The sequence below is a fragment of the Bartonella sp. CL63NXGY genome, assembly GCF_042194905.1.
GTDB lineage: Bacteria > Pseudomonadota > Alphaproteobacteria > Rhizobiales > Rhizobiaceae > Bartonella.
On the sequence record NZ_JBHINK010000003.1, the window covers coordinates 20888 to 78558 of the forward strand.

At 39.5% G+C, this 57671-nt stretch carries 55 protein-coding genes, 1 tRNA gene and 6 pseudogenes (1 of these 62 cut by a window edge); 32 read left to right on the top strand and 30 right to left on the bottom strand.

Translation table 11 applies throughout. The annotated features are described in order from the left end of the window. Nucleotides 1-462: 462 nt before the first annotated feature. A tRNA-Leu gene (locus ACFIK0_RS02400) sits at nt 463-547 on the bottom strand. Nucleotides 548-769: 222 nt separating this feature from the next. Between ACFIK0_RS02400 and ACFIK0_RS02405 the strand changes: the two genes are divergently transcribed. Beyond that, on the top strand, nt 770-1375 hold the full coding sequence (locus ACFIK0_RS02405) for a YqaA family protein (protein WP_273790911.1): 606 nt from the start codon (nt 770-772) through the stop codon (nt 1373-1375). A 12-nt stretch (nt 1376-1387) separates the two neighbouring features. Further along, complete coding sequence (locus ACFIK0_RS02410) at nt 1388-1960, top strand: disulfide bond formation protein B (protein WP_273790912.1); 573 nt, start codon at nt 1388-1390, stop codon at nt 1958-1960. Between the two features lie 53 nt (nt 1961-2013). On the opposite strand, the gene ACFIK0_RS02415 is transcribed toward ACFIK0_RS02410, so the two are convergent. Further along, nucleotides 2014-2151: a hypothetical protein gene (locus ACFIK0_RS02415; RefSeq protein WP_375643294.1), complete on the bottom strand. Its 138-nt coding sequence runs from the start codon at nt 2149-2151 to the stop codon at nt 2014-2016. A 108-nt stretch (nt 2152-2259) separates the two neighbouring features. Between ACFIK0_RS02415 and ACFIK0_RS02420 the strand changes: the two genes are divergently transcribed. Then, nucleotides 2260-2784, top strand: a complete 525-nt coding sequence (locus tag ACFIK0_RS02420) for a type II toxin-antitoxin system PemK/MazF family toxin (protein WP_273790913.1) — start codon at nt 2260-2262, stop codon at nt 2782-2784. A 1589-nt stretch (nt 2785-4373) separates the two neighbouring features. On the opposite strand, the gene ACFIK0_RS02425 is transcribed toward ACFIK0_RS02420, so the two are convergent. Next, entirely contained in the window at nt 4374-5009 is a 636-nt protein-coding gene (locus tag ACFIK0_RS02425; protein WP_375663418.1) for a hypothetical protein, read from the bottom strand. Nucleotides 5010-6079: 1070 nt separating this feature from the next. Between ACFIK0_RS02425 and ACFIK0_RS02430 the strand changes: the two genes are divergently transcribed. The 3 genes and pseudogenes from ACFIK0_RS02430 to dut (ACFIK0_RS02440) all read left to right on the top strand — a co-directional run bounded on the left by ACFIK0_RS02430 (nt 6080) and on the right by dut (ACFIK0_RS02440) (nt 8335). Further along, nucleotides 6080-6889 (top strand): VIT1/CCC1 transporter family protein, encoded by an 810-nt coding sequence (locus ACFIK0_RS02430; RefSeq protein WP_375627767.1) that lies wholly within the window; start codon nt 6080-6082, stop codon nt 6887-6889. A gap of 259 nt (nt 6890-7148) precedes the next feature. After that, nucleotides 7149-7679, top strand: a complete 531-nt coding sequence (gene dut, locus ACFIK0_RS02435) for a dUTP diphosphatase (protein WP_375637785.1) — start codon at nt 7149-7151, stop codon at nt 7677-7679. A gap of 85 nt (nt 7680-7764) precedes the next feature. Beyond that, nucleotides 7765-8335, top strand: a pseudogene (gene dut, locus ACFIK0_RS02440) (dUTP diphosphatase). Between the two features lie 155 nt (nt 8336-8490). Here dut (ACFIK0_RS02440) and ACFIK0_RS02445 read toward each other — a convergent pair. The 3 genes from ACFIK0_RS02445 to ACFIK0_RS02455 all read right to left on the bottom strand — a co-directional run bounded on the left by ACFIK0_RS02445 (nt 8491) and on the right by ACFIK0_RS02455 (nt 10867). Further along, nucleotides 8491-8613 (bottom strand): hypothetical protein, encoded by a 123-nt coding sequence (locus tag ACFIK0_RS02445; protein WP_375663419.1) that lies wholly within the window; start codon nt 8611-8613, stop codon nt 8491-8493. Nucleotides 8614-9440: 827 nt separating this feature from the next. Beyond that, entirely contained in the window at nt 9441-9968 is a 528-nt protein-coding gene (locus tag ACFIK0_RS02450; RefSeq protein ID WP_375663420.1) for a biopolymer transporter ExbD, read from the bottom strand. Continuing rightward, nucleotides 9965-10867: a MotA/TolQ/ExbB proton channel family protein gene (locus ACFIK0_RS02455; RefSeq protein ID WP_375663421.1), complete on the bottom strand. Its 903-nt coding sequence runs from the start codon at nt 10865-10867 to the stop codon at nt 9965-9967. Before ACFIK0_RS02455 ends, ACFIK0_RS02450 begins: the two co-directional genes overlap by 4 nt. 999 nt (nt 10868-11866) lie before the next feature. On the opposite strand from ACFIK0_RS02455, the gene ACFIK0_RS02460 reads away from it, so the two are divergent. Beyond that, nucleotides 11867-12193 (top strand): YqjD family protein, encoded by a 327-nt coding sequence (locus tag ACFIK0_RS02460; protein WP_375663422.1) that lies wholly within the window; start codon nt 11867-11869, stop codon nt 12191-12193. A gap of 3 nt (nt 12194-12196) precedes the next feature. Further along, a complete protein-coding gene (locus ACFIK0_RS02465) occupies nt 12197-12640 on the top strand; it encodes a hypothetical protein (RefSeq protein WP_375663423.1) in 444 nt (147 codons plus the stop codon). A 608-nt stretch (nt 12641-13248) separates the two neighbouring features. Here the strand turns inward: ACFIK0_RS02465 and ACFIK0_RS02470 are convergent. Next, on the bottom strand, nt 13249-13422 hold the full coding sequence (locus ACFIK0_RS02470; RefSeq protein ID WP_375663424.1) for a hypothetical protein: 174 nt from the start codon (nt 13420-13422) through the stop codon (nt 13249-13251). A gap of 21 nt (nt 13423-13443) precedes the next feature. Here ACFIK0_RS02470 and ACFIK0_RS02475 point away from each other — a divergent pair, with 21 nt between their 5' ends. From ACFIK0_RS02475 to virB11, 17 genes and pseudogenes are all read left to right on the top strand, one after another. Further along, nucleotides 13444-13632 carry a hypothetical protein gene (locus tag ACFIK0_RS02475; RefSeq protein WP_375663425.1) on the top strand — a complete coding sequence of 63 codons (189 nt, stop codon included), beginning with the start codon at nt 13444-13446 and terminating at the stop codon, nt 13630-13632. Between the two features lie 470 nt (nt 13633-14102). Then, a complete protein-coding gene (locus ACFIK0_RS02480) occupies nt 14103-14453 on the top strand; it encodes a TrbC/VirB2 family protein (RefSeq protein ID WP_375663426.1) in 351 nt (116 codons plus the stop codon). A gap of 18 nt (nt 14454-14471) precedes the next feature. Continuing rightward, nucleotides 14472-14799: pseudogene (locus tag ACFIK0_RS02485) on the top strand (type IV secretion system protein VirB3). After that, a pseudogene (locus ACFIK0_RS02490) lies at nt 14796-17155 on the top strand (VirB4 family type IV secretion/conjugal transfer ATPase). Before ACFIK0_RS02485 ends, ACFIK0_RS02490 begins: the two co-directional pseudogenes overlap by 4 nt. Beyond that, nucleotides 17152-17916 carry a type IV secretion system protein gene (locus ACFIK0_RS02495; protein WP_375663427.1) on the top strand — a complete coding sequence of 255 codons (765 nt, stop codon included), beginning with the start codon at nt 17152-17154 and terminating at the stop codon, nt 17914-17916. Before ACFIK0_RS02490 ends, ACFIK0_RS02495 begins: the two are co-directional and overlap by 4 nt. 24 nt (nt 17917-17940) lie before the next feature. After that, complete coding sequence (locus tag ACFIK0_RS02500) at nt 17941-18207, top strand: EexN family lipoprotein (protein ID WP_375663428.1); 267 nt, start codon at nt 17941-17943, stop codon at nt 18205-18207. Further along, complete coding sequence (locus ACFIK0_RS02505) at nt 18207-18644, top strand: EexN family lipoprotein (protein ID WP_375643282.1); 438 nt, start codon at nt 18207-18209, stop codon at nt 18642-18644. The genes ACFIK0_RS02500 and ACFIK0_RS02505 overlap by 1 nt, the downstream gene beginning before the upstream one ends. Beyond that, on the top strand, nt 18644-19024 hold the full coding sequence (locus ACFIK0_RS02510; protein ID WP_375663429.1) for an EexN family lipoprotein: 381 nt from the start codon (nt 18644-18646) through the stop codon (nt 19022-19024). The genes ACFIK0_RS02505 and ACFIK0_RS02510 overlap by 1 nt, the downstream gene beginning before the upstream one ends. Beyond that, complete coding sequence (locus tag ACFIK0_RS02515) at nt 19024-19428, top strand: EexN family lipoprotein (RefSeq protein WP_375663430.1); 405 nt, start codon at nt 19024-19026, stop codon at nt 19426-19428. Before ACFIK0_RS02510 ends, ACFIK0_RS02515 begins: the two co-directional genes overlap by 1 nt. A gap of 26 nt (nt 19429-19454) precedes the next feature. After that, complete coding sequence (locus ACFIK0_RS02520) at nt 19455-19592, top strand: hypothetical protein (RefSeq protein ID WP_375663431.1); 138 nt, start codon at nt 19455-19457, stop codon at nt 19590-19592. Nucleotides 19593-19718: 126 nt separating this feature from the next. Then, nucleotides 19719-20123: an EexN family lipoprotein gene (locus tag ACFIK0_RS02525; RefSeq protein ID WP_375663432.1), complete on the top strand. Its 405-nt coding sequence runs from the start codon at nt 19719-19721 to the stop codon at nt 20121-20123. Between the two features lie 46 nt (nt 20124-20169). Next, nucleotides 20170-21108 carry a type IV secretion system protein gene (locus tag ACFIK0_RS02530; protein WP_375663433.1) on the top strand — a complete coding sequence of 313 codons (939 nt, stop codon included), beginning with the start codon at nt 20170-20172 and terminating at the stop codon, nt 21106-21108. Nucleotides 21109-21114: 6 nt separating this feature from the next. Then, nucleotides 21115-21399, top strand: a complete 285-nt coding sequence (locus tag ACFIK0_RS02535; protein ID WP_375663434.1) for a type IV secretion protein VblB7 — start codon at nt 21115-21117, stop codon at nt 21397-21399. Next, complete coding sequence (locus ACFIK0_RS02540) at nt 21396-22067, top strand: virB8 family protein (protein WP_375620969.1); 672 nt, start codon at nt 21396-21398, stop codon at nt 22065-22067. Before ACFIK0_RS02535 ends, ACFIK0_RS02540 begins: the two co-directional genes overlap by 4 nt. Nucleotides 22068-22069: 2 nt before the next feature. Beyond that, nucleotides 22070-22921: a P-type conjugative transfer protein VirB9 gene (gene virB9, locus ACFIK0_RS02545; RefSeq protein WP_375630944.1), complete on the top strand. Its 852-nt coding sequence runs from the start codon at nt 22070-22072 to the stop codon at nt 22919-22921. A 27-nt stretch (nt 22922-22948) separates the two neighbouring features. Then, nucleotides 22949-24127 carry a type IV secretion system protein VirB10 gene (gene virB10, locus ACFIK0_RS02550; protein WP_375663435.1) on the top strand — a complete coding sequence of 393 codons (1179 nt, stop codon included), beginning with the start codon at nt 22949-22951 and terminating at the stop codon, nt 24125-24127. A gap of 17 nt (nt 24128-24144) precedes the next feature. Further along, entirely contained in the window at nt 24145-25197 is a 1053-nt protein-coding gene (gene virB11, locus ACFIK0_RS02555) for a P-type DNA transfer ATPase VirB11 (protein ID WP_375663436.1), read from the top strand. 833 nt (nt 25198-26030) lie between these two features. Here the strand turns inward: virB11 and ACFIK0_RS02560 are convergent. The 9 genes and pseudogenes from ACFIK0_RS02560 to ACFIK0_RS02600 form a co-directional block, all read right to left on the bottom strand. Further along, nucleotides 26031-26150 (bottom strand): type II toxin-antitoxin system RelB/DinJ family antitoxin, encoded by a 120-nt coding sequence (locus ACFIK0_RS02560; RefSeq protein WP_375630941.1) that lies wholly within the window; start codon nt 26148-26150, stop codon nt 26031-26033. A gap of 294 nt (nt 26151-26444) precedes the next feature. After that, a pseudogene (locus tag ACFIK0_RS02565) lies at nt 26445-26645 on the bottom strand (HigA family addiction module antitoxin). Nucleotides 26646-26809: 164 nt separating this feature from the next. Beyond that, a complete protein-coding gene (locus ACFIK0_RS02570) occupies nt 26810-27031 on the bottom strand; it encodes a hypothetical protein (protein ID WP_375643271.1) in 222 nt (73 codons plus the stop codon). Between the two features lie 574 nt (nt 27032-27605). Next, entirely contained in the window at nt 27606-28979 is a 1374-nt protein-coding gene (gene glmM / locus ACFIK0_RS02575) for a phosphoglucosamine mutase (protein WP_375643270.1), read from the bottom strand. 550 nt (nt 28980-29529) lie between these two features. Continuing rightward, nucleotides 29530-31692: an ATP-dependent zinc metalloprotease FtsH gene (gene ftsH / locus ACFIK0_RS02580; RefSeq protein WP_375663437.1), complete on the bottom strand. Its 2163-nt coding sequence runs from the start codon at nt 31690-31692 to the stop codon at nt 29530-29532. A gap of 114 nt (nt 31693-31806) precedes the next feature. Then, a complete protein-coding gene (tilS, locus tag ACFIK0_RS02585; RefSeq protein ID WP_375663438.1) occupies nt 31807-33294 on the bottom strand; it encodes a tRNA lysidine(34) synthetase TilS in 1488 nt (495 codons plus the stop codon). A gap of 18 nt (nt 33295-33312) precedes the next feature. Then, nucleotides 33313-35130 (bottom strand): tol-pal system protein, encoded by a 1818-nt coding sequence (locus ACFIK0_RS02590; protein WP_375663439.1) that lies wholly within the window; start codon nt 35128-35130, stop codon nt 33313-33315. A gap of 52 nt (nt 35131-35182) precedes the next feature. After that, nucleotides 35183-35704, bottom strand: a complete 522-nt coding sequence (pal, locus tag ACFIK0_RS02595) for a peptidoglycan-associated lipoprotein Pal (protein WP_375663440.1) — start codon at nt 35702-35704, stop codon at nt 35183-35185. Between the two features lie 205 nt (nt 35705-35909). Continuing rightward, on the bottom strand, nt 35910-36605 hold the full coding sequence (locus tag ACFIK0_RS02600; RefSeq protein ID WP_375617877.1) for a DUF1013 domain-containing protein: 696 nt from the start codon (nt 36603-36605) through the stop codon (nt 35910-35912). A 368-nt stretch (nt 36606-36973) separates the two neighbouring features. On the opposite strand from ACFIK0_RS02600, the gene ACFIK0_RS02605 reads away from it, so the two are divergent. Continuing rightward, nucleotides 36974-37720 (top strand): YebC/PmpR family DNA-binding transcriptional regulator, encoded by a 747-nt coding sequence (locus tag ACFIK0_RS02605; RefSeq protein ID WP_254492472.1) that lies wholly within the window; start codon nt 36974-36976, stop codon nt 37718-37720. A gap of 1082 nt (nt 37721-38802) precedes the next feature. Here the strand turns inward: ACFIK0_RS02605 and tolB are convergent. The 12 genes and pseudogenes from tolB to ACFIK0_RS02665 form a co-directional block, all read right to left on the bottom strand. After that, complete coding sequence (gene tolB, locus ACFIK0_RS02610) at nt 38803-40128, bottom strand: Tol-Pal system beta propeller repeat protein TolB (protein ID WP_375663441.1); 1326 nt, start codon at nt 40126-40128, stop codon at nt 38803-38805. Between the two features lie 38 nt (nt 40129-40166). Beyond that, nucleotides 40167-41639, bottom strand: coding sequence for a cell envelope biogenesis protein TolA (locus tag ACFIK0_RS02615; protein WP_375663442.1), 1473 nt, complete (start codon nt 41637-41639; stop codon nt 40167-40169). 108 nt (nt 41640-41747) lie between these two features. Next, nucleotides 41748-42203: a protein TolR gene (tolR, locus tag ACFIK0_RS02620; protein ID WP_273790463.1), complete on the bottom strand. Its 456-nt coding sequence runs from the start codon at nt 42201-42203 to the stop codon at nt 41748-41750. 14 nt (nt 42204-42217) lie between these two features. Beyond that, the gene (gene tolQ / locus ACFIK0_RS02625; RefSeq protein ID WP_273790464.1) at nt 42218-42931 is read right to left on the bottom strand and encodes a protein TolQ; all 714 of its coding nucleotides are present in this window, start codon (nt 42929-42931) and stop codon (nt 42218-42220) included. Between the two features lie 1700 nt (nt 42932-44631). Further along, nucleotides 44632-45072 (bottom strand): tol-pal system-associated acyl-CoA thioesterase, encoded by a 441-nt coding sequence (gene ybgC, locus ACFIK0_RS02630; RefSeq protein WP_273790465.1) that lies wholly within the window; start codon nt 45070-45072, stop codon nt 44632-44634. 224 nt (nt 45073-45296) lie between these two features. After that, a complete protein-coding gene (gene ruvB / locus ACFIK0_RS02635) occupies nt 45297-46391 on the bottom strand; it encodes a Holliday junction branch migration DNA helicase RuvB (RefSeq protein WP_273790466.1) in 1095 nt (364 codons plus the stop codon). A 13-nt stretch (nt 46392-46404) separates the two neighbouring features. Then, the gene (gene ruvA / locus ACFIK0_RS02640) at nt 46405-47019 is read right to left on the bottom strand and encodes a Holliday junction branch migration protein RuvA (protein WP_273790467.1); all 615 of its coding nucleotides are present in this window, start codon (nt 47017-47019) and stop codon (nt 46405-46407) included. A 13-nt stretch (nt 47020-47032) separates the two neighbouring features. Beyond that, on the bottom strand, nt 47033-47548 hold the full coding sequence (gene ruvC, locus ACFIK0_RS02645; RefSeq protein ID WP_375663443.1) for a crossover junction endodeoxyribonuclease RuvC: 516 nt from the start codon (nt 47546-47548) through the stop codon (nt 47033-47035). A gap of 1004 nt (nt 47549-48552) precedes the next feature. After that, the gene (locus ACFIK0_RS02650) at nt 48553-48687 is read right to left on the bottom strand and encodes a hypothetical protein (protein WP_375663444.1); all 135 of its coding nucleotides are present in this window, start codon (nt 48685-48687) and stop codon (nt 48553-48555) included. 199 nt (nt 48688-48886) lie between these two features. Then, nucleotides 48887-49131: pseudogene (locus ACFIK0_RS02655) on the bottom strand (DUF1465 domain-containing protein); the annotation flags it as partial. Nucleotides 49132-49152: 21 nt separating this feature from the next. Then, complete coding sequence (locus ACFIK0_RS02660) at nt 49153-49671, bottom strand: DUF1465 family protein (RefSeq protein WP_375649927.1); 519 nt, start codon at nt 49669-49671, stop codon at nt 49153-49155. Between the two features lie 179 nt (nt 49672-49850). Beyond that, nucleotides 49851-50993 (bottom strand): OpgC family protein, encoded by a 1143-nt coding sequence (locus tag ACFIK0_RS02665; RefSeq protein WP_375663445.1) that lies wholly within the window; start codon nt 50991-50993, stop codon nt 49851-49853. A 365-nt stretch (nt 50994-51358) separates the two neighbouring features. On the opposite strand from ACFIK0_RS02665, the gene ACFIK0_RS02670 reads away from it, so the two are divergent. Together ACFIK0_RS02670 and ACFIK0_RS02675 are read left to right on the top strand one after the other, a co-directional pair. After that, nucleotides 51359-52021, top strand: a complete 663-nt coding sequence (locus tag ACFIK0_RS02670) for a thiamine phosphate synthase (RefSeq protein ID WP_375663446.1) — start codon at nt 51359-51361, stop codon at nt 52019-52021. Between the two features lie 309 nt (nt 52022-52330). Next, nucleotides 52331-53071 (top strand): TIR domain-containing protein, encoded by a 741-nt coding sequence (locus ACFIK0_RS02675; RefSeq protein ID WP_375663447.1) that lies wholly within the window; start codon nt 52331-52333, stop codon nt 53069-53071. Nucleotides 53072-53366: 295 nt separating this feature from the next. Here the strand turns inward: ACFIK0_RS02675 and ACFIK0_RS02680 are convergent, their stop codons facing one another. Then, nucleotides 53367-53651 (bottom strand): type II toxin-antitoxin system RelE/ParE family toxin, encoded by a 285-nt coding sequence (locus ACFIK0_RS02680; RefSeq protein WP_375663448.1) that lies wholly within the window; start codon nt 53649-53651, stop codon nt 53367-53369. After that, nucleotides 53629-53817 (bottom strand): antitoxin, encoded by a 189-nt coding sequence (locus ACFIK0_RS02685; protein ID WP_273790475.1) that lies wholly within the window; start codon nt 53815-53817, stop codon nt 53629-53631. The genes ACFIK0_RS02680 and ACFIK0_RS02685 overlap by 23 nt, the downstream gene beginning before the upstream one ends. A gap of 465 nt (nt 53818-54282) precedes the next feature. Between ACFIK0_RS02685 and ACFIK0_RS02690 the strand changes: the two genes are divergently transcribed. The 4 genes and pseudogenes from ACFIK0_RS02690 to ACFIK0_RS02705 all read left to right on the top strand — a co-directional run. Beyond that, nucleotides 54283-54684, top strand: a complete 402-nt coding sequence (locus ACFIK0_RS02690; RefSeq protein ID WP_375663449.1) for a helix-turn-helix domain-containing protein — start codon at nt 54283-54285, stop codon at nt 54682-54684. A 371-nt stretch (nt 54685-55055) separates the two neighbouring features. Beyond that, nucleotides 55056-55420: pseudogene (locus ACFIK0_RS02695) on the top strand (helix-turn-helix domain-containing protein). Between the two features lie 363 nt (nt 55421-55783). Continuing rightward, nucleotides 55784-56827 carry a tetratricopeptide repeat protein gene (locus ACFIK0_RS02700; RefSeq protein ID WP_375630927.1) on the top strand — a complete coding sequence of 348 codons (1044 nt, stop codon included), beginning with the start codon at nt 55784-55786 and terminating at the stop codon, nt 56825-56827. A 605-nt stretch (nt 56828-57432) separates the two neighbouring features. Beyond that, nucleotides 57433-57671, top strand: partial view of a helix-turn-helix domain-containing protein gene (locus ACFIK0_RS02705; RefSeq protein ID WP_375663450.1) — the 5' portion only. The gene runs 130 nt beyond the window's last position; only the first 239 of its 369 coding nucleotides appear in the window; the start codon lies at nt 57433-57435; the stop codon falls past the right edge of the window.

Here is a 57671-nt window from a genome sequence, read left to right on the forward strand (position 1 = left end):
TTCAAGACACTTTGGTTGCCAACTCACATGCGTGTTTTAAAGAAACATCTCTCAAAACCCTCAAGCCCATTTTGCGACAGCACCTACAAGAATATAAAATCTATAGAGCACCATCTCTACACTTCATAAAAGTGCAAGCTGGCACCATCCATCATACACTTTACCTCCAATGATGCCCTTGAAACGGCATAAGAGGCATTTTTATTCATTTTTTGTAAAATTTCACTCCACGCGAGCTCATCTAGCTTGTAACGTACGAGCGACATGATTTTGGTTGATTTACTATAAGCAGACTTGAAATGAGAGAATCCTACGGTATTCGAGGTTTTTCATTCAACATGCAAAACATTGAACACGGTCTATAAATCCCATGTTTTATAAATCCCCCCATATTTTATAAATCCCATGTTTTATAAACCAAAGCGATGCGCCATAACAGGATCAAGGGAAATATTTATGAAGTGGTGCGGGTGGTCGGACTCGAACCGACACTCCTCTCGGAACCAGATTTTGAGTCTGGCGCGTCTACCAGTTCCACCACACCCGCACACTTTTATAAAAGACAGGACTATAAAAGATAGACTTGTCGATTATTCCTTTGCACTATATGAAGAAGCACAGATTCGTCAACAGAAGACTTCTCATTTTTTAAGAATTCATATCATTTTCTTATCTATTTTATGGAATATTTTCTTTATTGGATTTCTCTACCGGATTTATAGCAATCTCATTTGTAAAGTCTTTACCTCTTAAACTTATAAAAAGCCTCATGATATTAAACAAATTAAAGCTTTGGACGATTTCTTTAGCAAATCGGCGTACAGCACCACACTGGCTTGGTTTCATTGCCTTTATTGAAAGTTCTGTTTTTCCAATTCCCATAGATGTTTTATATATTCCGATGCTTCTTATCCATCAAAAGCGGGTTTATCGCTATGCTTTGATTGCGACAATCTGTTCTGTATTAGGAGGCATTGCCGGTTGGTTTATCGGACATTTTGCCTATGATACCCTTGCCAAACCCATTTTAGAAATTTATGGTAAGGTTGAAAGTTTTGAATCTCTGAAAAATAGTGCAACCCTGCAATTTCTAATCATTTTACTGATAACATCAGGTTTTTTTCATCTTCCCCCCATCAAGATTGTCACAATTTTGGCCGGTGTAATGAGTGTACGTCTTGAACTTTTCATGCTTATTTGTATTTTTTCTAGAGGCGCTCGTTTTTATCTTCTCGCGTGGCTGATTAAACATTTTGGACAAAAAGCAATGAATTTTTTAGTACAGCATTTCAAATGGATTGTTCTCATTGGTTGTGTTAGCCTCCTTTTAATTTATGGGATTTTCATAGCTTTTTTAAACAGGAAGCTTTTATAAGGAACAGACTTAATGGCATGCGTTTTGTCTTCTCACCCACTTTTACACAAGCACCTTCATCTTGAACCCAGCAGAAAAGAACAAAGTTTGTGGGCTTTTTTTCTTGCTTTTTGCTTGTCTGCCACAATAGGTATTGCCCTTGGTTTTGAACATTTCGGAGGGTATCTTCCTTGCGATTTATGTCTCATAGAGCGTTTCCCCTATTATGGTGCCATACCATTTTTGCTTTTAGCAGGTTTTGGGGCATATTTTTTTCGCATAACTGCTTGGGTACAACTTTTATTTTTGTGTGTTTTTGTCTTAATGTGCATCAGCCTTGTTTTAGCCATTTATCATGCGGGTGTTGAATATGGCTTTTGGGCTGCTCCCCTCAGTTGTGGTTTAAGCGCAGTCAGAAAAACCTCAGACATTAACCAGCTGCTCAGCCAATTAAACAACATTCATCCCCCTTCTTGTTCTGAAGCATCCGCACGCTTTCTTTTTCTTTCATTTGCCGGTTGGAATGTCGTCTCAAGCCTATTTTTCAGCCTTATAAGCCTCTATATTACTTCAAAAGGCATTCTTTCAAGCAATAAAAAACTCTAACCATAAAATAGAAACGAAACCGCGTTCACTCGTTCTCTCCAATCGCTTCCCCCCTAACCAACAACTCTCCAGTCACCAATCCCCACCCAAAACCACCCCACCGCCAAACCAACCCACCAACACCAACGAGTCACCAACATCCCTCCTCTAGCGTTGTACTCATAAAGACAAAAATAAGCAGATACATCCATTTTATGGTTTCACCTCTCTGTACTTATAAGCAACATTTTGATAAAAACTCGTGATAGAAAAGCCGTAAAATAATAAGTGAGGGGACCAATAAATATAAATGGTCTGCTATGGCTGAAGATAAGAATACAGAGCCTTCTACCCTATCACCTATTTCCTTAGATATAACCAAACTTGAAGAACCATGTGTTATGATGGAACATGATCATAATGCATGGCGTGAGCATATAAAAGAAAGAGATTTAAATGCGCCTTACGAAAAACCACCTCATATAAAACCACGAATCAAATCGGCACCACGCATCAGGCAAGTTTTTTGGTGCGATTTTCCTCATGATTCGATACTCCCTGAATTTTGGAAAAAGCGGCCTGTTTTAGTGCTTTCTAAGAATGCAAAATTATATGGAAATGTGACAGTTTTACCTTTTTCAACGAAATCACAACCCAATAATCCCGCTGCGTATCCAATACAATCTCCCATAGAGAATAAAAAAGCGTGGATTATCTGCAATTATGTCACAACAGTTTCTGTAAGTCGTTTAAGTTGCTCACGTACCGTTCCAAGGTTATCCTGCGAAGATTTTCATAAAGTTGTAGCTCTAATGCTCAAATATTTACCGCATTTACAGTATTGACTTTTGAGAAAAATAAGTGTACCTATATCAGCATACACGGCATCAGTAATGGTGGCCGCTTCCCCGCAAGGGGAGATAGGAACGAAGGAGTGGGAAACCGCTCCTTTCGTCATTTTTAGTATTTTTTTGAAAACTGCCATTTTTTGCAACCTTCCCTAGAACATATCCAACATTCATTCTCCACCGTTGTTGTTTTGCTCCACCGTTGTTGTTTTGAAATATCTGCGATTTGGGGTAAGCAGAAGACAATATCCACACCTTGGATCCGGTAAAGTTTCCCATGGAGATTACCGAGATATTGTACATACTTATCATTTCATTGCACAAAAAATCGTGCTGCCGTTGCTTAAACTTTATATGATTTTCCGCAATGGGAATATCTTTCCAAGATTGAAAAAAAGCTTCGCTTTATATGACCACACCTCAAACGATCGTATTTGACGAGATAACAAAGAAAATTCTCTAATAAACCAGAAATCAACACACGACCGATTTCTATCTCTTCACCAAAAACAATTGTTTATTGCCCTAACCACATTATTTCACCGGTCACATGACCTAACATAGTTTTTGCAGATAGATTTTCTTCCCTGTTCTCCTAGAAACGATCTATGCTATTTTGGGATTTACTGCTGAATTGCTTATGCTTGCACTTTGAATGCCTTTTTTCTCACCATATAAAAGGTAGATAAAAAAATAATTTCGTTTATCAGCTTTATTTTAAAGACACACCTATTTTTACAGGATACGTTTTCCTTTCTATCAGCCCTATCGCGTTCAATACACTTGTCGTTTCTAAACATGAACCACCAAGCATCACAATGGAGCAATAGACATCCATCACTTTCATGGGCACTTGCATTGACAAGAGATAAACAAGAGTATTGATCATCACACACGGAGCAAAAATCTATAGCGACTACGCCATAGACTTTCGCCACGCACGGGTTATTCTTAAAGCATATTTATGATGAGATAATCATTTATGACATCCTTTTTGTTACACCACAAAACGGGTTTTGCTAACGAGTTTTGCTATTGTGCAAATTTTTCAAGAGAAATCCTCACTCGCTCATAGATGACAAGATTTCTTTATGGAGAAAGCGTATGGCGCTCAGCTTTGACCTTTTCCATAACAAGGATAAGTTCAAACTTTAACCAACACGACAATACACCTACTCTAAACGCGCACCACCTCATCGGCAACAGGCTGCTTCAATATTGGTGCATTTATCGGTGCATTGACTTGAGGATTTTTTGCACTTCCACGCACCGTAAAAAAAGAAAATATTTTTATCATTTTCAACTCCATTTTAATTGATTTGGATTTTAAAAATGACCAAAAAAATCAAACAAAAATAGAGAGGTAAGTTACGAAAACTACAGGGTAAATTTTACTGCCCCAAAATGTCTATTTTCCCCCGCCTGAACAGTCAGAGGAACACTATAAAAATTATTTTCATTGAAAAACAATTACTTATAATCTAGGGAAGAAAAGTAAAAATCTCCCCCAGAAAAAGAGATTACCTTCAAAATTATCAAAAAAAGCAGCACAATTTTAGTGATCTTTTTATTTTTTTTTGATAAAATTAATTGGCAGGTGTCTTAGGCGCCCCTCCGGTAGGTTCCCAATTCGCAACAGCCGCTAATTCCTCAATAAGCTTCTCTCTTGGTAAATTATTATCATCTACCAACTTGTACTGAACGGCATTTTCACTAAGCCACTTTATAAGCGTTCCTTTAACAGTTTTACCACCCTCAGCCTCACTCACCGCTTCCCATGCCGCAACAATAGCAGCAAGCTTTGGAGCATAACGTGGATGCGTTGGATCTTGAAACGCATATTTTTGATCCTTAGTCTCAGCAAAATTATCCTCAGGGAAAAAAAATGGAGGGTACAGACCACGCAATAAAAGCCATTTTTTTAAATCATCAACGAGAACATATGAGGAATATGTCTCTATATAATTAGAAAAACTCGACCATTCTATCTTTAATTGATCGTCTTTTCCTGCCTGAACTATGGCATTATAAGCTCCTCGGAAACAAGCAGTTTTCTCTGATGATACGGAAAGGTTATCTTCGTAAATATCACTCTTTTCTGGTTCTGTTTCATCGTGAAACAAACACTTTCCTGGATTTAATCCAACTATTAAAAGCGCTGCCTGCGGTATTGTTAGTTTGTGCAAACCCAAAAACCATTCTAAACTATCATCAATTTCCATAGAGTTACTCTTTTTTCTGCACAATTTCGCTCTTTTTTAAAAACATCAAAAACGTTTGTTAACGCGTAGAGATTATGCACTTTTCACATTTCAACTCATCCCATACTTTAAATAAAAACACAGCACCCACACCCTTCCTTGTGATACACAAAAAAATGATTTGAATTGATTTAAGATAAGAAGTTTTGAAATGAGAGAATCCTACTGAATTTTGGGCTTTCATGCAAGATATCAGGCAAGTTACAAGGCAATAAATGCCCCTTCATAAAGGGTAAATTTTTATGCGTGATCAAATAATTTGATATGATAATATCTCTGTCATTTATGCACTCCCAACCTTAAACCTGCCCCTGCAATTACAGCACAAAAGATAATTCGTTACACGCTAACAAATCCACCTAAATGCAAAAGCTGTAACAACGCTAAAATGCGCGTAAATATCATAAGAATACTGTCTTACACCTCCACAAGCAGAATGAGTGGCGTAAAACTGTACAATAAAATGCCATGCCTATAATGAACCGTGCTAAAGACTGTCGCAACACTGGGAGCTAAGGTGTACGATGATGCCAGCTTGCTCTTTTATGAAGCGTAAAGATTAAGAAGACTCAATGGAGTTTATATTATTTCATGGAAATTTTGCGGCTCTACCCTTCTATACTCTTCACGAGTCCCCTCGCGAAATGGGCTTTTATCCCTTGAAAAAGGTCTCTTTTAAAGAATCATTTCAAATTCTAAGAGCTGTTACAGTCTTTTGAACGCATCAAATGAATGATGATGCTAGCTTATTCCTTTCCTATATTCTCGAGCATCAATACATTAGAATGCTCCATTCAAACGCCCCTGTAGCAAAATAAAGCACATTGTCTCTTAAATTTTTTCACGTAATCATCTCTTTCATGCGCCCCTGTCGTCTCCATTTAATGAATCTCCTTGTACTTTCTCAACATCCCAGCACCTTTTTTCTCAGTGCAACCTTTTTGTAATTTGTCAGTTTTTAACTTTTAGATTGACTTTCGGTTTATTTTTCTTATGTTTTAGAATTATTCTAAAGTGCAGAGGAACAGAAAATGTTGAGATCGTTTTTTTCATTTGTACAACGTAAAGCTCTGTCCTTTCGTTCAGCACAAAACGTGATACTTAAAGCGCTCAAATTAAAAGAGCAACATGCGGCGCTCTATTTAAAATATGCAAAAGCTCTAGAACCTTATTCCTCTAAGGAAGCCGCGGTTTTTACCGCTATGGGGCTTCAAGAGCTTAAAAATTATAAGCAACTTTTGTGCCTTTCTTGTCATAATCGTGCAAACACTATCGGTTCATTATGTGACAAAACTTCTCTTGTGAAAGGAAAGAGCCGCCATCCCTCCCAAAAAACAACAGCGGCAAATCACACCATAAAAAAACCTTCAAAAACGCAAAGACAAACACTTTTGACTTGGATTCAACCAGGTCTTGCAGGATTAATGGATGGCTCTGTCTCCACCCTTGCTCCCATTTTTGCCGCAGCTTTTGCCACGGGAGACACGCATCAAACTTTTTTGATAGGGCTCTCAGCTTCAATTGGTGCGGGACTTTCAATGGGTTTTACAGAAGCAGCCCATGATGACGGAAAATTATCAGGGCGTGGTTCGCCATTAAAAAGAGGTCTTGCCAGCGGCATTATGACAACATTAGGAGGACTAGGTCATACTCTTCCCTATTTGATCAACTCTTTTTATGTAGCGACAATTATTGCTTTTATCATTGTTTTTTTCGAACTAGGCGCCATCGTCTGGATTCAGAACAAATTCATGTCCACTCCCTTTTGGCGCGCCTCTTTACAGGTCATCATTGGGGGTGCTCTGGTTTTTGCCACGGGTATTCTTATCGGTAGTATCTAAAAAATCTTATCTGTAACCATAATTTAGATCTCAAATAAGCGCATGCCCCTAGGCATAAGCCATCCTTGATGATGCCATTATTGAAAAATGTCATTGATAATGTTAGGTGGTGTTGTGGAATATTTTAGGTCAGTAAGAGATGATAAGCAAGCTCTGGGGACAACCTATATCCACACACCTTTATCGACTTGGTTTTATAGATATCTTTTGTTAAAGTATCATTTTCTTCTAGATCTCATATTTTGGAAATGCCTTGATCATGTCGCACACTGAAACCAACGCCCCTTTAAACAATCATCCTGTCTCTTCTCAATCTTCACGTGCCCAGACTTTATTTGTTCAGCGTCTTGCACACGGACAAGGTTTAGAACTTCCTTGCTACGCGACAGCAGGTTCTGCGGGTCTTGATCTACGGGCAGCAATTGGAGAAGAAGAAACGCTTGTTCTTGCCCCTGGGCAGCGGGCACTTATTCCAACAGGTCTCATTTTTCATTTATCTCTTGGGTTTGAAGCACAAATACGTCCACGCTCTGGCTTAGCCTTAAAACATGGCATCACATGCCTCAACACTCCAGGAACGATTGATAGTGACTACCGTGGTGAAGTCAAAGTCCTTCTTATCAATTTAGGACAAGAAGACTTTTCAATCCAACGGGGCATGCGCATTGCCCAAACAGTCATCGCCCCCGTATCCCAAGTTAATGTTTGCGCCATTGAACCAGAGCAAAATACCCAAAGCCATAACGAGAGCCGTGGAACAGGAGGTTTTGGTTCAACGGGACACACTTAAGAAGCTCTGAAAAATCGCTATCCTTAAAATATAACACACACTTATTCTAATCACTCTTTCACTTAAAACCCCTTGGGCTTTTAAAGTGCAAAAGGAGTGCGCATTTGCTTTCAAAGTTTTTTCACTAAACGCCCCTCTAAACGGGCATCCTTACTCTTCTCCTGTCTCTTCTCAATCTTCACATGCCCAGACTTTATCCGTTCAGCATCTTGCACTTGGGACAAGAAAGCTTCCTCACTACGCAACGGCTGGTTCTGCGAGTCTTGGATTTACAAGCAGCAAATTGGTAAAGAAGAAACGCTTGTTCTTGCCCCTGGGCAGCGGACACTTATTCCAACAGGTCTCATTTTTCATTTATCACGTGGGGTTTGAAGCACGCATCCGTCCACGCTCTGGCTTAGCCTTAAAACACGGGCATCACATGCCTCAACACTCTAAGAACGATTGAGTGTGACTATCCGGAAGTGAAGTCAAACTCCTTCTTATCAATTTAGACCAAGAAGACTTTTCCATTTAAACGGGGCATGCGCATTGCCCAAACAGTCATCGCCCCCGTATCCCAAGTTAATGTTTGCGCCATTGAACCAGAGTAAAATACCCAAAGCCATAACGAGAGCCGTGGAACAGGAGGTTTTGGTTCAACGGGACACACTTAAGAAGCTCTGAAAAATCGCTATCCTTAAAATATAACACACACTTATTCTAATCACTCTTTCACTTAAAACCCCTTGGGCTTTTAAAGTGCAGAAGGAATGCGCATTTGCTTTCAAAGTTTTTTCACTAAACGCCCCTCTAAACAATCATCTCTCAATTACGTCTCGTGCGCTATACAAAACTTCATTAACACCCGATACCCCTTCCCCATAACAAAAACATTGGCATTAACCATTGAGCGTTCACACACTGCTTGTAATGTCGACAATCTATACATCATACTGGAAATTCTTTGCGCTTTTAAAGTGCAGAAGGAGTGCGCATTTACCACTCTCAAAGTTGTTTCACTAAACGCACCTCTAAACAAGTATCTCTCAATTACGTTTCTTGCGCTATACAAAACTTCATTATCACCCGGTACCCCTCTCCCCATAACAAAAACATTGGCATTAAACATTGAGAGCTCACACACCACTTGTAATGTCGACAAGCTATATATCATATTGATTTATAATAATAATGAATTGTCTTGCAACTTAAATGAGAAATCTCAATACTGTAAGATTGTTTCATTGCAAGCCTATTTATATTAAATCAATCAAAAGCATGTTTCTCACATTCCAAACGTGGATAGCATGCAGATAAAAACTGGAAAAATGCCTACAATGAATACGTGTACTAAACACTGTCGCAACATTGGGGAAAATATAAATACGATAATAGTGCTCGCTTGTTCTTTTGTTAAGCATAAAGATGGTGATGTTCGATAGGTTTTTTATTATTTTACGGGGGCTTTACCATTATACCATTTATAAACACCATCGCAAAAAGGGCTTTAAGAAGTATTAAGACTAAAATACACAACAATAGCCTCTTCTGTTTTCTTGATCGCACCTCTTGAGACAAGATTAGTCGAGCTTAATCCTACAAAACTGATTCAATATATCAACCTCATGCGTATTTGGTTTAATAAATCCACGACAGAACCCTCATTAATTTCACTCCACGACTTTGAGTAATATACTTTGCTTCTTGCAATAAAGGCTATTTTTTATCACTGATCAGAGACATCACCTGAAATATTAGCGTTTCCCGCAGTGCTCGTTGTTACGGCATCCACATGCCCCCAACGTTACCGCCCGCTCCATCGGCAGCAGCATCCTCTAACCCTGTTGTTTTATTATTGATCTCACCTCTTGAGACAAGATTGGTAGAGTTTTGCAATCCTACAAGACCGATTTTATTATATCCAACCATGCGTATTTGATTTAATAAATCGATGACAGTACCATAATCAATTTCGCTATCCGCTTTGATTAAAATTTTTGTCTCTAAATTTTGCGTAGTTTCCCTCAACAAAGCTTCTCTCAAAGCTGCTTGTTCTACAAGATGATCACCAATGTAAAGAGAACGATCTTTTTGCAACGTAACATAAAGAGGTTCATCAGACAAAACCACTGAAGGTGCTTGAGTTATAGAAGGAAGCTGAACGGAAATGACAGATGTTGCCAAAGGCGCTGCAACCATAAAAACAATAAGCAACACCAATACAACATCAATAAAAGGGGTCACATTGATTTCGCTTTGCAACCCACTCTCGTCTATATCCCAATCATTATTAAGGCTTGCTTTCATTTTTTATGACTTTTCTGTTGTCTTTGTCTATCAAGTTCACGGCTCAAGAGCCTTTCAAGAGCAGCAGCGATATCGCCTAAATCACTGCGATAACCACTCAAAGCACGCATAAGGCTATTATACATAACAACGGCGGGAATAGCCACAAAAAGCCCAACAGCCGTTGCGAATAAGGCTTCAGCAATTCCAGGCGCCACCACATCAAGTCGCGTTGTTTGAGACTGAGCAATCCCAATAAAAGAATTCATAATTCCCCAAACAGTTGCAAAAAGACCAACAAAAGGAGCAATTGCGCCAATAGTTGCAAGAACAGCGCTTCCACATGCAACACGGCGTGTAGCAGCCAGCAAGCAGCGTGACAAAAGTGAATGAACCCTTTCTTTTAAACCTTCATGAACATCGCACACCTTAGCATCGCGAACATCGCGGGAACCATCTTCATATTGATTGCTCTCCTCATAAAAGAGAATATCTTCAATCGTTTGTGAACTTTCCCCTGTACTGTTTTTTTCACCAGAGCTTTCGTTTATCCCTTCAGGAGCAGAAAAATGAACCTGTTGTGCAGAAAGATACACCTCTTTAAGGACTTCTTTGAGAAAAAACACACCAGCTCCTTTACTTTCTTTCAAGCTAGCTGCCAAACGCGTAAGAGTCTGAGCATTTAGAACCAATTGAAGTTCATGACGGACTCTTCGTTTTACCAAAGTGATCTCGACAATTTTCACAAAAGCAATTGTCCAAGACATAAGAGAAGCAAGCAACAAAATAATGATAACAGCTTTCACCACCCAATCAGCAGCCATAAACATAGAAAAAGGAGAAAAATCATGCACTGTCAATACAGCAGACATATTATCTAAAGGGACTATTTTATCTAAAGGGACTGTTTCAGATTCCATTTTTATCTCACATTCTTGTGCTCTTATCTTTATTCATGAGCTGGATCGTCACCCCGCATAGCATCACTGTTCCACACTGCCACTACCCTTTTAACGTCACTTGTGTATTCCTCTTAAGAAAGAAAACTTGATATATCAAGTATAGTTTTATTCCACAAGCTCTCTCTTAATTCTAAAAAATTACTCAAGAAATTTTTCTCTAACAATTCAACAAGTTTATCTTACCTAATCAATTTATTGCATAAATTAGGCAAAATGATAAACTTACAAGAAGTATCGCATATAATATTTTAATTTATAAGAATAATTTATCATCGTTCCTGTTAAATAAATCTCTCATATCGCAAAACTTCTCTCATTTCAGCGGCTCTTTTAAATCCAACAAAATATTTGCTTGCATGAAACAAGCAGCAAAAATATCATAAAACTCTTGAAGAAAAGGATATGCACATCTCTAACAGCCCGTGCACTGAAGTACCTCCTATCCAAATAAAAATATACCTTACGTTTAAAAGAACTATCGCAATATCTTAAACTGACTAAAAGTATAATAGGGAGAGCGCGTGTTGCCCCCAAATACATAGAGAGCAAAGAGCCGCAATATTATTTTCTTTTTCTTTGCTTCAAAAGCATAAAAATAACATTATTTCTGCTGCAAAATCGCAACAACGATGTTTTTTAGCTGTCACAAGCTTAAAAAATAAACCTCAACATGCTTTTTAAAAAACTTTTATAAAAAACTGCGCCACGAGAAACTGAGGAATGGTGCTAAATTCCTGCAAAAGTATAAGACAATTCTCAACAGATGCGACCCTTTACAGACAGAGCATATCGTATAGGAAAGATTTATTTTATCAAAAGCAGTTTTAAATTCGACAAAATGAAAGGAACCAAAAAAAACTTTTGGCGTTACTCAAGCAGTGAAAATTTTCACTCCAATGCAAATGATCACTATGAACACACCAATACAAATATAATGAATCAAGAGGGAAAAATACCATGGCCCATAATAAAACAACACAGCACGATAAAACAGCCGTAGAAAAAGACCTACAAGGACAATTAGAAACGTTACGTACTGAAATTTCAGGGATTACCTCAACCCTAACAGATCTTGGTGCAAACAAATTCAACGCCGCCAAAGACAAAGCAGAAAAACTATATCACTCAGCGAAAGAAAGTGGTGAAGACATGATGTCTCAAGCAAAAGACAAAATCAGTGATCTTGAACAAACCATGAATCAATGCGTTCGCAAAAATCCTGGAAAAAGCGTTTTGTTTGCCGCAGGGGTTGGTTTTATTCTTTCTCAATTACTGCGTCGTTAAGCAATGCATAAGTTTATCGCTCCTCTTTTAAACCATCTTGTCGGTGGAGGGCTTAAAAGCACAGTCAAGCAAGTACGCCTTCAAGCAATTTTCTATGGGTTTATTGGCATTTCATTCTTCATGTCTTTGCTTTTTTTATGTACCATCGGTTTTATTGCGTTATGTTCTGTTATGAAGCCTCTTGCTGCCGCCAGTATCATGTTTTTAATTTGTCTTTCTCTTGCGGGATTAGGTCTTATTATCAGTCGAGTTCTCAAAACTTATCAACGCTATGACCAACAAAAAAAGACAGAAGAACAACGCCACAAACTCATGACAGATGCAACTGTTTCCAGCCTTGCAGCTCTCAGTCAACATCTCCCTTTTGCCAAATTGAGTGTTCCCATTCTCGGACTTGCAACTTATCTTCTGTGGAAAAAAGATAAAAAAGACCGCTTTTCAGAGTAAAATATGTAAAGCTATCACTTCAAATCCCCTCAATGTGCTTTCTTTTATAATAAAAGAAAGCACATTTTTTTCCTCATAGTCTCTTTAGCTTCTTCAAATACCTGAAAAGAAATCCCCTTCATTTGGGATAAAAATTCCATAGAACCGCTTCCCTTTCAGATGTCCCCATTTTTCATGAACATGGCAACATGAGGCAAAGCTTCAATTAAAAATTCTGGTTTGATTTGAAGCAATTGGTTGTTTTTTGAAGATATGGATAATTTGTTTTTGCTTTTCTCTGTTTTTTCATAAGCCTTTTTTCATGACCATAGGTCACATCAGTAGTTTGCGTGTGTTCAGATTTTACTGAACACTCATGTTTGTTACAATGACTATTTTGTTTAGGGAAAAAAACGCGCTCCGACATAGCGCTGTAGTAAACAACCTATAAAGATATTTTAAACACAACAAATTTCCATAACGAACGTTGTCCACCAAGGACTGTGTGGATTAAATTAACTTTTCCCTGTTAAGGCTCGCAGTAGAAATTGTCTTGATTTTTAAATAGCGCTTGAGAGGACGCTTTATCAATAATGGTCAATGGGATTATAGCTCCCATGATCTCTTCATCAATCTTCTGGTTGTTGAAATTGGCTCGACCATAAACCGTTTTGTGCTTTTTGAGCAGCAGATTGTAAGTTTTTATAGTCTGCTGGGGATGGAAAACGATGCTGATCTTTTGTCAACACCATCAACCCTTCTGCCAGCCCCAACCGTGCCAGATCAACCCATCTACAAAACATTGTGCATAATGAACCTGTTGAATGACACGTACTTGCCGACAAGTAACCTTTTTATCGATTGTTTTTGAGACAAGCCACGCCGTAACAAAAGCACCGCAAGGTCACTTAACTCCGTTGCGTGAGGCAAATTGCCTCATTTCACAGCTTTCCACACCATATAATCGAATATCACGGATGATCTTTTTCTCCATCCATCATCCACAAGCGTGATCATTTTAAAGGTCTCACCACTTGTGACTTGTATAGCACCGGAATAGACTGGTACATTTTTTTCATAAAATTGTGATGCGAATGGTTCTGAATGCAATACCACATTTTGTTGATTTACGTCTTGTTGGTTTGCATAATCTATTAATTGTAACTTCGGATTTTGAACGGGATTTTCTATTGTCTTTTCTGGTACTTTAAAAAATAAAATTGCATAATCTTTTCAGTATGTTGATTGAAATAAAATGATCCAAAAATAATAATATAACTTAAGACAATATATTTATGCGATGATCTAAGATATTTTAAAAGTATAATTTTAAATATTACTATATTTTTCATTAACTAAGAAAAGATTAAATATTATTAATTTATAGATAGAAAAATTTATTTTTTTTCATTTATATGATTCTTGATTAAGATTTTGAATATTAATTTTATGATCAACTTAAACCTAAAGCGGGGGAACTTTCATGAAAAACACGAATAATTTGTTCAGTTGTGAACACATCTTACCAAAAACTACTCTATCCAACACACAACAGAAATGGTTAACAGCAGCATTGATGCTGTTTACTGCCTTCATCGCACTTAGTGAGCCAGTATTTGCCGCAGGCGACTTCGGAAAAATTGAACGTGCTCTTCAAAAAATAATTACGGCTTTAACAGGACCAATTGCAAAATCAATTGCGACCATTGCGATTGCCGGTATTGGGATTTCATGGATTGCTGGTTATGTTGAAATGCGTAAAGCTTTCTTTGTTTGTGTTGGCATTGGCATTATCTTTGGTGCACCACAAATCGCAGCAATGTTTTACAGTTAAACTTTGTCTTTCAAAGCCATGAAAGAGCGCGACAAGCTAACAGAAGATACGTTATTTCTTGGCTTACACACGCCCCGCCATGATCGCAGGCGTGACGGTGGAATCTATAGGATTAAATGGGATAGGAACGATGATATTGTTCATTATGGCAGGCAATATTTTTCTTCTAACCTTTGGTGTGATGATGCATTTCATATTCAAGGAAATCCTAAAGCATGACCATAACAAATTTCGTATTCTTCTGACATGGCAAAAGACATCTATTTTTGCCAGAAATTCGAGTCTATGGGGTGGGGGAAGTATTTCTCCGTTACGATTAATTCGTAATTATGAGGAATTACAATGAATAGAACAGAGCGCAAACGTGAAAAGCAGCCAGAGGCGATCATTCCTTAACATGCGCCATATCAATAAACACATCATTGCGCTGGATTCACGCGCTCTCATGAGCGTTATTAAACTTGAAGGGATTAACTTTGAGACAGCAGATATTATTGATCTGAATGTGCTTCATGAGCAGCTCAATAATTTATTTAAAAACATTGCCGATGAACGGATAGCGCTTTATAGCCATATTATCAGAAAGCGTGAATGTTTATCCGGATGGGACTTTTAGATCGACATTTGCCAAGCAATTAGATGATAAATATCGCGAGCGGATGGTTTCACAGGAGCTTTATCGCAATGATCTTTATCTTTCGATTTTGTGGAATCCACACGTTGATCAAACGGATAAATTAGTAGAGTTTTTCAAACGTTTAGGCAAAGCCAAGCAAGAAAAGACAGAAGTTGATGCAGAGTCCATTCGCAAGCTTGAAGATATTACAACAGATCTTATTCAAAATTTAGAGCGTTATAATGCAAAAAGACTGAGCCTTTATGAACATGAAGGTAATATTTATTCGCAGCAAAGTGAGTTTATCCACCAATTGGTGGGAGGTCGTCGTGAACGTATTCCCCTCACATGGGGGACGATAGCTTCAACTGTTTATTCAGACCGTCTCATTTTTGGGAAAGAGATCATAGAAATACGCTATGAGGCGGAACAGCGGTTTGCGGGGATGTTTGGCTGGAAAGAATATCCAGCAAAAACCAGGGTAGGCATGGCGGATGGTTTACTCACCCTTCCCTTTGAATTTATTTTCACCCAATCTTTTGTTTTCAAGAGCAAAAACATTGCCAAGCAGATTATGGGGCGCAAACAAAACCAAATGGTCAATGCAGGAGACCGTGCGGGCTCACAAATTATGGAACTTGATGATGCGCTTGATGATCTTGAATCCAATCGTTTTGTGTTAGGGGAACATCATTTATCATTGGCAGTTTTTGCTGATACACCACAAGAGTTAGCGGATAATCTTGCCAAAGCGCGTTCTCGTCTTACAGATGGTGGGGCTGTCATTGCGCGGGAAGATTTAGGGTTAGGGCAGCAGCTTGGTGGGCACAATTGCCTGGCAATTATGCTTATCGCACCGCTCTGGTGCAATAACAAGCCGCAATTATGCAGCGCTTTCTCCTTTTCATTCTTTTCCGGTTGGAAAAATAGATGGAAATGTGTGGGGACCAGCAGTAGCCTTGATGAAAACCTCTGCTGGTTCACCGTTTTATTTTAACTTTCACTTTAGTGATTTAGGCAATACGTTTGTTTGTGGTCCCTCTGGTTCTGGGAAAACGGTTATTGTCAATTTTCTTTTAGCACAACTTCAAAAGCATGATTCCAATATGGTCTTTTTTGACAGAGATCGCGGAGCAGAACTTTTTGTCAGAGCGGGTGGCGGCACTTATATGCCCTTGAAGAATGGTAGACAGACAGGTATAGCACCGCTAAAAGGCTTAGACTATAACAATCCAGCGGATAGAGTTTTTTACGCCAATGGATTATAAAGCTTGTTTCTTCTGAAGGTCAAAAGATCAGTGAATCAGAAAAACAAGATATTTCTGCTGCTGTTGAGCAGCTTGCCTTGTTGCCAAAAGAACAACGGACGATCTCCGCCTTACAAATGTTTTTTGACACCACGCATAGGGAGGGGATAGCGGGTCGTTTAGAAAGATGGTGTAAAGGCAGTGCCTTAGGGTTGGTTTTTGACAATCCTGATGACGACATTGGCATTGATGCAAAATTTATTGGTTATGACATGACGGATTTTTTAGACAATGATGAAATTCGTCCACCATTGATGATGTATCTTTTTCATAGAATTTTGTCTTTGATTGATGGGCGTCGTATTATCATTGTCATTGATGAGTTTTGGAAAGCCTTAGAGGATGATTCCTTTAAAGCCTTTGCGCAAGACAGGCTGAAAACTATCCGTAAACAAAATGGTTTGATGTTGTTTGCAACGCAATCTCCCAAAGATGCAATCAATTCGACCATTGCCCACACCATTATAGAGCAATGTCCAACACAGATTTATTTTCCCAATCAAAAGGGCAATCATGGGGATTATGTAGAAGGTTTTAAATTATCGGACAGAGAATTTAACCTGATACAATCAGAATTAAGCCGTGAGTCACGGCGTTTTCTCATCAAACAAGGACAAAGTTCAGTTGTAGCAGAACTAAATTTACGCGGCTTTGATAATGAAATAGCCATTTTAAGTGGCACCACCAAGAATATTGAACTCCTAGAGACCATTATGGATGAAGTTGGACAATCTCCAGAAAAATGGCTTCCTATTTTTCAAGAAAGGTCAAAACAATGAAAAAACTTTTATTGGCAACAACCGTCTATGCAGCTTCATTTGGCTTTCAAACAAATGCATTCGCTATCATGGTATATGATCCCGCGGCTGTAGGACAAATAATGAAACAAGTCCAGCAAGGCACACAACAACTTAACAAATTGCAAGAACAAATTCAACAAGGTGCACAACAGCTTGACCAATTAAAGAGCCAACTCGATCAAGCGAAACAATTATATAACTCCCTAAATGTCAAGCCTGACATTTCGGGATTGAAAGAGATGTTTAACAAGCAAGGGAGCAGTGGCGCCCTTCCTTCAGATTTTAACCACTTTCAACAATCGATGGGCAGTGGCGGCGGCGGCGGCGGCGGCAGCAAAAACACGCAAAAATGGCAAGAAGAACTTAAATACAAAGAGCCCGCGGGGGGTGCTGGATCAAAAGAGGCAGTGGATGCTTTTTACGCACAGGAAGTGAAAAAAGCCGAACAGCGCGTAGTAGGACAAGCAGCCAAAGGACAAGACGTCTACGAAGAAGCCAGTGAAACACAAAAAAACATTACCAAGCTTCTTGACGAACTTGGAAGTACTGAAGATGCGGGTAAAATTCAAGGCATTCAAGCACAACTAGAAGCGATACAAGCAAAACTCCAAACACAAGTTCTCCAAATGCAAGCCGCCGCGATGATTCAACAAGCAGAAGAAAAAGCGGCAGAAAGACGTGAAATGGAAGAATTTAAAGCACGATACAAAGCTTTGGCCCAAAAACTGCGTGGTCAATAAACGAGAAAAAAGAGGGGCTTGAATATGAACAAGATCATCATAACAACATTGCTACTTTGCACAGGGCTTCTCGCTGCTGGTTGCGAAAAAACCCATAGCGTAGAAGAATTTAAGAAAGATCACAAATTATACGAAAAATGGAAAATGAAATGTTTGACGTCAGGGGATTTGAATTCGAAAAATTGTAAAAATGCAGAGCAAGCTGAATTTGAAACCCGTAAAAAATGGGGAGGCTTTGGCTCGACAAATGACGATAAACAAGAATCTGAAAAGAAACAGGACAATAAATAATGAATAAAGTTCTCGTAACAACATTGCTACTTTGCACAGGGCTGATCACGGCTGGTTGCGAAAAAACCTACAGCGTAGCAGAATTTAAAAAAGATAAAAAATTGATGGAAGAATGGGGTGCAAGATGTGGATGGTCAGGAACTTCAAAAAATTGTGAAAACCTAAGAGTAGCAGCTTTAGAACTTGAAAAGGAACGTCGGAAAAAAGCTGAAGAAGAAAACCGTAAACTAGATGAAAAATTTAAAGCTGAACAAAAAGCTTGGATTGAAAAAATGAGAGCTGAGAATGAAAAATTCCGAGCCGAACAAGAAGCAAAGCGACGCGCTGAAGAACAACAAGAAGCAAAAGAGCGCGCTGAAGAAGAACAAAAAGCAAAAGAACAAGCCGAACGAGAAGCAGAAGAGCGCGCTAAAGCTAAACAACAGGACAATAAATAATGAATAAAGTTCTCATAACAACATTGCTACTTTGCACTGGAATAATCGCTGCTGGATGTGAAAAAACCTATAGCGTCGCAGAATTTAAAAAAGATGAAAAATTACGCCTAGAGTGGGATGCGAAATGTGGATTTGCAGGAACTTCAAAGAATTGTGAAAACATGCGGTTAGCATTTTTAGAACTTCAAAAGGAATATGAAGCAAAAGCTGAAGAAAGAAGCCGGAAAGCGGCAGAGAGCTTCAACAAAGCGATGGATGAACTTATGGCTAAACAAAAAGCTGAACATGAAAAATGGAAAGCTGAACAAAAAGCAAAAGAACAAGCCGAACGAGAAGCAAAAGAGCGCGCTAAAGCTAAACAACAACAGGACAATAAATAATGAATAAAGTTCTCATAACAACATTGCTACTTTGCACAGGGCTTATCGCTGCTGGATGTGAAAAAACTCACAGTGTAGCAGAATTTAAAAAAGATGAAAAATTACGCCTAGAATGGGATGCTAAATGTGGATTTGCAGGAACTTCAAAAAATTGTGAAAACATGCGGTTAGCATTTTTAGAACTTCAGAAAGAATATGAAGCAAAAGCAGCAGAAAGAAGTCGTAAAATTGCAGAAGAAAATCGTAAAAGAGAAGAAGAAGATATAGCTGAAATGAGAGCCAGACTTCAAAAAATGGAAGCTAATACTAAAAAAAAATTAGAAGAACAAAGAGCAAAGCGACGTGCTGAGGAAGAACGAAGAGCAAAAGAGAGCGCGGCAGAAGAACAACAAAATAACCATTAAGACATAATGAAGAGCGGAGCATCTCAATGGCAATAGAAACCAACGGTGTATTTACCGAAATAGACAATATGTTGATGGAGCCACTTACAAGGACAATGGATAGCACCATTACACATCGCTATTGCCCTTTAGCTGCTCAACTTAAAGAGCTTCGTACACTCTAATATATTTATGGCAACATTATGTCTGTGCTCTAGATTTATCATCACTGGTTATAAAAAACCAGAACATAGCATAATTTAAAAATTGTGCTCAAAACTCAAAAACTGAAAGAAAGAAGGGGAAATACTATGAATAAAGTTCTCATAACAACATTGCTACTTTGCACAGGGCTCATCACAGCTGGATGTGAAAAAACTTACAGCGTCGCAGAATTTAAAAAAGATAAAAAATTACGCCTAGAGTGGGATGCGAAATGTGGATTTGCAGGAACTTCAAAGAATTGTGAAAACATGCGGTTAGCATTTTTAGAACTTCAAAAAGAATATGAAGCAAAAGCAGCAGAAAGAAGTCGTAAAGCAGCAGAGGAGTATAGGAAAGGTATAGATGAACTTATAGCTGAACAAAAAGCTAAACATGAAAAATGGAAAGCTGAACAAAAAGCAAAAGAACAAGCCAAGAGAGAAGCAGAAGAGCGCACTAAAACCGAACGAGAAGCGAAAGAAAAAGCTGAACAAAAACAAGATAGTAATTAAATCAGAAATAATCATATTTGTAAAAGTTTGATGAAATGGACGTGCAATGGCATTTGAAAATATAACCATATTTACTGATATGAATAATGTTGTAACGAAGACTCTTGAAAATATAATGGACGAAACTATTAATCATCTTTCATCGGGTTTAAGTGCCCCACTTAAAGCGTCTTGTACAATCTACGTTATATTTATGGGGTACAATATCATCTCAGGGCGTTCTTCCACGCCTTTATGGGAGTTTATAGCGACAGCTTTCAAACTCGGCATCATAGTTGCTCTCGCTACAAACACGGCTCATTATAATGCGTGGGTTAGGGATATATTTTTCAATGATCTGCCAAATGCCATTGCAAATGTCACACAAGGTGCAGCACACTCGGATCAAAATGTATGGGACCATCTGCTAAGACAAGCGGGGGCACACGTTTTTGACGCATCAGAGAAGTACACAGGATGGACTGAAGCGGGTAAGTTTCTTGTGACATGGCTTGCTGGTTTTATCTGTTTAATAGATGCCACGGCAATGGCTATAATTGGTTTTGTCGTCTCAATGTTTGCTAAGCTGGGTTTGTTTCTTGTCCTATCAATAGGACCACTCTTCATAAGCCTCTCTATGTTTTCCTCAACCAGAAAATTCACAGAAGCATGGTTAGGGCAAGTTGTAAATTTCATCCTTTTGCAGGTATTAGTCGTGCTGCTTGGTGGCCTGTATATCAAATTTGCAATAAAAATTTTCTCAGGAACACTTGAAGATATAATGCTTTCCTTAATTAATTTCTCAGCTGTTGGCCTTTGTGGTATTTACCTTTTCATCAAATTACCTGATATAGCATCAGCTTTAGCCTCTGGGGCTGTTTCTTTCACAAGTGCCATAACGGGAACGCAACGCGCTGGAAAAGAAGCTTTTCGCGCTGCTAAAGCAACAGCCAACACGATAGCAAAGGGCGTTAAAAAATTAGCATCACTATTAGCAAAGGTCTAAGTTCAAATGCGGGAATTTAAAAAAATTGGGATTATCTTACCATTTCTCTTTCTCAGTGGCTGTATGTCTTCACCAAACACACTGAAGTCACTCCCAAAGTGTGATGGATATTCTAAACGTCCACTCAACAGATCAATGTGGAATTGGGAAGGAAAAAAACCCACGCCCACACCCATTATCATCAGTAACAACACCCCTTCACCCGTAGAAGGTAAGCTGGAAATGCTTCTGGCACAAAAATTAACGGATGAAGAAATCAAATCTTACAAAAATTGCGGGCAAAAAGCATGAAAGAAAAAGACATAGAACAATACATTGCTGAAGCGCGCTCGTTTGATCAAGACCGCATGCTCGCCTCACGCCGCACCACCCGCGTCTCGCTTGCCATTGCCGGCATCGCGGTTGCTGTTGCAATAATGTCTTCTCTCGCGGTCATCACCCTCACGCCCCTTAAAACCGTGGAACCTTTTGTCATCCGTGTGGACAATTCAACCGGCATCACCGAAGTTGTGGAAGCCTTAAAAGAAGGTCCCACCAATGTCGACGAAGCAATCACACGCTACTTTGCTGCAAAATATGTCCGCTCCCGTGAAGGCTTCACCACAGAAGAAACACAACACAACTTCCAAACCGTATCCCTCCTCTCTTCTTCTGAAGAACAGGAAAGATTTGCCAGCTGGTATGGAGCAAGAAATCCCCAAAGTCCTCAAATTCTCTATAAACACGCCGCTGTTACAATAACAATAAAATCAATCTCCTTTATCAATGACGATGTTGCCCAAGTGCGTTACTACAGAACCATTCACGACAACGACAACAACAAAGAATTCATCACCCACTGGGTTGCAACACTTACCTTTGAATACATCAATGCCCCTATCTCTGTCCAAAACCGTTTGATAAATCCTCTAGGGTTTATTGTTAGTGAATATAGAACCGATCCGGAAGTGGTCAACTGATCATGACAAAAAAAATTCTTTTTCTCATTCTTAACATCGCTATTACCCTTTCTTTAACGCCTAGCCATGCCAGTATTTTTCCCACTCGTGCGCCAAGCGATAGCCGCATTCGCTTTATCAACTATGATGCCTATAATGTCACAAAAATTATTGGCTCCATACGCTCATCGGTACAAATAGAATTTTCTCCCAATGAAGAAATTGCCCATGTAGCAATTGGCAACAGCGTTGCATGGGAAGTCGCTCCCGCTGGCAATATTCTTTTCCTCAAAGCGCGGGAAGTCCAACCCATTACCAATCTCCAAGTCGTCACCACAAAGCTTGATGGCTCAAAGCGCTCCTATCAATTTGAACTGATGGTCAAAGATGGAGAAATTTCCTCTGGACAAGAAACATATTTCCTTGTGAAATTTCGCTACCCACAAGAAGAAGCAGAACAAAGAAGACTCGCAGCCCTTATGCGACAAGAAAAACAACAAGCCCAGCGTATCGATAATGTCTTCAACGCTTCTGAAACCTACGGACCACGCAATTGGGCTTACACCGCTCAAGGCTCTATCACTCTTGAACCCTCCTCCGTTTATGACAATGGCAAAACCACAACATTTACATTTCCAGACAACCAAGAAATCCCTGCCATTTACATTGTCAGCAATGACGGTACAGAATCGCTGGTTCCCAAAACCACAAGAGGCAACATGGTGATTGTCCATGCCATTAGCGCACGCTTCACCCTAAGACAGGGAAAAAACGTCCTATGCGTCTTTAACGAAGCCTATCAACCAAAAGGCACAAATCCAAATACCGGAACAACCTCACCATCTGTTGAACGTAAAATTGCATCAGATCTTTAAATAAGCGGGAATTGAAGGGGACAACACATGAGTGATAAATCAATCATCGAAGATCGCGGATCTATTGGGGATGGCAAAAACAATAGCGCCAAAAGCGCTGGCAAAAAAATAGTTGTCGCAATAGCCTGTATAGGAATCTGCGGCTATGTGCTCTGGAACATCTTATCCTCCCCCACAGAACAAAAAGACACCGCAAAAGCTCATAAAAAACAAGAAAAAAGCTTTCACAATTCCCTCGCCCCTTTAGAGCTCGCGCCCTCTGACCCGCGTGCCAACATAGCGCCAATAACCTTACCACCCCCACAACCACTCGCACAAGAACCCAAAAAAGATGACCCACTACTTGATGCCGCAAGACGTGCCCCTGTTCTCGCTTTTGCCAAAGGCTCTAAATCTCAATTAAAAGACATCGTCAACACGACTCTCAACCCCTTTGAAAAATTCCATGCCCTTGAAAATCTCGCGAATGCGAAAAATTCTCCTGCCCTTCAAGACACACAAAATTTTGCAACCCTATTAAAGCCTACCAAAACAGAAGAAGCAAAAGCAAAAGCAAAACTCATCGGCAATAGAAACTTTATCATCGCCATGGGAACCTCTATTCCCTGTATCTTAGAAACCGCATTAAACAGTGAGCAACCAGGCTTTGCAAGCTGCATCATCAACCGTGATATCCTCTCTGACAATGGGCGCGTTGTTTTGCTTGATAAAGGAACCCAAGTGATTGGCGAATACCGCGGAGGGATAAAACAAGGTCAATCTCGCCTCTTTGTACTCTGGACAAGAGCAAAAACCCCAACCGGTGTCATCATCGACCTTGCCTCACCCGCAACCGACAGTTTAGGCAGAGCCGGTTTTGATGGCAACATCAACACCCATTGGTGGGAACGCTTTGGCTCTTCCCTTTTACTCACCGTTATTGATGGTGCCACAACAGTTTTAACAAATAAAATAGTAGGCAATTCCAATAAAGAAGGTTCAAACAACTCTGGAGGCGGCGGTTTTGAAGGCGCAAACAACACTGGAAAAGATGCCGCCAGTATTGCTCTTGAAAATCAAATCAACATCCCTCCTACCTTAGAAAAATTTCAAGGCGAACTGGTCAACATCTTTGTAGCAAAAGATCTCGATTTTTCCTCTGTCTATAAACTAGTCGTAAAGAGCAAAAGAAACCGCTCTACTCCCAGCTATTCCTTTTTTCATTAAGCCAATAAAGTCACATTATGCCATCAGCAAAAAATGCAGAACGCGCCTCCATCGTTTTAACAAAATTAAAGATCTTAGATGACTTCCTCAATGATGAGAATTTATTTGAAATTGTTATCAATCGCCCTGGCGAAGTAATCGTTGAGGGTCCCAATGGTTGGCAAACCCACATCTTAAAAGAACTAACCTACGGCGAACTAGAAGGGATTGCAAAAGTTGTTGCTGCCTACACAACACAAAAAATCAGTGTAGAAAATCCCGTTCTCTCCGCAACACTGCCAAACAACGAACGCATACAAATTGTTATGCCTCCAGCAGTTGCAGCCAATACCATTAGCATGACCATTCGTAAACCTTCATCACGCACTTTTTCTCTTGAAAGTTTACATGAAAACAATCTTTTTTCTGTTGCCCAAAACACCAGTTTCACACCCACGCAACAAATGACAGAACGGTTATCCGAACTCTCTGATACAGACAAAAAACTAACAGATTTGTTTCTGGCCAAAGACTTTTGCACCTTTTTAGAAAGAGCCGTTATTACACAACAAAATATCTTAATATCGGGCAAAACCGGTTCTGGTAAAACAACCCTCTCCAAAGCTTTGATTGCAAAAATCCCTGACTATGAACGAATTCTCACCATAGAAGACACACCAGAACTTGTCGTTCCGCACGCCAACAAAGTGCAGCTCTTTTATTCAAAAGATAACCAAGGCTTAGCAAAAGCAGGTGCAAAAGAACTGCTTGAATCAGGATTACGCATGCGCCCCGACAGAATCCTTCTACAAGAGCTGCGTGATGGTACAGCCTTTTACTATATCCGTAATGTCAACTCTGGTCACCCCGGCTCCATTACCACCGTCCATGCCTCAACAGCCCTTGCAGCCTTTGAACAAATGACCCTTTTAGTCAAAGAAAGTGACGGTGGTGGTAATTTAGCGCGCGATGATATCCGCGGCTTATTAATCTCGATGATAGATGTCATCATCCAATGTAAACGCCTCGAAGGAAAATTTCGTGTAACAGAAATCTATTACGACCCCTTCAAACGCCGTGATGCTTTTTAAAAAAAACGCTACCCCTCACACCCTTTTTTATAAGCAAAAACTATACCAATAGAGCTTTCTTAAAAACACGATTAATCGCTTCAAGTTCAGTGTCAATAATCGAAAACAACAAGTAAAAAGAAGTAAAAATATCATCCCCATTCCCAATCACGCATGCGCCCCACAGGAAAACCAAAACGTGCCGAAAATGATATCTATAACCCTATATTTTTTCTGATTTTTTTTGACATCAACATTTGCAGGAATATAGATACCAAATTTAGTATCCGCTTCACCTTTAGCTTCAGACAAGAGCTTCACGAGCACCTTGTAATATACGAGATCCTGCTTTATGTGCCTTATCCATTATTATTCTTTTCGATATTCATCAAGGCGCAATATAAAAATTTTCTTCAACGCATTCCTCTCTGATTTTGTCAAATTACCTCAAGATGATTGACTGTAAATATCTTCGATCAACACCGGAATATTTTAACCACCAAAAAAGGGTATAACCTTATATCCCCCACTTTTACTCTTATGCTTTTAAACCTAACTTTCCTTGGCTTTCTCTTAACCCTTGCATAAGACCACCAGCATCTGAATGAGTAGCAATAAAAGAAACAATATCAAATAATTATTCAGGCGATATGCCTTCTTCTTTTGCAGAAATTCAATAAGCTGCCATTTCAATCACGGTTTGCATACATCATTCAATATACGGAAACACCCATAACGATAATGATGTAAATTAAAAGCTAATTTGAAGTGAATGATCAGAAATATCAAATATCCAAATGACAAAACAAATCTTACCTATCTTCAGCTATATCTCTTTACCCTTGTCACTTCTCTTAACCCTTGTCACTTTTCTCGAAAGTTTTAAGCGTTTTCGCATTAGAAATAGACATATCAAACGGCAATCCTTTTTCATGAACAACTTTTGTCAAAGCAATACGGATGAAATCAGACACCGTAAGTCCTAAACTTGCTAATATTTCACCGGATTTTTTTTAACGCCCTATCTATGCAGGCACGTACAACATCTTTTGTCACACCCATATTAAACACCTCCTTTGATTACCTCTCTTTTACCGTATGGCTTAATCGAGTTATGAAAATAAGATTTTATTCCTTGTCTTATCCGCGTTACATCTTTTGACCTTGTACGGCTCATACGCATGATTTAGCTCTTGTATACGTCTCTGTTGCAAAAACTTAACTGCCATTTGAAACTCTTTTATGCAATCTTGATCATGAGACTGTTGTTAAAAAATTGCTTTTGATAAATCATAATTTGTTTGCATAGCAAGCCAAGCACGTGCTGTGCTTACACCAGACATTTCAAGCCTAATAGCAAGATTAGCACTCATAGCGGCTTTTCCATTTAAAACTCTAGAAAGTGCTACACGAGATATACCAAGCTACTCTGCTGCTTCATTAACGGATAAACTAAGCTCTTTGATCACATCTTCTCACAATAATTCACCGGGATGTGAAGGATTCTTCATCATTGTTTAGACCTGCTTTTTGATGACAATCCAGATAATCAACCATTTCGACATCTATGCTATCAAAGCGAAATATTACGCGACAATTTCCATTTACAGTAATTGACTAATAATCCTTGAAATCACCTTTTAGCAGATGTAACCAAAAGGACGGATAACTCAAAATCTTTTGGCGATACATCTCCTTCAAGAGCACTTAGAATACGCTTTAATTTTTGAGCATGGGCGGTTCTAATCCCTTCAGTCGTACCAGTATTATAGAAGGCTTCAATCCTTTTATGTTTAAATCCTAAAATCATAAATGAATATAGAGTGTCCCCCTCCAAGATCCAAAAAATGTTCATTATTTTTACATCACACGGCTTTTTTTACTTTATAAACATTAGAACTGTCGTGAAAAAATTGCTTATTCTCATCTCTTTCTCATTATTCTACTAATTATTGGAAAAGTATAAGTTCATAATTAGGAGGAGCTAAACGTAATAGGAGCGTATCATATCTCCAATTGGCAGCGGCACTTAGAAACATCAAGATGATATAACCACAATGACCATTGCTGTTTGATGTTCATGGGGCGCTGCACCCGCTGTATGCCCAGTAAAAAGAATGAATAACACTAATAAACTCCCCCTACAAACTCTGTTAAACTAATAACCGGTTTACGAATAAGTAAAAGAAAAAGGAAAATCAAAAAAAGGCATATTTTTCATATCTTACGAACTATAGAGAAATCTATACGCATTGTAGTTATTAGAATTAGACTTTTCCCTTTTTTATTTAATTTGTTCGTAGATAGAGTATCCATTACCGTTATTACATCACTAACAAAGTTAATAATCATACCTTTTGTAATTGCCAAAATCCCGCATTAAAATCAGACCTTTATTCAAAGATGATCTGATAATTTTCTCAAAAAAATCAAGATTCCTCAAGTGCAGTCCCCATGCGTACATCATGATGAATAATAACATCCATCAACTCTGTCACGACAGTGTCCAATACTTCTCGTGCATCGCCTTCAGCCATAAGGCGGATAACCGGCTCAGTTCCAGAAGCGCGGATCACCAGCCGTGCCTCTTTTCCCAACCGCTTCTCTGCTTGATCAATGGCCGTTTTGACGGGATTTTTTTTCAGGATATTTTTATTTTTAATCGTTACATTTTTTAAAATTTGCGGTACAGGTTCAAACCGTTTACACAATTGGCTCATAGGGCTTTGACTTTCCTTCATACAGGCTAAAATCTGCAATGCAGCCACCAAGCCATCACCCGTTGTACCAAAATCACTGAGCACGATATGGCCAGAAGCCTCACCACCAACATTATATCCCTTTTGGCGCATGGCATCGACAACATAACGATCTCCAACTTTTGTCCTTACAAGGTGCAACCCTTTGCTATTCAAGAAACGTTCTAGTCCAAGATTTGACATAATTGTTGTGACAACACCATTACACCGTAATCGTCCCATTTTATGCCAATTTTCAGCAATTACAGCAATTAACTGATCTCCATCAACCGTTTGTGCTTTTTCATCAACAATGAGAACACGATCTCCATCTCCATCAAGAGCAATCCCCACATCAGCACGCACTTCATGCACTTTTCGTTTTAAAGAGCTTAAATCGGTTGATCCACATTTTTGATTAATATTGGTCCCATTGGGTTCATCATGAATAGCAAAAACCTCAGCCCCCAATTCCCATAAAGCACGGGGAGCCGCTTTATAAGCAGCCCCATTGGCACAATCCACAACAATACGCACAGTATCTAAGCGAACATCACGCGGCAAAGTTCGTTTGGCATATTCAATATAACGATAAATATCCCCCTCAACCCGTTTTGCATAACCAATTTCGGCAGAACTTGCTAAAGATTTTGAAAGATCTGTATCGATCAATTGTTCAATTTTGGCTTCCATATCATCTGAAAGTTTAAAACCATCAGGACCAAAAAGTTTAATTCCATTATCATAGAACGGATTATGAGAAGCAGAAATCATCACCCCAAGATCCGCTCGCAAAGAGCGGCAAAGCATTGCAACAGCAGGGGTTGGCACTGGACCCAATAAAAAAGCTTCCATCCCCGCAGCAGTCAATCCTGAAACCAAAGCGTTTTCCAACATATAACCAGATAATCGTGTATCCTTGCCAATCACCACACGATGAGATTGATGTTGTGAGCGAAATAAAACCCCTACAGCCATCCCCACCTTCATGGCAAAATCGGGTGTCATAGGAAATGAATTGGCTTTCCCCCGAATTCCATCTGTACCAAAATATTTTTGCACCATGCCTCTTTCCTTTAATATATAATTCTTCCCTTGGCTTTTCCTTAAACCCCTAACAAGCCCCCTTGGTACAATAGTCCCCCCGCTCCCCGTATAAAATCAGATCATTGATCTAAACCTTCATGCATTTAAACAATCAAGCCCCCTATTCACCATCTACACATCTAAACCACTCTCAAGCAATTATGTTTACACCCTTCCACATAAAAGCAATATTATCTCCTCAAAATGCTCTATACACCCCTTTAATACACCCAACGGATAATCTCACACACTTGCTAAATCCGTAAAGAAACCCAGCACCAAACCTCATACCCTACAAAATCAGCAAGGAAATCTATCGCCTAACCTCACAACCCTACCACATTAGAAAAGCAACAGTCCACCTCGCCTTGTAGCATGCTAAAGCCGTCATAATACAACGGCTTTGCTTAATTTTTTGCTTCCATATTTTTGCAAATATTACAAGAAAGGCGCAAACAAAACTTGCGCCTTTCTCAAAAAATTAGAAGTTTTCCTAAAACATCGTCACTCAAGCGGTATTAAATAATTCTTATTTTTCTTTATCATCTCCCGCAGTATTGGACTTCTTTTCAGCATTACTTTTAGAGCGGTTGACTGATTTTGTAGTACCTTTTGTGCTTTGTGCTTTTTTCTCAGTCTCATCCGATTGCACTTCTTTAGACTGAGCCTCCTTAAGCGCAACATTACTGGATTTTGCTGTTTTTTTCCCAACAGCTGCCTCTGCTTTGCCTGCCTCGCCTTTATCGGTCTCTACTTTATGAGGCGCTGTTTTAGAGACTGCTTCAGCGTTTTTTTCATCCACCACTGTTGTCTCTGTCTTCATTTTTCCAGTTTTTGGAACAGAAGAGCCCCGTGGCGCAGCACCCTCATCTTTCTGTGTGCGTGAAGGAGGCTTTCCTGCAATAACTTCGTTAATTTCAGCTCCCGTTAAAGTCTCATATTCCAACAAACCTTGTGCCAAAGCAAACCATTCTTTTCTTTTTGTTTTCAAAATGTTTGTCGCATTTTTATAGGCATCATCAATAAGCTTACGCACTTCCATATCAATCATGCGTGCTGTTTCTTCAGAGACATTTTGTGTTCGCGCAACAGAATGACCCAAAAAGACTTCATCTTGGTTATCGCCATAAGCTACATTTCCAAGCAGATCAGAAAATCCCCACCGTGTGATCATTGCACGTGCTAATTTCGTTGCTTGCTCAATATCAGAAGAAGCACCGGAGGTGATATTTTCCTTTCCAAACTTTAATTCTTCAGCCACACGTCCACCCATCATAATAGCCAAACGAGAAATCATCCACCGATAACTCATAGAATAGCGATCGCCTTCAGGCAATTGCATCACCATTCCCAATGCTCTTCCCCTTGGAACGATTGTTGCTTTGTGGACAGGATCAGCAACCGGCACATTAAGAGCCACAATAGCATGTCCTGCTTCGTGATAAGCAGTGAGTTCTTTTTCCTCTTGTGTCATAGCAGTTGAACGACGTTCAGCCCCCATCATCACCTTATCTTTGGCATCTTCGAATTCTTGCATCGTGACAACTCTTTTATTACGGCTCGCAGCCATAAGAGCAGCTTCATTGACCAGATTCATCAGGTCCGCACCGGAAAATCCTGGTGTTCCCCTTGCCAAAATTTTCAAATCAACGTTAGGCGCTAAAGGCACGTTGCGCACATGCACTTTCAAGATTTGCTCACGCCCAGAAACATCAGGGTTTGGCACAACAACTTGCCGATCAAAACGCCCTGGTCTCAATAAAGCAGGATCAAGCACATCAGGACGGTTTGTTGCGGCAATAAGAATAATACTTTCATTGGGCTCAAACCCATCCATTTCGACAAGCAACTGGTTTAAGGTCTGTTCACGTTCATCGTTTCCACCGCCAAGACCAGCCCCCCGATGGCGCCCTACAGCATCAATTTCATCGATAAAGATAATACAAGGTGCATTTTTTTTAGCCTGTTCGAACATATCGCGCACACGGCTTGCCCCAACACCAACAAACATTTCAACAAAATCAGACCCTGAAATGGTAAAGAATGGCACATTGGCTTCACCTGCCACAGAACGTGCTAGCAAAGTTTTACCGGTTCCTGGAGGACCAACAAGCAAAACACCGCGTGGGATACGCCCCCCTAAGCGTTGAAATTTTTGTGGTTCGCGTAAAAATTCAACAATTTCTTGAAGATCTTGCTTTGCTTCTTCAACGCCAGCAACATCTTTAAAGGTAATACGTCCTTGCGCTTCATTAAGCAATCTTGCTTTCGATTTCCCAAATCCCATTGCACCACGTGATCCATTTTGCATTTGCCGCATAAAAAAGACCCACGCCCCCACGATAATAATAACAGGTAATAAGGAAAAGAGGAGATTGAGGAAAATGCTATTTCCAGAGCTTTCAGGAATAGCTTTAACATTGACGTTTTTGCTTTCCAACTTTTGTATCAAACCTGGATCGCGAGGAGCATAGGTTGAAATAGCTCTATGTTCAATGGTTTTCCCTGTTAATTTTTGACCTTGAATGGTCACAGATTTCAACTCATTATTCTCAACTTTTTGCAAAAATTCAGAATAGGAGACTTCTCCACCACCAGAACGTTGGCTATCTCCATTAAAGAGAGAAAACGACACAATCAAAATCAAGGCAATAACTCCCCAAATAAGGAGAGAGCGGTAATTGGAATTCATATTCAGCCCACTTAATCAAATATAGATTTCAAACAGTTCCCCTTAACATATAACCTTGTCAGCCCCTTGCCAAGGGATGAGAAGCTGTTTATTTTCTTTTAGAGTAATTTTCCTTTATCTTTTCACCTCAATATTAAAAAAAGGTTCCACAACATTCACCAAGGCAGCATCTTCTCGTGAGGAAAGCCAATCGAAAGGTGCCATAATCCGCTTGACGATAACATGTTTATGAACAACTGCTTGAGAAATCAACTCTGGAATATCATACCCTTTATGATTTGAGATCATCAGCAGCGATTGTAAAGAGGGAAAATGAGGCTTTTCAAGCTCAAAATCGCTATTTTTTAATAAAAATTTCAGCTGTTCTAAATTTGCGGCTCCAACCTTTATAGCCTCATATCCATGATTTGTGATATGATAGCGCCCATCCCATATAAAAGTTTTATCTGGCTCAACGATAGCCTCTTTCATATTTCGCCCTTCACGCCACAAAGAAATTCCGTGCTTGTTATATTCAATAACAGAACCCGCATAAGTAAAACGCTTCTTTTCTGGAGAATCGAGACAGAGTTTTTGAACAAGCATGCTTAATTTCTGATTGGGGAGCAAATAAAATCCCCCTCCCATCAGCACAGCAAAGAGCCCCACCACGAAAGGAAAACTGGAATGTTTCTGTAAAAATAGCGCAGGCTTTGCTATGAAACAACGCCCATGTTGGACAGTAATATCCAGCGCTAAGATCAAATCAGCAATATTTTTGGCTTGTTGACGACGCTGCAATGCGGCTTCATTTATTTTTTGAGCAATATAAGCCAATTTTTGTGGAGAAAGAGATTGACGCACGCGCACACGTTCAAAATTGCGATCTTCATTGGTTGGATCATCAATCCATGTTTGTCCTTGTAAGCGTAAATAATTCCGTAATGTTTGGCGTTTTACACCAAGGAGTGGCCGAATCAAACGCACTTTTCTATGCAACAACGCCTCACGCGGAATACAGGATAAACCGCGCTCATAAAGGGGACCATAGTTTTTTTCGGCAATATTTTTTTTTGTTTTTCTGGTATGATCCTCATCACGTATACCCTCGGCTTCACCGCGCAAAGCACCAGCAAAACCACTGGCATAAACCTCATCGCGCATAGCAACAGCTTCACTATATAAAGCACCTCTATTCTTTTGGAGACGTTGATACCGCATATGATAGGTCTCAACCTGATCATTGAGTGTATGCCCCGTCATAATAAGTGATGCGCCTTGTTTTTGTGCTTCTTTAACCAAGAGATCATAGCGTGCAACACGCGCGCTGGAAGCAATATGCGTCTTTGGCTTTTCGCCTTCCCATCGCACAGTGATATGTTGAATATCATGGACACGACAAATTTTCGCAACAGTTTCTGCTTCACGCATCGATTCTTTACGCAATTGATGATCAACCGTGACAACAATCATTTCTGGAGGAAATGCGAGAGTTTCCAAATGCTCTTTGACCAAAAACATCAAAGCCAAAGAATCGCTTCCCCCTGAGACGGCAAGAATCAACTTCTGACATTGAATAAAATCCGATGTTTTAAAGAGATTTCTTGCCAGTCTAACGCACACCGAAAACGACCTCGCTGTTTATTTTGCAGGTTTACAAAAAACAGATGCTAATGTTTGTTGACGTTTTGATTTTTTCACAAAATGAGCACAATCGTCTTTATTTGGCTCAAGAGCGACCATACTTCTTGCTAATTTCAGCAAAATCTCAGAGGTATAGAGCTTCTTTTTATCTGCATACCATGCGGTAAGATAAACTTGTGCGGCTTCATGATAGCGTTTTTGCCCCAACAAAGATTCGGCCAACCAAAATAAAGCATCATCACTCAAAGAATCTTTTTTGTAACGATTTTGAAAAGCGCAAAAGCTTTTTTCAGCATCAACATAGTTAGCAGAACGAATAAAATCATACCCTTCCTTATACAAAGCTTTAGAAGAAGAAAGATTGTCACTCTGATGTGCTTCAATTGGAGCACTTACTTCATGCGCCTTGTTAAAAGGTTGACTGTTTTCATGATCATGGCTCTCCACCTTAGCTTCCACAGCAGCAACCTTTGTCTGATCACCTGTACTATGGTCCTGCTCCATCTCTTCTTTTACAGTCTGAGATTTTTCATCTACAGCAGACTTTTCAAAAGAACAAGAATAAACAGAAGAGGCTTCTGTATCAAAAAGCTCGTGAAACTGCTTGTTAACATTTTTTAGACTGTTATGCTCAAGCACCATTCGTATCTTATGCAAAAGCTTATCTAAATCATAATCTTTAAATAAAGCCTGTTGATTCTCTAAAATAATCCCTTGGTGCTCCGCAACACTAGTGGCTTTTTCCATCGCGCTAGATGCTGCTTTATCGGCTGCTTCAGGTGCTTCTTTTACAGCATCGACAGCCTTATTAACAGCGTCAGTGGCTTTTTCCACCGCGCTAGATGCTGCTTTATCGGCTGCTTCAGGTGCTTCTTTTACAGCATCGACAGCCTTATTAACAGCGTCAGTGGCTTTTTCTATCACATCAGATGCTGCTTTATCAGCTGCTTCAGGTGCTTCTTTTACAGCATCAATTGCCTTATCAACAGCGTCAGTGGCTTTTTCCACCGCGCTAGACGCTGCTTTATCGGCTGCTTCAGGTGTTTCTTTTACAGCATCAACAGCCTTATCAACAGCGTCAGTGGCTTTTTCCACCGCGCTAGATGCTGCTTTATCGGCTGCTTCAGGCGCTTCTTTAACAGCATCAACAGCCTTATTAACAGCGTCAGTGGCTTTTTCCGCCGCGCTAGATGCTGCTTTATCAGCTGCTTCAGGTGCTTTCTTCACATCATCAATTGCCTTATTAACAGCGTCAGTGGCTTTTTCTATCACATCAGATGCTGCTTTATCAGCTGCTTCAGGTGCTTTCTTCACATCATCGACAGCCTTATTAACAGCGTCAGTGGCTTTTTCTATCACATCAGATGCTGCTTTATCAGCTGCTTCAGGTGCTTTCTTCACATCATCGACAGCCTTATTAACAGCATCAGTGGCTTTTTCTATCACATCAGATGCTGCTTTATCGGCTGCTTCAGGTGCTTTCTTCACGTCATCAGTTGCCTTATTAACAGCGTCAGTGGCTTTTTCCACCGCATCAGATGCTGCTTTATCGGCTGCTTCAGGCGCTTCCTTCACAGCATCAATTGCCTTATCAACAGCGTCAGTGGCTTTTTCCGCCGCATCAGATGCTGCTTTATCGGCTGCTTCAGGTGCTTTCTTCACGTCATCAGTTGCCTTATCAACTGCATCAACTTTATCCGTATCATGTGCAGGATATTCGGAAGCTTTTCGTGCCGCACTTTGAACAAGTGAAGTAGAACAAGCTATGAAAACCCCCATATAAAAGAGTGTTTTCCAATTGATTTTACGATACATTCTTTTTTCCCCTTAAGAGCTTATTAAATAGTTGAAACAAACAATCTGCTTTTTAATGACTATTCATGTCATTCAACGTTGTCACAGCACGTCGATTTTGATTCCAACAGGAAATATCATCACATACTGCTACAGGTCTTTCTTTTCCGTAAGAAATTGTTTGAATCCGTTGTGCAGACACACCTAGAGACACCAAATAGTTTCGCACAGCAACAGCACGGCGCTGTCCAAGTGCCAAGTTATATTCACGTGTTCCCCTCTCATCAGCATGACCTTCGATCATAATAGAATAATAAGGATAATGAAGCAACCATTCTGCTTGGCGCGTTAAAATACGTTCAGCATCAGCATCAAGTGAAGAAGAATCGAGACCAAAAAACACGCGATCACCCACATTAACCGTAAATTCTTGTCCTGAACCTAGTGACATCTGATTCAAACCAGCATCATTCATATAAGCGCCATTCATACCGTTAAGTGCACCAACATTTTTTTTGCCACACCCACCCAAGCATAGTGAGAAAAGAAAGAGGATAGCTAAGGAATGAGAGAGGGTTTTTTTGGTAGAGCGCATAGTCCGTTTCTCCTTGAATTTGGTAAAGAAGGATCAATTCTTAAAAATATTTTTAAGAATAACCGTTAATTCCTAATGAAAACGAAATTTTTTCTGTTTTTTTTTCGTCCTCATTTTTACTTTTAAGTCTCTGCCAATTTTTCTTCTCTTTGGCCATTCCTCTAACATTTCCATAAGAAATGTTTCCCTTATGCGTCATGGCTTTTTATGCATCATCTTGATCTTGACGATTTTTTTGCAGCGCGTTCAGCTTTGCAAAAACTTTATCAGCGTCAAAAGTCTTATGCAGATTGTCTTCACTCTCATTTTCCTCTAGAGCAGCGTTTTCCGTCACAGAAGCGGGAAGCAACGACCTATCTTCTTCTGCAGCAACAGGGCGATTTTTCGCCGCACGCTGGAGCTCAAAATCTAAATCGATTTGCGAACACAAACCAAGCCCTACAGGATCAAGAGGAACCAAATTTGCACTATTCCAATGGGTTCTAAGGCGGATTTGTTCAATTGTCGCTTTTGTTGTCCCAATCAACCGTGCAATTTGTGCATCTTTCAACTCGGGATGGTTTGTAACCAACCATAGGATACCATTGGGACGATCTTGGCGTCGAGAAAGAGGGATATAGCGCGCCCCTTTACGTTTTTTTTCAGGAATATGCACCCTAGATTGAGAAATTTTCAATCGTGCGTTTTGATCAGCCTCCACCCGTGCAATTTCACTGCGCGTCAATTGCCCAGAACTAATCGGATCTAAACCTTTAATACCATAAGCCGCATCACCATCGGCAATAGCTTTTACTTCCAAGACATGCAATTTACAAAATTCTGCAATCTGATCAAAAGAAAGAGCTGTATTATCAACCAACCAAACAGCTGTTGCTTTGGGCATCAAAAGTTGCGTTGCCATTTTTATAAATCCTCTTCTGCGCCTCTTCTATGAGGCAGGTTACCGCCCACTCAAGAGCACTGGAACTTTTTTATATGTTTAGGTCTCTCCAACCACTCCTAAAACAAAGCGAGGCATGGAATAAACCATTTTGCTATGAGATTACATTCTGTTATAGCGTTATTTTTGCTCAACGACAAGAGATCTCTCTTGTAATGATCCTCAACTAAGGTGTCTTTACCTTTAAGATGAATTTTCTTATAAAGGGTTTATTCGATTATTTCACCTCATGCTGTGGCACATTTATTCTGGTGGGATGCGTGCTTTATCGCCTTAAATTCTAAAGAGTATCCAACTGGAAAGAAAGCCCTCAAATAGGAAGGAAAACTATGGCAGGCCATTCACAATTTAAAAATATTATGCACCGTAAAGGGCGTCAAGATGCAATGCGCTCGAAAATATTTTCTAAACTTGCACGCGAAATTACCGTAGCAGCAAAACAAGGTGCTCCTGATCCAGCCATGAATCCACGTTTAAGGCTGGCTGTTCAAAATGCCAAAGCACAATCGATGCCGAAAGATAATATTGAACGCGCGATTAAAAAAGCGTCAGGCGCCGATGTCGAAAATTATGATGAAGTACGCTATGAGGGTTATGGACCAGGTGGCGTTGCCGTCATTGTTGAAGCTTTAACCGATAACCGCAACCGCACCGCTTCAAATGTGCGCGCCGCCTTCACAAAATCAGGAGGAGCCTTAGGGGAAACAGGATCGGTCAGTTTCATGTTTAATCGGATTGGTGAAATAATCTATAAGCCAGAAGCAGGGACAGCCGATAACATCATGGATGCAGCAATTGAAGCCGGTGCCGAAGATGTGCAATCAGAAGAAACCGGACATCATATTACCTGCGCCTTTGAAGATATTGGTGAAGTTTCCAAAACACTTGAAGCAAAACTTGGTGAAGCAGAATCGATTAAAACGATTTGGAAAGCCACCACCCTTGCACCAATAGATGAAGAAAAAGCTTTGTCCGTTTTACGGCTGATTTCAACATTAGAAGAAGATGATGATGTGCAAAATGTTTATGCCAATTTTGATGTCAGTGATGAGATTTTGGCAAAATTGTCTGTATAATTCCCATCATTTGCATAAGCCCTCTCTTCATTCATGAGGGCTTCAAAAGCATCTGTCACTTCTCCTCTTTATCCGCACATATAAAAGCCCCGCGTCAATAGCGGGGAAAAGCTGTCAGTGCAACAAGAAAACCGCAATTAATTTCAGAAAACATAACCAAAAAAAAAGAAAGCATACAAAACTCTGTAGCCTCACGCCTTTCTTACATGCCCAAAAAAATATCCCTATATCCCCTCTCTATTTGATCTTTTTGTTCTTTAAGATGAACCTCCTCTCCGCTCTCAAGTGATGAAAATGATCTAGCCTCTAAACAATTGGGATTTTCCTAACGTATTCCTATGACGAATCACTCATAAAATTCACTTGAAACTTAAGACTCAACAAACATGCACTCCCCTAAATATTCGCCACGCACTTAAAAACACTTAGAATATATCAAGGAGGTTTATACGTCCTATTTATACGTCCTATATCACCACACTTCAAAGGACAGTGTTTTTACAACATCACAGAATAAAAATAAGCAAATAGAAAGCCAGAGCTGATTGTTTAGCAAAGTATTGTACAAAAAGGCGGTACATCTCTCTAATCTGTTGCGGATAAATTTTTGACTTTATGGCATTAACTTTATGGCATCGTATATTTCTAAAATAACGTCATTTATCTTAAAAATCTGTCCTTTTGCTCTTACCAATCAATCAATATTCAGACCTAAAACAACCGCGTACTTGAATAAAACACATCAAAGAGCAACAGCCCCCCTGACAAGAGGACTCTTCACAAACAAAATCGAAGAGGAAGTTTAAAAAAATATATATAGCGACACTTTGAATAAAAAGTTGAAATCTAGAGATCTCAGAATTTTCGGCTCTATTTTTTCAAGGTATTGTTTTGAATTTTTTTAAGCATTTTCCCCCAAGGAAATTCCATTATCGATCAACAACCGTAGATGATAGATGAAACCTACATAACTCCCCATGCCCACTATAATCAATTCCTTCTTTTAAATAATTAAAAAACTATTGAGATTGTTTAAACTTGAGACTGTATTCCTTCTATATTCTGTTTTTAAGCATTTTGTTTTACTGTATATTGAGCAAAGGCGACCATGCTGGATCTGAAGCATCATTGGGGGTGGGTAATTGACGTTCATTGCGACCCGTAATATCAATCGTATAAATTTTTGGTCCCATACCGGGATTTTTGCGAAAGAACATCAGCACACGACCATTAGGGGCCCAAGTTGGTCCTTCATTGTGAAACCCCGTGGTTAAAATTCGTTCTCCTTGTCCATCAGGGCGCATAACACCGATAGAAAATTGTCCGTTTAATTGTTTTGTAAAGGCGATATAGTCACCCCGTGGAGACCAAATAGGTGTTGAATAACTCCCATCGTTTGAAGAAATACGCTGAATATCACTCCCATCCGCATTCATTTTATAGATTTGCGGCTTTCCACTACGATCTGAAGAAAAGACGATTTGTTTTCCATCCGGTGAATAAGAAGCAGAAGTATCAATAGCAGAAGTTGTTGTAAGTCGCGTCATCGTACGGGTTCGTAAATCCATGGTGTAAAGATTGGCACTCCCATCATTTTGTAACAAACTCATGATAACTTTTTGTCCATCAGAAGAAAAACGTGGAGCAATTGTCATGTTATTAAACGTTCCGATCAACTCTCTTTGCCCCATTTCAATTTGTTGGAGATAAACATGAGGTACTTGATTGTCCTCATAAGCCATATAGGTCATTTCTTGTCTTGTTGGGGAAAAACGCGGCGTAAGCACCAATTCACTTCCATCAGACATATAAATCAAATTTGCGCCATCTTGATCCATCATTGCTAAGCGTTTAATGCGTGCATTTTGGGGGCCTGTTTCATCGATAAAAACAATTCGTGTATCAAAATAACCACTTTCTCCTGTCATCTCACTATAGATCTCATCTGCGATCATATGTGCCACACGCCGCCAACGTTCTGTCGCGGTATAAAAACGCCGTCCTTTCAATTGTCTTTGTCCAAAAACATCCCATAAACGAAAATCGACCCTCAAACGTCCATCGATTTCTCTCATGACTTGCCCAGTAACTAAACCTTGCGCTTTTATTTTCTGCCAAGAAGCAAAATGCGGTTGTTTATTAGGATTAGAAATGTTTTCAAAAAAATTTGCTTTATCAAGCGGTAAAAAAAGCCCCGACCGTTCAAGATCGGCTGTCACCACAGCAGATATTTTCAACCCAATCGAATCATTGGAAATAAAGTCTGTAATTGCAATGGGAATGGGATTAAAATCAGCGCTCGAAATAGTTCCTTTCAATTGCGCATAACCCGATGAAATACTTGAAAGCCACAACCCACAAGTGACAATAAACCAAGCAAAAACTTTATGTCTCGTTATAGTCATCATGGAATGTGTCCTTTCGTTAAGCGCTTTTTTCTCGTTTATCATCTTATTTCTTGGAGGGGATCAACATTAAAGTCAAAACCTTGCCCCCATAGATCATATTGATCACGTGGGAGATCTGCATAAGGTTGGCATGAAAAGACAGCAGCATACACCTGCCTTATCATAATAGCTTGTTGACTCTCAAGGCCGCTTACGGGATCAATGATAGGATCACCCACAACCATCCCTTCACGGTCTAAGTAAAATCGCAACCGCACAACCGGACGGTTTTTTAAATCGCCGCCAAGCGCCACAAGTTTAAGCTTCTGTTGAATACATCCCCCCGCAATATTGACCAATGTTTGTGCCATTTTTGTGGTATCATTAATATTTTTTCTTGCACCCAAAGCTTCTGGTGTATGAGAACGTTTTGCCCCCCCTCCTTGTGACCGCGCACGATTAAGCAAATTATTTTCCTCCAGAGCTAAAATATCTTCAATGGTCTGTTTCTCTTGGTTTTTCTTGTTAAGCTTTGGCGTATTTTGATTCAATGCAGCCTCATTCTTCCTTGGAGATTTTTCGTCAAACTTTGGTTTAAACTGTGGAAGAAGAGATTTTTCTGGAAGTACAATTTTGGGCGCTTGATGAACAATCTGCTCTGCTGGTACTTTTGGGACCGTTGGAGCCAATTCTTTTGGCGATATCATCTCTTCATTTTTGTGCGCAGGCTTGAGCGCAACCTTAGAGGCATCTTCCGGCACTCTCAAAGGCATCTCAGGTGCAACCTTGGGCGCATCCTCTGGTGCCTCCAAAGGCATCTCAGGTGCAACCTTGGGCGCATCCTCTGGTGCCTCCAAAGGCATCTCAGGTACAGCCTTGGGCGCATCCTCCGGTGGTGCCTCCAAAGGCATCTCAGGCGCAACCTTGGGCGCATCCTCTGGTGCCTCCAAAGGCATCTCAGGCGCAACCTTGGGCGCATCCTCCGGTGGTGCCTCCAAAGGCATCTCAGGTGCAACCTTGGGCGCATCCTCCGGTGGTGCCTCCAAAGGCATCTCAGGCGCAACCTTGGGCGCATCCTCTGGTGCCTCCAAAGGCATCTCAGGTGCAACCTTGGGCGCATCCTCTGTTTTTGCTTCTAATAATTCTGGTTTTGTAAGTTCTGGTGCAAATGTTTCTGATGTGTTCTCGCTTGATGGTGGCGATGCTGTTTCAACGGGACGCGGCTTTTCCTTTGGTTGAAATGGTGCAAGACTATCTATTTGTCCCTCTCCAATATGGCGTGCATCTTCTTTCTCTTGTGGCTGCATAGTTGGTTTTATGGCAGGGATTGCACGGATAGGAGCCTTCACGGCTCCTTGTTGAGAAGAAAACTCGTCCACTAAAGGAGCAAGAGTAATGGGAATTGCTTCCAATGGTTGTGGTAAAGAGACAGAGCTTGTAAACTGAATGGCTCCCCAACTGAGAAAAATGACATGGACCACAAGGGATAAAGCCAAGCCTCGTTTCATACTATGATAGGAGTCTTTATTCATTCTTTATGCCTTATTTATGCCTTACATTTTTTCATTTTTAATCACTCTATGCTCTTTTTAAAAAAAAATTAAAAACAACCGGTTATGCGCAATTTTATTACTTATTATTTATTGTGCTAGACTTGCTAACGCAACTTGAGAAAACCCCGCTTTTTGAATATCCGCCAGCAGTTTTAATACCTGCTGATATTCAACAGTTTTAGCAACCCGCACAAAAACCCGTTGATCTTTTTGTGTAGCATCTGCCTCCAGAAGAGTTTTCAGGTGTGCAATCAGGGCCTGTGACGTTTCATAATAATCTTGATTAATGGCAAAGCGCCCTTGCGCGTCAAGTGAAACCGTAAGGGGTGTTTTTTGAGCTCGTACGGGACCCGCTTGACTACGAGGCAAATCTAGAGGAACACCGTTCACTAAAAGGGGAGCAGAGACCATAAAAATAATCAACAAGACCAGCATGACATCCACAAAAGGAGTGACATTGATCTCACTCATCAGTTGGCTTCGTGAATGATGCCGCCTACGTGTATTTTTGCGAGAAGAAGAAGAAGCAACAGAAACGCCCATGGATAAGCTCCTTTTTATAAAGAGGAAGGTGCTGTGCGTGTTTCATCAATACGCCGCGATACAATTGTTGAAAATTCATCGGCAAAATTTTCTATTTGTGCAATGATGCGCGCACTTTCATGAGTCAACTTGTTATAAGCAATAACGGCTGGAATTGCTGCAAACAAACCAATAGCGGTTGCCAAAAGCGCTTCTGCAATCCCCGGCGCGACAATGGCAAGTGATGTATTTTGAGAAGCTGAAATAGAAAGAAAAGACTCCATAATACCAATAACTGTTCCAAAAAGTCCGATAAAAGGTCCCGCAGACCCCAGTGTCGCAAGAAAACTTAATTTTGATTCTATTTTTTCACTTTCACGTCCCAGCGTCAAATCCATAGCCTTATCAATTCTGCTCTGCAAACTTTTCGATGTATGGGTCCCTTTTTCAAGAGATTTTTTCCATTCAACCATTGCTGCTATAAAAACTGCGGATATACTATTGGTACGTTGACTTTTGCATGATGCATAAAGATCTTCTAGCGCTTTGCCGGACCAAAATGTACGTTCAAACTGCTTTATTTCACGCCGTATTCTCCGATACGTAAAAATTTTATCAAAAATAATTGCCCAACTCCAGATGGAAGCGAGCAGCAACCCAATCATAACACCTTTCACGATCCAACTCGCTTGCATAAACAAATGCAACATTCCAATTGTTTCCGGATTTGTTAGTTCACCATGCGGCATAATTTTTGTCCCTCTAAATGAAAGGTGTATTTTTAAAAGTTTTATAAAACAGATTATTTTATAGTTTCTAAATTTAAGTAAAAACTCTAGTCTCACATAAATCCATGCGCTAAAACAAGACTTGTTTCTTAAATTTCCTTAAAAAGTGATGACGAGAGACATCCCTCAATGCAGGCCCCTCCTCATTTCACAACAGCATTTATGAAAAATATAACGATAAGAACTTCTCCATAAATACTATAAAAATAAAAGATATAAAAATGCATAATATAAAATCTATTATGCACCACCATCTTTACGCTTATGAAAAGAACGCTAAATCATCATACGCGTTTTAAGCTTAAAATGCTGCAATAAGTCTTAGCACTTGAAAAGATTCATAAGAAGCATTTTATTCCTTTCTTAAGTGTTTTTGTACCCACTCATCAACCCCGCTTGTGACATGTAAGAAAATGTTTTTAATTAATTCGCAGCAATAGAGCTTGAAAAGAAAAAATCTTACAAGTTTCAGAATTATCTAAAAATTGCAACGCTGTGAATTATCATTATAAATAAATATGTTATCATCATGAAAAATTATGCTTTGCCTCAGGCTATTGTTTCTCTCATTCTTTAATAAGATCACACCATCGGGCAAAAAAACGACACTAAACCACCCTACCACACCTCACAACAATGCGCCTCCCCCACGCACCCCTACAAGTCCTATATAATCTAGTGTAAGTCTCATGTAATCTCATTGTGTTGTGAATTTGCCTCTTTCAATGCCTATCATCTCTCTGGCACTATGGTATAACGTAAAAGCTTCTGTGATATGAAAAAAGCCTTTTCACGTCTTTACTTCATGAAAACCAGCTTCTTCGCTCTCTTTGCTCTCTTGCGATATTTGATCGTTATTGCATTGAAAATGATACATAAGGAACATTTTTACAATTTTTTCAATGATTTTTATTGCTCTCTTATGATGTATAAGCAAATGATTTTAATTGTTTCAACATGAACAGATTTGAAATGAAAGTATTTTACTCTCATTACTCTATTGGAATTTGTACCCGTGAGAAGTGATAATTTATCTTTCTCAGTCAATATATTATATAATAATATGCTTTTGAAACTTTAAATCAAGAATGCATTTCTGCTTTATATACATTGATCTCTCACTCATTTACTACGCTTAGAAGCGCACATAAAGTGATGCATTATAGATGAAACACGCGCTCTTGTGATGCCAAATGACAATCCAGTAAAAAAACAAATCAAATTGCTTAAAAACACCCTTTGGGTGTTTTGAGACAATTTTCGACCTAATGGCTTATTATCACTTTATTGCAATATTGCGCTGGGTATGTGCATTTTTATAAAAACAAATCTTAATCCATTTTTTATTTATTTTTTTGTACTTTTCGCTGTTTTCCGATGCCAATAAACCTTTCTTCAAAAGAAAGAAAATATCTTGAGTTTATAGCAGAAAATGGATGAGGCGACATTGTTTTTGAATCATAACATGGATGAGGCGTGTTTAATTTTGTGAAATATCATCTTCAATTTATTGTAGTGTTGTAGCAGAGCTGTTTTCTTTTGCTGTATCGTGTAACCTTGTTGGAAAACATTTAGGCTATGATAAATGTATAGTTTTAGATTGTAGATTACTTTATATCTGCCGATCTCTCCTAAAGCTGCTGGTTCAATGAATAATACTTTTAACCAAGAATTTTTGCAAAAAGTTCTTTGGGTAAACGTCGCGGTTTTGCCTCCTCATTAATCAGAGCAATTTCAACTTTGGCTGTTACCAACGTGGTCATCTCATGCAAAATAGATTGCTCCATAAAAAAGCGTGCCCCTTGGATATGAGTAACACGTGTTTTAACGACTAAAAGATTATCAATTTTAGCTGGTCTTGAAAAATTAATTTCCATATGACGAACAACAAAAAACAGTTTTTCTCCCTCAACCCCTGCTGCTAACATCTTATTATTAAAACCGGCATCTCGTAAAAACTCTGAACGTCCTCGTTCAAAAAACTCAAGATAACGCGCATGATAAACCACACCGGAAAAATCTGTATCAGCAACATAAACGCGGACCTGAAAATTATGAAAAGCGTTTGTATGATTGCTCTTAAAAGGTGTTATTTCTGTCATCGACTTCATGCCCCATAAAATCATCTAATATAGCTAATATAGCAAATTGTTTATCAATCAAAAGATTGAACACATTTTTGTGTTGAAGTTGTGGAAAGCAAAAGCAAAAAACCCTCAATAGTGCCAAACTTTTTCGACCAGAATATGTTAAAGGAAGCACGTCTCTTGTATTTTATGACCTTGCTATAAAATGTTCAAATAGTTTCTTTTAATGAAGAAATGCCTTAGTCATCTTCCCCATCCCATAAAGACGTCTGAAGTAATGAATTGTCTTGAGCATCAGAAAGTTGAGAACGCCTTTGTATAGACGTTGTAGAGGCTGGAGCAGAAAGCCCTAAATGGCTCCAAGCCTTTTCAGTTAGAATGCGTCCACGAGCAGTTCTTTGAATAAAACCTTGTTGGAGCAAATACGGTTCAACAATATCTTCAATGGCATCGCGTGGTTCTGATAAAGCAGCAGCAATCGTTTCAATCCCCACCGGTCCCCCTAAAAAAGTTTCCGCAATCAGGAGCAAGTAGCGGCGGTCAAGCGGATCAAGACCAAGATGATCGACCTCAAGGCGCGAAAGCGCTTCATCGGCGATTTTTTGGTCAATTTGTTTTGCTTGTTTAACCAAAGCAAAATCACAAACGCGCCGTAAAAGCCGTCCGGCAATACGAGGGGTCCCCCGTGCTCGGCGTGCAATTTCATGGGCACCATCATCACTAATCTTGACGGCAAAAAGCCGCGCATTACGCTGCACAATATATTCCAATTCTTCTATCGTATAAAAATTGAGACGAATTGGGATGCCAAAACGGTCTCTCAGCGGTGTGGTCAAAAGCCCCAAACGTGTGGTTGCCGCTACCAAAGTAAATTTAGCCAGATCAATTTTCACCGAGCGTGCGGCCGGCCCCTCCCCAATGATCAAATCAAGTTGATAATCTTCCATGGCTGGATAAAGAATTTCCTCAATCGCCGGATTTAAGCGATGAATTTCATCAATAAACAAGACATCACGTTCTTCAAGATTGGTCAAGAGAGCGGCTAAATCTCCTGCTTTAGCAATGACCGGCCCTGAAGTAGAGCGAAAATTAACGCCTAATTCTTTTGCCATAATCTGTGAAAGCGTTGTTTTTCCCAACCCCGGTGGCCCTACAAACAAAACGTGATCCAGCGCTTCTTGCCGCGTTTTTGCTGCTTCAATAAATATTTTTAAATTAGCCCGTGCCGCTTCTTGACCAATAAAGTCATCGAGAACTTGTGGTCTTAAGGAACGATCTGGATCGTTAGGAAGGGAGGCGGAACCCAGAAGGCGTTTATCTTCATCTTTATGCATTGTTACCTTGATTTTAAGTAGGAGAAGAAAGCAATTTGAGACTATGGCGGATCAGCAGGGCAGAAGAAACAGTTTCCCCCTCAAGAGCGTTCATCGCAAGAGCAAGAGCACGGGATGCATGCTCCCGTTCAAACCCTAGCTTCATCAACGCGGAAAGCGCATCATGCGCAGGTTGATTGGTCATCTCACGCTGAGAAACCGAAACAGTCTTGAGCGCTTGTTCAAAGGGGAGTGTTTTACTTTTCAACTCACCCACAATTCTTTCACTGACTTTTTTACCAACGCCCGGCGCTCGACTAATCATCGCAACATCGTTTAAGGCAATAGCCTGTGCAAGTTCATCTGGCGATAAAGTACCCAAGATTGCCAAAGCAACCTTTGCCCCTACTCCAGGAACATTTTGTAGAAGACAAAACCACTCCTGTTCAGCTCTTGTAGCAAAACCAAAAAGGCGGATTGCGTCTTCCCGAACATGCGTTTCAATAAAAAGGCTTAACGCCTCCCCAACAGAGGGTAAAGAAGGACGCAGCCGATTTGACACAAAAACAACATAACCCACACCGTGCACATCAAGAAGGATATGATCATCAAAGATATGTTCAAGAGTGCCCTTTAATTTGCCAATCATGTTGCCACCCCAATCATACCGCCATCCTTGCCTGATAAGATCGGTCAATACTCTTACGGTGCATACTATGACAAAGAGCAAGAGCAAGAGCATCAGCCGCATCACTGCTATCAAATTCAGCCCGTGGGAGGAGAACTTTGACCATCATATGGATTTGTTCTTTAGCCCCATGTCCAACACCAATAACCGATTTTTTCACTTTGTTGGGCGCATATTCAAAAACAGAAAGATTTGCTTGCGCAGGAACCAGCAGTGCAATTGCACGCGCTTGCCCAAGTTTTAAAGTTGCTGTAGCATCTTTGTTGACAAACACGTGTTCTACAGCAGCTTCATGGGGCATAAATTGATGCACAACCTCTGAAAGACCTTTGTGGATCTGACATAGTCTGGAAGCCAGCTCACACTTTACATCAGAAGAAACCGTCCCTGCTGCAATAAACTGAAGACGATTACCCGCAACATCGATAACGCCCCACCCTGTACGCCGTAATCCGGGATCAATGCCTATAATACGAATCGTCTCTGCCATAAACTACAGTCTATACACTTTTCCCCCCTGTGAATAAAGATGTGAATAAAGACAAGACCACAAAGAAAACAGCAACCCAAGACAAAACCAGTAAAAAGATAATCATCCCCCCAAATTTATACAATTATAACACGCAACGAACAGCATCTTTATGAAGCATAACTGAAATCAATCAAAACCATTCACACATCACAAGCAAGCACCCTATCAAGCACCCTCTAAAGCATAAAAATTCCCTTTCTATATCATTTCCAATGCCATAACGGTTAAACATCGCAAGCGAGAAAATAGATCAGTGCTAGATTGCACATTCATAAGTATAAAGAGGCTATGAAACAGATGCTACACACTTTGCGAAAACTTTTTACATTATAGCATGGCGCTACCATAACAAGACAACACGTTGATTTATAAAGATAATTAATTATTTTGTATGTTGCATAAGAATCCCGAATATCCTAAGATTTTCTCATTACAAATCTGTTTATATTGAAGCAATCAAAACCATTCTCTTACATATGAAACGTGGGATTGCCGTATAGAGTGAAACTGTACAAGAAAGGACTAAAAATAATGCCTCTAATGAATTGTCTCAAGTTCCAAAGGCTGCCGCAACATTGGGGAGTGGTAAAGATGATGATAGTGCCGGCTTTTTCCTTTGCAAGCGTAAAAATGAGAGAGGCTCAACGGATATGAATAAGAACTGAGAGATATTTTTGAATATACTCATCACACCACAATGACATTGCGTAGAGAGGGACATTTCATAGAGAGGAACATGCATGGGGGCACAGAGAGCCTATAGGACATTCATTATATGGCACTATATGGCACTTTATTTTGGATATTTTATTTTACGCGAAGGAAAATACCTTCCATTCAAAACAAAAGAAGCCCAAAAACTGTAACAATGTGTATCATCCTCATAACACACACTTTACAGCAGCTTTATAGGCATAAATTATAGAGCATAAATAAATTGATGTACAAGCCCCTACTCTATCTTAGAGCCAGATCATTATCATAACCAAAACAAAATCACACGATAGATCAACAGAAAGTGTTCCAGATGCAATCAACCAAAGCCGATTTCCCACAAAACCAACCATACTCCATCCCATGCCATAATTTACAATCAATACCTATACCCTTCAGCTATAAGCTCAAGATATTTCCTACGCTCAAATAGAAATTAGGCAGAAAAAAGCACTCTAGATTAGTTTTAGTTGTGAAATTTCGGTTGTAAAAAAAAATGGGTATACTGCTCTAAATATCGCAAGAAAGAAGCAAGGAGCTATTATTCTCAGCACGCCCAAAAGCTGTTTTCAATAATTCGATTTATTTTCCCACTAGATTATCATCGTTCAAGATAAAGCCGCCGCTTATTGACCAAAGTGCTTAAACTACAGCAGCATCTCTAAATGAAAAAAATGCACGCTTCTAAACGCAATGAATGAGAAACAAATTGGCGAAAAATTTCTGGCAATTCATGCCAATGAGGGGTTTCAAGTTCCAATGCTCAGTGTATGAAGTGACACTTTTACAATTTCTTTTTTTATTTGTTCTGATGACATTTCCCCTTCGCACAAAGCAAGGGAGTACCTCTAAGAACGCCCAAAGGCTGTTTTGAGCAATTCGATTTGTTTTCCCACTGGATTATCATCTTCTAGAGCACAGGAGGCCGCAGTTTCCCACCCAGCACGCATATAGGTTATCCGCGCTTCTAAACGCAATGAATGAGAAACAAATTGGCGAAAAATTTCTGGCAATTCATGCCAATGCGGGGTTTCAAGTTCCAATGTCGGTGTATGAAGTGACACTTTTACAATTTCTTTTTTTATTTGTTCTGATGACATTTCCCCTTCACGCTCTGCGCGAAGAAGAAGGAGTTGAGAAGCGATTTGCATAAGTCGTGTACTTAAATACATAGCCTCTTTTGCATAGATTGCAGAAACCTCTGCCGAAAGAGAGCGTGCTACTAATTTCCCTTCTGAGTCAATATACGCTGCGGTTTTTTCAATCAGCGCCATTGTTTCTTCATAGAGACGATTAAAAGCATTTTCAAAAGCATTATGCTCAATCATGATAATAGGTTCATCATATGGACGTTTATGTACACTCACGCTTTTATACTCCAAGTATCAGCACAAAATTATACCACTCAACGAACAGAGTATTAAAAAGTTTCTTTTGTTGCTGTATAGAACGCTTTTTTTAAAACTGCTACCTCTTTTAATTTTTTTGCGCAACGCACTTTTTATACTAAGGTTAACGTGCCCAACAAACACTATAGGAATGTTTTTTATAAACGGATCATTTTCCTTGAAAATGACCACTGCCAAGATTGCCGTTTTTCACAATAATAAGCGACTCCAAATTGCAAAGCAATACCCGTTATTATTAAGAGGGTATCGGAAAAAAACGTTTCTGTCATCACTGTTTTTATAATTTGTCCAAACATCGCAAAAATGGTTCCCGTTACAAAGACCGGTAAACTATGTTTTCCTAAAATTGCTAAAGGATGTTTCTGAGAGACATAAAACCATTTATTGATGCGCGGCAAAGAAAGAATGAGAAAGGCTAATGCAAGAACATGGAGTAAACGTGGCAAGCTTAAAAAGGTTTTATTAAAGTTCAACAATGGGGAAGACCAGCCAAGCCACCCCAAAATGCCCCACCAGTTTAAGCGAACCCATAACAGCGCCAACAAGAGATACGCTGCCGCACAAACAATCCAAAAAGACTGAAAAGCGATTTTTTTTCCTTGTTTAAGCGCTAAAGTACTGGTCAATCCTATGACAAATAAGAATTGCCAAGACAAAGGATTTAAAAACCACTTTCCCTTTAAAGGATAAGAAGGAGGAGCAATTTTATAAAATCCGCAGATAAGATACAGTGTAAAGGAGCCCAAAAGCAGCCATTTTGTCTGCTTACAACTCAAATAAAGGATAAAAGGCGCAAAAAACATCAAAACGATATAAAGAGGAAGAATATTATTATATCCCAATTGATGCCCAAAGCTTAAGGTACTCAAAAATGCGATACTAGGCTCTTTAAAAAAGAGTCCCACATTGTTCATCGATAAAAGTTTTTCTGTTTTCCATAATAAAAAGGCAGCAAAAAAAAGACTTAACGTGACAAAAGTAGTAAAAAGATATGCACCATAGAGCTGCAGAGCTCTGTACCAAAGTTTTCGGATAATAAAAGCAAAGGATTTTTGCTGTAACCGTCCATGAAAGCTTAACCCAAGAGCAATCCCTGAAAGCAAAACAAACACTTCTGCACAATCAGAAAAACCGAAATTTCTATGAGTAAAAGACTCATAGATCGTTCTGGGAATATGGTTGATGAAAATCGTCAATAAGGCTAAAGAACGAAAAACATCAATACGTGTATCACGGCGAAAAGGTTGAGTATTATGCTCAAGAATACCTTGGTATTTCATCAGTGGACTCCCACACGTCACACCCCCCTTGAAGTCCCATAAAAATGGTGCTTACCCTTATTGCCAACAAGCATGAACAGGATGAAATTTTAATTTTTAAGTGTCAAGTTTCATTTTAAGCGTTTATTTTTTAAAAGGCAAAAGTTTTTTAAAGGCAAAAGAACGAAAAGCGTCCATACGTGTATCACAACAAAAAGGCAACATATTATGCTTAAAAACACTTTCATTTCTCATAAGCAGGCTCCCACACACCCACAAATCCTTTAAATTACGTGAAAATGGTGGTCACTTTTATCACAAATAAGCATAATAGAATGAAACTTTAATTTTTAAGCGTTATTTTTTCTAAGAAACAGGGATTTGACATGACACAACAAAAAAATAAACCAATTGATCCACCTCTTTTCCCTCAGTTGATTTTAACACTTGATGTTCGGCGCAACACCCCACACACATTTTTGCAGCAAATTTTGCAAACAAAGTCTTTTGCATGCGTCATCCTCCATGATTCTGAAAAGTTGAAAGATGATGGCTCTTTTTTACAACAACAAGCGCAAACTTACGCAGAAGATATTCAACATCATGACGCAGCCCTTCTCATCGCTGATGACAGCCGCATTGCTGGGCGCATAAAGGCTGATGGATTGCACATAGAAGATGATCTTAACGCTCTTGAAAGCTTCAAAAATCAGCAAAAGGAACAAAAAATCATAGGCTTTGGCAATTTACGCAATCGCCATAGTGCTATGCTTGCAGCGGAAACAGGTGTTGATTACCTGTTCTTTGGAAAACTCGGTGCTGATAAAAAACCCCAAGCGCACCCCCGCAATCTCCAGTTAGCAACATGGTGGGCAGAAATTATGCAAACCCCCGCCATTATCCAAGCAGGAAGCGATTTTTCAACCTTTGATGAAGTCTTAAAGACTGGATGTGAATTCATTGCTGTAGAAGAAGTGATTTTTGGGAACGACAACCCCTTAATACTGCTTAAAACAATGCAAGAAAAATGTGAGAACACCCCCTTGTAATATAGGAGGAGAATTTATAAATAAAGTGTTAATAAAAATCCAAATACTCACCACTATATTACTTATATAGAACACACAATAACAGATAAAGAGAATACCTCGAAACTCAATAAAATTGCTTAATAATTCAATCAAATTGATAAAAAAACTAGCGTCTTTTTTCATATAATATATAGAAAAAAGGATCATAGAAACTTTCTCGTTCAATGTCTTATAAAGACAAAGCATTGTGATTGGGGAAAATGGTCATTTTCAATATTGGTACTGAATACCAATAGCTGACGATACAAATATGCAGGGGACATAAAAATGCAATATAGCGGAACACTTGAAGATCTTAAAAACATAATTCGCAAAGCTGGATATCAAATCAAAGAAACTAAACCTCTATCACATCCATCCCCTGAAGGATATCAGATCAAAACCTCCGAAGGAGGCACTACTAATTGGTTTAAAAGCACAGGAAAACTTCAAGTTCAAGGCAGCGCAAACATAAAACAAAAGCTAACAGAAGATTTAGCAAAGCATCTAGAAGAAACATCAACGATTCCTTCCTCAAAAACTGCTTCCAATCCTTCAAATAAAAAAATCTTTATCGTTCATGGCCATGACCATATTGCTCTAGAGCAACTTGAACTTATTCTTCGCAGGCTTGGTCTCGAACCATACATCTTAAAAAATACTGGTGGTAATGGTTTAACCCTCATTGAAATTTTGGAAAAAGAAGCTTGTAAAGATTCTATAGGATTTGGTATTGTACTATTTACTCCCGATGATATAGGCTATGCTAGATCTGACAGAGAAAAAAAAGAACAATTTCGTGCACGACAAAACGTTATTTTCGAAATGGGCATGTTAACCGCTGCACTTTCTCGCAAAAATGTCGCTATTCTAAAAAAACAAGACCTTGAACTCCCTTCAGATTTTGGTGGGCTTAAATACATTCCTTTTAATGAACACGTAAAAGAAACACTTCCGGATCTTATTGATCGACTATGTGAAGTTGGCTACAATTTAGATGCAAAAAAATTTGCTACAGCATCACGTTAAATTTGAATAATGCTTATGTTTATTTTTTAAAGCGCACGCCCAAAACCACAAGGCACCCCACCACATTCCACAGACACACTCATCCTATAGCACAGAGAAACGATCCACCCCCTACCCTTCTTCAAACAGCAAGCGATTGTGCAAATTTTAATGAAGAGACCGCGTGTGAATTCACTACCGTAGAAGATCATTTTAGTCTCTTTGATAAACGCGGGGCTGATGTCATGATTTTGATGGACTTGCAAAGTTTAAGAGGCAGCCTCTCATTAGATTAAAGAAAAATAGGAAATTCACGTCAGGCATGTACTACAGCTACAATTTCGATTTGATGTGCAGCTACTCGATACAATATAAGGTAATTTGGATGCGCTACAATTTCTCGTAATCCTAATACCTTCTCACTCTGTCTGTATAAATATGGATGTTCAGCCAATGGCAGTACGGATGCTTCCAAAAACCTTTTCATTCGGCGCGCAGCAGATGGTTTCTCGCGAGCAATATAGGTAACATCTGACGCAAATCGTCGCGCGCCGAAGACAACCAAACAACCGGAAGCATCACTTGTCCTGTTCAGCTTCAAGCTGACTGATTATAACTTCCATTTCAGCCATAACCTCATCATGCGGAATAGGAGGATATGGATTTGCAAGACTTCTCGCTACCTTATCGCGCAGCCATGCAGTGTAGCTGCTTTCCTGTTCAACGGTTTCGAACTCTGAAATTAGCGGAGAAAGGGTGGGCTTCATAATATATGTCCTTTCTATTCCTGAATATTGGAGATAATTACTCTTGTCTATGTTGTCAATATTAGCGAATTGAAAATGTTTAACTTTTAAGCGTCCAAAGTTCTTTTGATCTTAAAACTTAAGGCTTTTTAACCCTCTCAAAAAACACGAAGGCTAATGTCATGATTTTGACAATCATTCCAGAGAGATTTAAGAAGCGGATAGCCTCTCATAAAAAACAAATTTTGTAAGTAAAAAACTATTTTTATTGTAAATTTCCTGAAATTACTTTATGAATTAAAAGATGTTTTGGTCGCATACGCAACGACCAAAAGGGGCCTTGAAAACCCTAAGTTCTAGCGTAAAGATGAACCCACTTTGTGGGTATCCCGGAATTCCGGGAGTTTTTGCTATGTCCAGGTGCTTTAAGCACTAAAAGCAAAAAGGCTGACTAGAACTCAGTATTTTCAAGCTCCCGGAATACTCATGCGAGGGCGCTCGCGACCGGCGGGGGGCTTTAAAATGCAAACCAAAGATCTTGATAATGATATTTTCATTGGCAAAAAAATTCGTTTGAGACGAAAAATGCTAAAAATGTCTCAAACAACTTTAGGGCACGCTTTAGGCGTAAGCTTCCAACAAATTCAAAAATATGAAAACGGCTTAAATCGTGTCAGCGCAGGGCGATTAAAGAAAATTTCCGATATCTTGAATGTTCCCATTGCCTTTTTTTACGCGGATATCTTAACAAAACAGCAGTCCCCATACCACCATGATGAAATCGCATCAAGCACAGAGGAATACCTGCTGCTCAAAAGATTTAGAATTCTAACAACGGTAAAAAAGAAAGCCTTTTTACAGCTGATCTCTGATGAGAATGCAAGCTAACATAACGCGATAGTGTGTGCTATTCAAAGTCCCCTTTGTGAACACTTTATTGCTTGAATGCAAAACATGCCACCCCTCCATTTTAAGAAACGACACGTTAAGAGACACTATTTTAATTTTTATTGTAAATTTCCTAAAATTACTTTATGAATTAAAAGATGTTTTGGTCGCATACGCAACGACCAAGAGGGTCTTGAAAGCCCGAAAATCTAAACATGAATTTACCCCACTTTGTGGGTATCCCGGAATTCCGGGAGTTTTTGCTATGTCCAGGTGCTTTAAGCACTAAAAGCAAAAAAAGCTGATTAGATTTCAGTACTTTCAAGCTCCCGGAATACTCATGCGAGGGCGCTCGCAACCGGCGGGGAAAAATGCAATCTCAAAATCTTAATATTGATCTTTTTATTGGCAAAAAAATTCGTTTGAGACGAAAAATGCTAAAAATGTCTCAAACAACTTTAGGACACGCTTTAGGTGTCACTTTCCAACAAATTCAAAAATATGAAAACGGCTTAAATCGTGTCAGCGCAGGGCGATTAATGGAAATTTCTGATATTTTGAATGTTCCACTTTCCTTTTTTATGCCGATATCATTACAAAACACCAGCCCCCATATCATCATGATGAAATCGCATCAAACACAGAGGAATACCTGCTGCTCAAAAGATTTAGAGTTCTAACAACGGTAAAAAAGAAAGCCTTTTTACAGCTGATCTCTGATGAGAATGCAAGCTAACATCACATGAATAGCGTGCGCTATTCATAAGCATTCATACGTATTTTTAAAAGCAACCTCCATTGTAAGCATTTTTTCATTTTAGGGGGAGAAGCCATTGATATAATAGAAGATAAGCATCTTTACATACGATAACCCCTCATCATTATTATTTTTAACAGGACTGTTTTATTTTTAACAGAACTGTTTTAAACAGTCTGTCTCTCGTCGACATTTATGCTACTTTTTTAACTTACCCAACCCTACCTTGAACCAAGACGAAAAACTGAGAGATAAAAAGTAATATAGAAATGAGATTCTTATACGGCTTGTAATGATAAAAAAAAATGTGAAAATTCTGATCGGTAATGAGGAGAAAACACCATGATCAAGAGAAGCGTGAAGCTGCTTATCTTAGGCGTGATTGGGCTTGCAAGTTCTGCTGTAATTTCAGCGGGAAACACTGAAGAAATCTCAAATTCTGAAAGCTCTTTCAATACGATTCAAGAAGCTTCAAACACTCAAGAACCCTTTCAGCCCTTAAAAGCTGGAGACTATGACCAAGCCTATGACTATTACATCCAAGGTTATTATTTAAAAGCTTTTCGTGAAGCACTCCGACGTGCTGAAAAAAATGATCCTTTTGCACAAACTCTTCTTGCCCGAATTTATATGGAAGGATGTGCTGTTCCTATTGACGGTGCGCGTGCTGCTTTATGGTTTGAACGCGCTGCAAAACAGGGGGAACCCCAAGCACAACTACGCTATGGACTTATGTTGTTTGATGGTAACTTTATAAAACAAAATCAAGGACTTGGTGAGCAATTCATTCAAAAAGCTGTCAAAGCAGGCGTCAAGGAAGCCTATTTTTATTATGGACAACTGCTTCTTTATAAAGCCTCACAGGAAAAACAAGCTCTCCCTGGTGTTTCTTCCCAAAGTCGTGAAAATGAAGCAATAGAGCAAGCCTTAAAATGGTACTTAAAAGGTGCTGCTCTTGGGGATGCTGATGCTGCTTTTTCTGCTGCAAAAATTCTTTCCTTAGGCACGTTAAAGCGACCAAAAGATGATCGCAATGCCCGCAAGCTCATGGAGGTAGCGGCTCAAAACAATCACTTAAAAGCTCAACTTCATTTAGCACAATGGCTTGTACAGGGGCGTGGAGGAGAAACAGATTTTCAGCGTGCTTTTCATTTACTTCAAAGAAATGCTATCAACATGGTAGCACCAGCACAGATTTCCCTTGCAAGGCTTTATCGAGATGGCACAGGAACAAAAGGCGATATAATAATGGCAGCGGCATGGTATATGCTCGCAAAGGAGGCAAAAATGCAAGCTCCTGATCTTGAAATAATGCTCCAAGGCATGGATAAGGCACAACTAGAAAAAGCGCACAAAGAAGCAATAAAGCTCCTTCCTGTTTTTTAAATACTCCTCTATGCATCAAAAAGATAAAATTTATAGAAATTCCGGGAGATTTTGCTCTGTCCAGGTGCTTTAAGCACTAAAAGCAAAAAGGCTGATTTGAGTTCAGTATTTTCAAGCTCCCGGAATACCAACGCGAGGGCGCTCGCAACCGGCGGGGGCTTTAAAATGCGAGCCAAAAATCTTGATAACGACATTTTCATTGGTAAAGAAAACGCACTGGTATCATTTGCTTAAGCAAACAATACCCAATAAGCAAAAGAGCTAGGCTATCCTGAAAATTCCGAAAGCTCTATTTTTTCATTCTTTTTGCTTGGACGAAAAACACGCCGTCTCTTATAAAAAAGCTATTTTTTATTGTAAATTTCCTAAAATTACTTTATGACTTGAAAAGTGTCTTGGTCGCATACGCAACGACCAATAGGGATCTAAAAACCCGAAAACTCAAACATGAATTGACCCCGCTTTGCGGGTATCCCGGGATTCCGGGAGATTTTGCTATGTCCAAGTGCTTTCAGCACTAAAAGCAAAATGCTGATTTGAGTTCAGTGTTTTTAGACTCCCGGAATACCAACGCGAGGGCGCTCGCAACCGGCGGGGGCTTTAAAATGCGAGCCAGAAATCTTGATAACGACATTTTCATTGGCAAAAAAATTCGTTTGAGACGAAAAATGCTAAAAATGTCTCAAAAAACATTAGGTCAACATTTAGGTGTTACTTTCCAACAAATCCAGAAATATGAAAACGGCTTAAATCGTGTCAGCGCAGGGCGTTTAAAAGAAATTGCCGATATCTTAAATGTTCCACTTGTTTTTTTCTATGCGGACACCTCAGCAAAACAACAGCC

What these genes read in the sequence shown, in the direction of transcription:
- ACFIK0_RS02510 (WP_375663429.1), top strand. Translation starts at nt 18,644, where the DNA reads ATGAATAAAGTTCTCATAACAACATTGCTACTTTGCACTGGAATAATC.
- ACFIK0_RS02420 (WP_273790913.1), top strand. Translation starts at nt 2,260, where the DNA reads ATGGCTGAAGATAAGAATACAGAGCCTTCTACCCTATCACCTATTTCC.
- ACFIK0_RS02460 (WP_375663422.1), top strand. Translation starts at nt 11,867, where the DNA reads ATGGCCCATAATAAAACAACACAGCACGATAAAACAGCCGTAGAAAAA.
- ACFIK0_RS02700 (WP_375630927.1), top strand. Translation starts at nt 55,784, where the DNA reads ATGATCAAGAGAAGCGTGAAGCTGCTTATCTTAGGCGTGATTGGGCTT.
- ACFIK0_RS02465 (WP_375663423.1), top strand. Translation starts at nt 12,197, where the DNA reads ATGCATAAGTTTATCGCTCCTCTTTTAAACCATCTTGTCGGTGGAGGG.
- ACFIK0_RS02415 (WP_375643294.1), bottom strand. Translation starts at nt 2,151, where the DNA reads ATGGATGTATCTGCTTATTTTTGTCTTTATGAGTACAACGCTAGAGGA.
- ACFIK0_RS02570 (WP_375643271.1), bottom strand. Translation starts at nt 27,031, where the DNA reads ATGAACATTTTTTGGATCTTGGAGGGGGACACTCTATATTCATTTATG.
- ACFIK0_RS02535 (WP_375663434.1), top strand. Translation starts at nt 21,115, where the DNA reads ATGCGGGAATTTAAAAAAATTGGGATTATCTTACCATTTCTCTTTCTC.
- ACFIK0_RS02530 (WP_375663433.1), top strand. Translation starts at nt 20,170, where the DNA reads ATGGCATTTGAAAATATAACCATATTTACTGATATGAATAATGTTGTA.
- ACFIK0_RS02520 (WP_375663431.1), top strand. Translation starts at nt 19,455, where the DNA reads ATGGCAATAGAAACCAACGGTGTATTTACCGAAATAGACAATATGTTG.
- virB11 (WP_375663436.1), top strand. Translation starts at nt 24,145, where the DNA reads ATGCCATCAGCAAAAAATGCAGAACGCGCCTCCATCGTTTTAACAAAA.
- ruvA (WP_273790467.1), bottom strand. Translation starts at nt 47,019, where the DNA reads ATGATTGGCAAATTAAAGGGCACTCTTGAACATATCTTTGATGATCAT.
- ACFIK0_RS02425 (WP_375663418.1), bottom strand. Translation starts at nt 5,009, where the DNA reads ATGGAAATTGATGATAGTTTAGAATGGTTTTTGGGTTTGCACAAACTA.
- ACFIK0_RS02445 (WP_375663419.1), bottom strand. Translation starts at nt 8,613, where the DNA reads ATGATGTATAGATTGTCGACATTACAAGCAGTGTGTGAACGCTCAATG.
- tolB (WP_375663441.1), bottom strand. Translation starts at nt 40,128, where the DNA reads ATGATGACTATAACGAGACATAAAGTTTTTGCTTGGTTTATTGTCACT.
- ACFIK0_RS02590 (WP_375663439.1), bottom strand. Translation starts at nt 35,130, where the DNA reads ATGTATCGTAAAATCAATTGGAAAACACTCTTTTATATGGGGGTTTTC.
- pal (WP_375663440.1), bottom strand. Translation starts at nt 35,704, where the DNA reads ATGCGCTCTACCAAAAAAACCCTCTCTCATTCCTTAGCTATCCTCTTT.
- ACFIK0_RS02475 (WP_375663425.1), top strand. Translation starts at nt 13,444, where the DNA reads ATGACACGTACTTGCCGACAAGTAACCTTTTTATCGATTGTTTTTGAG.
- ACFIK0_RS02685 (WP_273790475.1), bottom strand. Translation starts at nt 53,817, where the DNA reads ATGAAGCCCACCCTTTCTCCGCTAATTTCAGAGTTCGAAACCGTTGAA.
- ACFIK0_RS02495 (WP_375663427.1), top strand. Translation starts at nt 17,152, where the DNA reads ATGAAAAAACTTTTATTGGCAACAACCGTCTATGCAGCTTCATTTGGC.
- ACFIK0_RS02470 (WP_375663424.1), bottom strand. Translation starts at nt 13,422, where the DNA reads ATGTTTTGTAGATGGGTTGATCTGGCACGGTTGGGGCTGGCAGAAGGG.
- ACFIK0_RS02515 (WP_375663430.1), top strand. Translation starts at nt 19,024, where the DNA reads ATGAATAAAGTTCTCATAACAACATTGCTACTTTGCACAGGGCTTATC.
- ACFIK0_RS02410 (WP_273790912.1), top strand. Translation starts at nt 1,388, where the DNA reads ATGGCATGCGTTTTGTCTTCTCACCCACTTTTACACAAGCACCTTCAT.
- dut (WP_375637785.1), top strand. Translation starts at nt 7,149, where the DNA reads ATGTCGCACACTGAAACCAACGCCCCTTTAAACAATCATCCTGTCTCT.
- ACFIK0_RS02600 (WP_375617877.1), bottom strand. Translation starts at nt 36,605, where the DNA reads ATGGCAACGCAACTTTTGATGCCCAAAGCAACAGCTGTTTGGTTGGTT.
- ACFIK0_RS02690 (WP_375663449.1), top strand. Translation starts at nt 54,283, where the DNA reads ATGCGAGGGCGCTCGCGACCGGCGGGGGGCTTTAAAATGCAAACCAAA.
- ACFIK0_RS02615 (WP_375663442.1), bottom strand. Translation starts at nt 41,639, where the DNA reads ATGAATAAAGACTCCTATCATAGTATGAAACGAGGCTTGGCTTTATCC.
- ACFIK0_RS02525 (WP_375663432.1), top strand. Translation starts at nt 19,719, where the DNA reads ATGAATAAAGTTCTCATAACAACATTGCTACTTTGCACAGGGCTCATC.
- ACFIK0_RS02670 (WP_375663446.1), top strand. Translation starts at nt 51,359, where the DNA reads ATGACACAACAAAAAAATAAACCAATTGATCCACCTCTTTTCCCTCAG.
- ruvC (WP_375663443.1), bottom strand. Translation starts at nt 47,548, where the DNA reads ATGGCAGAGACGATTCGTATTATAGGCATTGATCCCGGATTACGGCGT.
- ACFIK0_RS02480 (WP_375663426.1), top strand. Translation starts at nt 14,103, where the DNA reads ATGAAAAACACGAATAATTTGTTCAGTTGTGAACACATCTTACCAAAA.
- tolR (WP_273790463.1), bottom strand. Translation starts at nt 42,203, where the DNA reads ATGGGCGTTTCTGTTGCTTCTTCTTCTTCTCGCAAAAATACACGTAGG.
- ybgC (WP_273790465.1), bottom strand. Translation starts at nt 45,072, where the DNA reads ATGACAGAAATAACACCTTTTAAGAGCAATCATACAAACGCTTTTCAT.
- virB9 (WP_375630944.1), top strand. Translation starts at nt 22,070, where the DNA reads ATGACAAAAAAAATTCTTTTTCTCATTCTTAACATCGCTATTACCCTT.
- ftsH (WP_375663437.1), bottom strand. Translation starts at nt 31,692, where the DNA reads ATGAATTCCAATTACCGCTCTCTCCTTATTTGGGGAGTTATTGCCTTG.
- ACFIK0_RS02405 (WP_273790911.1), top strand. Translation starts at nt 770, where the DNA reads ATGATATTAAACAAATTAAAGCTTTGGACGATTTCTTTAGCAAATCGG.
- virB10 (WP_375663435.1), top strand. Translation starts at nt 22,949, where the DNA reads ATGAGTGATAAATCAATCATCGAAGATCGCGGATCTATTGGGGATGGC.
- glmM (WP_375643270.1), bottom strand. Translation starts at nt 28,979, where the DNA reads ATGGTGCAAAAATATTTTGGTACAGATGGAATTCGGGGGAAAGCCAAT.
- ACFIK0_RS02665 (WP_375663445.1), bottom strand. Translation starts at nt 50,993, where the DNA reads ATGAAATACCAAGGTATTCTTGAGCATAATACTCAACCTTTTCGCCGT.
- ACFIK0_RS02505 (WP_375643282.1), top strand. Translation starts at nt 18,207, where the DNA reads ATGAATAAAGTTCTCGTAACAACATTGCTACTTTGCACAGGGCTGATC.
- ACFIK0_RS02675 (WP_375663447.1), top strand. Translation starts at nt 52,331, where the DNA reads ATGCAATATAGCGGAACACTTGAAGATCTTAAAAACATAATTCGCAAA.
- ACFIK0_RS02540 (WP_375620969.1), top strand. Translation starts at nt 21,396, where the DNA reads ATGAAAGAAAAAGACATAGAACAATACATTGCTGAAGCGCGCTCGTTT.
- ACFIK0_RS02500 (WP_375663428.1), top strand. Translation starts at nt 17,941, where the DNA reads ATGAACAAGATCATCATAACAACATTGCTACTTTGCACAGGGCTTCTC.
- ACFIK0_RS02430 (WP_375627767.1), top strand. Translation starts at nt 6,080, where the DNA reads ATGTTGAGATCGTTTTTTTCATTTGTACAACGTAAAGCTCTGTCCTTT.
- tolQ (WP_273790464.1), bottom strand. Translation starts at nt 42,931, where the DNA reads ATGCCGCATGGTGAACTAACAAATCCGGAAACAATTGGAATGTTGCAT.
- ruvB (WP_273790466.1), bottom strand. Translation starts at nt 46,391, where the DNA reads ATGCATAAAGATGAAGATAAACGCCTTCTGGGTTCCGCCTCCCTTCCT.
- ACFIK0_RS02455 (WP_375663421.1), bottom strand. Translation starts at nt 10,867, where the DNA reads ATGGAATCTGAAACAGTCCCTTTAGATAAAATAGTCCCTTTAGATAAT.
- ACFIK0_RS02605 (WP_254492472.1), top strand. Translation starts at nt 36,974, where the DNA reads ATGGCAGGCCATTCACAATTTAAAAATATTATGCACCGTAAAGGGCGT.
- ACFIK0_RS02450 (WP_375663420.1), bottom strand. Translation starts at nt 9,968, where the DNA reads ATGAAAGCAAGCCTTAATAATGATTGGGATATAGACGAGAGTGGGTTG.